Raw genomic sequence first — 56,320 nt, forward strand, 5'->3', positions numbered from 1 at the left:
CCGATGGGACGCACCCCGATGCAGCAAAAAGAAAAAGGCCGCGCATGATGTTATGCGCGGCCTTCCTTATTGCATGAGCTGCGGCAGTTAGCCGACGGCTTTGACCTGTTGGTTCGCCCGGCGTGCCGACAGTTCCTCGGCCACGAGGAAGGCAAGCTCCAGCGACTGGCTGGCGTTCAAGCGCGGGTCGCAGGCGGTGTGGTAGCGGTCCGACAGGTCTTCGTCCTGAACGGCGCGGACACCACCGGTACATTCTGTCACATCTTGACCGGTCATCTCAAAGTGGACACCACCGGGCACGGTGCCCTCGGCCCCATGTACCGCAAAGAATTCACGCACTTCACGCAGCACGGAATCGAAGGGCCGCGTTTTATAGCCGCTTGAGGATTTGATCGTGTTGCCATGCATGGGGTCACAGGTCCAGACGACATTCGCGCCCTCTTCCTGCACGGTCTTGATCAGACGCGGCAGGTGTTCCCCCACATTGCCGGCCCCGAAACGCGCGATCAGGGTCAGGCGACCCTCTTCGTTTTCGGGGTTCAGCTTGTGCATCAACAGCTTGAGGTCATCGCTGGTCATCGTCGGGCCGCACTTCAGACCGATGGGGTTCTGAACGCCGCGGGCAAATTCCACATGCGCGCCATCAGGCTGACGTGTCCGGTCACCGATCCAGATCATATGACCCGAGCCCGCCAGCCATTTGCCGGTCTGGCTGTCCTGACGGCACAGTGCCTCTTCGTATTCCAGCAGCAGCGATTCGTGGCTTGTATAATATTCCACCGATTGCAGGGTATGCGCCGTCTCGGACGTGACACCCGCCGCCGCCATGAAATCAAGCGTGTCTGAAATGCGGTTCGCGATCTCGCGGTATTTTTCCGCCTTTTCGCTTTCGGTAAAGCCCAAAGTCCAGCCGTGCACCTGATGCACATCGGCATAGCCGCCGGTCGAGAACGCCCGGATCAGGTTCAGGGTCGCGGCGGCCTGTGTGTAGGCGCGCAGCATCTTTTTAGGGTCGGGAATACGGGCGTCGGCGGTAAAGGCGAGCTCGTTGATGATGTCACCGCGGTAGCTTGGTAGTTCCACCCCATCCACGGTTTCAGTGGGCGCTGAACGCGGCTTGGCGAACTGACCCGCCATGCGGCCCAGCTTGATCACCGGCACTTTGGCACCGTGGGTCAGCACGATGGCCATCTGCAACATCACCTTGAAGGTGTCGCGGATCATATCGCTGCTGAATTGTTCAAAGCTTTCGGCGCAATCGCCGCCCTGAAGCAAGAACGCCTCGCCACGGCCCGCCGCCGCCAGATGCTTTTTCAGCCGCCGCGCTTCACCCGCAAAGACCAACAATGGATAACGGGACAATTCAGCTTCGACCGCGCGCAGCGCGTCCTGATCAGGATAGTCGGGCATCTGGATCCGCGGTTTGTCGCGCCAGCTTGATTTTGTCCAATCGGTCATCATTTTTCTCCGAAGTCCGCAGCGCCCGAAGTGTCAGGCGCAAACATTGTGAAATTGTGGTATATAAAGGTCTGGCCCAAGTGACCAGAACCGAAATTCACCCTATTGACCTTCGCCCCCGCCCGTGGGCAAGGTTTTTGGCAGGTTTTTGAGGGCAGCGCCCACTTTGCCCCAACGTATAACGCAAACCTGAAAGGCGACGTGATGAGCGACACCCGTCTGGCCAACCGCATTCTTCCTGACGCTGAAAAGACACGGCGCTTTGTCTTTGTGCTGCTGGAAAACTTCACCATGCTCAGCTTTGCCTCCGCGGTGGAATGTCTGCGCATCGCCAACCGCATGGCGGGTCGTCCGGCCTATGACTGGCGTCTGATCGGCGAGGATGGCGGGCGCGTGCGCTGTTCGGCAGGGGCGGAATTCACGCTGGACGGCGATCTGGACGATCTGGGCCGCGACGACACGCTGGTGGTGTGCAGCGGCATCGACGTGCAGGCGGCGACGACCAAGAAGCTGCTGGGATGGCTGCGCCGGGAGGCCCGCAAGGGCATGATGGTCGGCGGTCTGTGCACGGCCGCCTTTACGCTGGCCAAGGCCGGATTGCTGGATGGGAAGAAAGCCACGATCCACTGGGAAAATCAGGATAGTTTCAGCGAAGACTTCGAGGACGTCACCCTGACAAAATCGGTCTTTGTGGTGGACGGCAACCGGATGACGACAGCAGGCGGGACATCCTCGATCGATCTGATGCTCAAGCTGATTGCCGACGATCTGGGCGAGGATCTGGCAAATGCCGTCGCCGACCAGCTGATCTATAGCTCCATCCGCACGGACCAGGACACGCAGCGTCTGTCGGTGCCCACCCGTATCGGCGTGCGGCATCCCAAGCTGGGTCAGGTCATCCAGATGATGGAGGCCAATATCGAAGAGCCGATCAGCCCGTCCTCATTGGCGCGCGATGTCGGCATGTCGACGCGGCAGCTTGAACGGCTGTTCCGCCGCTACCTCAACCGAAGCCCCAAACGCTATTACATGGAACTGCGCCTGCAAAAGGCGCGTAACCTGCTGATGCAAACGGATATGAGCGTGATCAACGTGGCGCTGGCCTGTGGTTTTGCCTCGCCGTCGCATTTTTCCAAATGCTACCGCGCGCATTATAACACCACGCCTTACCGCGAGCGCGGGTCGCATGCGGCCAAGCCTGTCGCCTAATCGTTACTGATCCGGTACACCGCCCCGTTCCCGACAGAGATAAACCAGATCGCGCCGTCCGGTGCCTCTATGATGTCGCGCACCCGCGCCGTGGCGGGGGTAGAGATTTGCGCCACCTCGGCCAGCGGGTCGCCCTGTAGCCGCGCGATATAATTGAACTTGAGCGAGCCTATGAAGATATCGCCCCGCCAGTCGGGAAACATCTTGCCCGAATAGACCAGCAACCCCGAGGGCGCGATAGACGGGTCCCAGTAGAAGGCGGGCTGCTCCATCCCCTTCTTCGCGGTGCCTTCGCCGATCTTGGCACCGGAGTAGTGACGCCCGAAGGAAATCACCGGCCATCCGTAATTCGCGCCCTTGCGGACCGCGTTAACCTCGTCCCCGCCGCGCGCCCCATGTTCTGACACCCACAGGTTGCCCTCCAGATCAAGCGCTGCCCCTTGCGGATTGCGATGCCCGTAGGACCAGATTTCCGGCAGCACGTCGTCACGCCCGACAAACGGGTTATCGGCGGGCACAGTACCGTCACGGTTCACCCGCACGACAGAGCCGTTGTGCTGCCCCAGATCCTGCGCCGCGGGGCGGTCGCCACGCTCTCCGACGGTGACGAACAGCGTGCCATCGCGCGCCTCGACCACGCGGCTCCCAAAGTGCTGACCGGCGGCAGACCCGCGTGACATGGTAAAGAGATCGCGTAGATTTTCGAGCCGCGCACCATCCTGCGACAGCTCTGCCGCGGCAAGCGCGGTACCGGCCCCGCCTTCAAGCGCCTTGGCATAGGTCAGGAACACGGTGCGTGATCTGTCAAAATCCCGTGCCAGCGTGATGTCCAGCAAGCCGCCCTGCCCTGCGTCAACGACCTGCGGGGTACCCGCAACCTCTTGGCTAGCCCCCTCGCGGACCCGCAGCAAGCGGCCGTCGCGTTCGGTGACCAGCACGTCCCCATTCGGTAAAATCGCCATCGCCCAAGGCGTCTCCAGCCCTGACACCTGCTGGGTAATCTGCAGCTCTTGCGCGCCAACGCCCGACGCGCCCATGAGCGATCCGGCTATGACCAACGCCCCGATGGCCCGTGCGGCTTGACCTATCATCCCCCCGCGAAACATGGCTTTCCCCCTTCATACAACCTATCCCTGCAAACCTAGCGCAGACAAAGCGTCGATCCACATCATCTTGCGCCACTTTACCTAGGGATAACGCTTTTCTTTTCCAAAATCGCCGCATAGGCTCTGGCGCAGAACACCATGTTCAACAGGGAGAGAAACATGAAAAAGATGCTTATGGCCACAACGGCTGCAGCATTGCTAGCCACCAATGCCTATGCCGACGCGCATAGCAAGGACGTGAAGCTTGGCGTGATCTTTGGCTACACCGGCCCGATTGAATCGCTGACCGGCATCATGGCATCCAGCGCCGAGCTGGCCATGAAAGAAGTCACCGACAGCGGCATGCTGATGGACGGGGCGACAGTCACCGCCTCGCGCGCGGACACGGGCTGCGTCGATAACGCGCTTGCGGTATCCAGTGCGGAACGCCTGATCGCTGAAGGGATCAACGGCATTGTGGGCGCGGCCTGCTCTGGCGTGAGCGGCGCGATCTTGCAAAACGCGGCACTGCCCAACGGCATGGTGATGATTTCGCCATCCTCCACATCCCCCGGCCTGAGCACGATGGAAGACGATGGTCTGTTCTTCCGCACTGCCCCCTCCGACGCCCGTCAGGGCGAGGTCATGGCAGAGGTGCTGATGGAAGAAGGCATCAAGGAAGTCGCGGTCACCTATACCAACAACGACTACGGCAAGGGTTTGGCGGACGCGTTCCAGCAGGCCTATGAAGCCGCGGGCGGGACGATCACCATCTCTGCCGCACATGAAGACGGCAAGGCCGATTACTCTGCCGAGGTTGGCGCGCTGGCCTCTGCCGGTGGCGATCGCCTGGTGGTTGCGGGCTACGTCGATCAGGGTGGATCGGGCGTTGTGCGTGCGGCGATTGATTCAGGCGCGTTCGACACGTTCCACTTCCCCGACGGGATGATCGCGGCGAACCTTGAAAACAACTTCGGCTCCGAGCTGGACGGCTCCACCGGCCAGCACCCCGGCACCGATAGCCCCGGCGCTGACAAGTTCACCGCGCTGGTCGACGGTGCCTTCGATACCACATCGCCCTTCGCACCGGAAAGCTATGACGCAGCGGCGCTGCTGATGCTGGCGATGCAGGCCGCAGGGTCTTCCGATCCGCAGGTCTATAAGGATCAGGTCATGTCGGTTGCGAACGCCCCCGGCGAAAAGATCTATCCGGGTGAGCTGGCCAAAGCGCTGCAAATCCTCAAGGACGGCGGCGAAGTCGACTATGAAGGCGCAACCGCGGTTGAACTGATCGGCCCCGGTGAATCCGCTGGCAGCTACCGTCAGATCAAGATCGAAGACGGCAAGATCACGACGGTTCAATACCGCTAACATCACATGACGTGACAGAAAACAGCCCGGTGCATTGCGACCGGGCTGTTTTTGCAACGGGGCTTCGGCACCGCACGGGGAGACTACAAAATGATCGTCGTAGACGACATCCATAAACATTTCGGCGGGTTCCACGCCGTGGACGGGGCCAATCTGACCATTGGCAAAGGCACGATCACCGGTTTGATCGGCCCGAACGGTGCTGGCAAAACGACGCTATTCAACGTGATCGCGGGGGTGCTCAAACCGACCTCGGGGCGCGTGACGATGGACGGCGAGGATATCACCGGCCTGCCCCCCCATACGCTGTTTCACAAAGGGCTGCTGCGGACCTTCCAGATCGCGCATGAATTTTCGTCGATGACCTGCCGCGAGAACCTGATGATGGTGCCCGGCGATCAGGCGGGCGAGACGCTATGGAACACGTGGTTCGGGCGCAAGCGCATCGCCGATCAGGAACGCGCCTTGCGCGCCAAAGCGGACGAGGTGCTTGAGTTTCTGACGGTGGAACATCTGGCCGAGCAAAAAGCGGGTCAGATATCCGGCGGTCAGAAAAAGCTGCTGGAACTGGGGCGGACCATGATGGTCGACGCCAAGATCGTGTTCCTTGACGAGGTCGGGGCCGGTGTGAACCGCACGCTGCTCAATACCATCGGTGACGCGATCATCCGTCTGAACAAGGAACGCGGCTATACCTTTGTCGTGATCGAACACGACATGGATTTCATCGGCCGTCTGTGTGATCCGGTGATCTGTATGGCCGAGGGCAAAGTTCTCGCTCAAGGCACCCTGCCCGAGATCAAGGCCAACGAACAGGTGATCGAGGCCTATCTGGGCACCGGGCTCAAGAACAAGGCCGTGTCTGCATGAGACGGATGGCCACCGCATTGACGCTCTGCGCGGGATTTGCCCTGCCGCAGGCCGCTGCGGCCTGTGCGCAGCTGTCGGCGCAGGTCTGGATGTGCGATCGGGGCACCCCGTGGGAAGAAGCAACCTGGGACACGGTCGGCGACGGCTCCACCCGCTATCTGGGCGAGGTGATCCTGAACTTCACCCAAGAATGGCCCGGGTACGACATCGCCGACGGCACCTCGACGCTGGAAGAGCAATACGAGACCTATAGCGCCTGGATCGCGGCGGATGGCGGCCCTGCCCCCGAGGTGCTGAAGGTCGACCGGATCGACACCCCGATGGGCACGACCCTGCGCCACCTGCAATATGACGAGATCGACGGCGACCGCACCATGAGCGCGGTCATGTTGTCGGATGTCGGATCAGCGCGGATAATGCTGTATCTCGATACCACCGACACAATGCCTTTGGATGAAATGGACAAGATGTCCTTTGAGGTGGCCATGATGCTGCGCGACACATGTGCGGATGAGATATCCTGCGCCGCGCCCATCCCTGCGGCAGCCCTGGACACCGAATGAAAGAGACTGACATGAGCAACCCATACGGCGACCGGGGCAATAAGGACCTGTCGATCGCGAACCCCAAAGGGCAAGGCACCGCGCAGCCGGTCAAAGGGGGCGGCAAAAGCCACCCCGCACCGGGGGGCCCCTTCCTGATCGGCGACACGATGACGGGCGGTTATGGCAAGGGCCCCGATATCCTGCACGGCTGCACCATCGCCGTCGAAAAGGGTGAGATCGCCGTCATCGTCGGCCCCAATGGCGCGGGCAAATCCACGGCGATGAAGGCGGTCTTTGGCATGCTCGACGTGCGCCAGGGCCATGTGCGGCTGGACGGCGAAGACATCACCTCGCTGTCGCCGCAAGACCGTGTGGCCAAGGGCATGGGGTTCGTGCCGCAGACCTCGAACATCTTTACTTCGATGACGGTGGAAGAAAACCTCGAGATGGGGGCGTTCATCCGCCGCGATGATTTCCGTGATACGATGGCGCAGGTCTATGACCTTTTTCCGATCCTCAAGGAAAAGCGCTATCAGGCCGCGGGCGAACTGTCGGGCGGGCAACGCCAGCAGGTCGCGGTGGGCCGCGCGTTGATGACGCAGCCGAAGGTGCTGATGCTGGACGAACCCACCGCTGGCGTGTCCCCCATCGTGATGGACGAACTATTCGACCGCATCATCGAGGTCGCGCGGACCGGTATCCCGATCCTGATGGTAGAACAGAACGCCCGCCAAGCGCTGGAAATTGCGGATAAGGGCTATGTTCTGGTGCAAGGGGCCAATGCCTTTACCGGCACGGGAAAAGAACTTTTGGAAGACCCCGAAGTTCGCAAATCCTTTCTGGGGGGTTAAGCGATGCGATGGACCCTTCCGATGGCCCTATTGGCAACCACGGCGCCAGCCTTGGCGCAGGACAGCGTTGCCACGACCGCAGCAACAGCCCCGACCGCCGCAGCCGCCACGACCCCCGCAGAGCCCTTCCAGCAGACGATTGCAATCGCCTGCCGCTTTACTTGGGAATGTGTGGAAAACGAGCCCTGCACCGAGACAGAGTTCACCCCCGACATCACCGGCAACGCAGGCGGAGCCTCTGCCGATGCGCTGACGGTTCAATCACAAATGGTCAGCGACGCCGAAACCGTCGACATGACCGGCACGAAACAGGTCAAGGCGCTGTCCCTGACGGGGGGTGGGTTTGATGCCCGCCACCTGCTGAGCATCGCCACCGACGGGGCCTCCCGTTATACCGTGCATTACGCTGATGGGCCGATTGTCATCAGCTATCTAGGGACATGCAAATAATGGATTTACTCAACGCTTTCATCGCCTTGGCCAACTATGTGCTGGTTCCGGGCATCGCCTACGGGTCGCAGCTGGCGCTTGGTGCGCTTGGGGTGACGCTGGTCTATGGCATCTTGCGGTTCTCGAACTTTGCCCATGGCGACACGATGGCGCTTGGCGCGATGTCCGCCGTGCTGATCACCTGGGGTTTCCAGTCGCTGGGGCTGAGCCTGGGGGTCCTTCCGACCGCCTTGCTGGCGCTGCCCTTTGCGATCATCATCACCATCGGTCTGCTGCTCGGCACAGACAAGCTGGTCTATAGCTTCTACCGCGAAAAGAAGGCCAAGCCGGTGATCTTTGTCATCGTCTCGCTGGGGGTGACATTCGTCTATAACGGTATCACCCGCTTCATCATCGGCGCAGAGGATCAACGGTTTCTGGATGGCGAACGCTTCATCATCTCGGCCCGCGACTTCAAAGAGATGACGGGGCTTGAGGAAGGTCTGGCGATCAAAACGACCCAAGGGCTGACCGTGGTGACGGCTGTCATCGTGGTTGCCGCATTGTTCTGGTTCCTGAACAAGACACGCTCGGGCAAGTCCATGCGCGCCTACTCTGACAACGAGGATCTGGCGCTGCTGTCGGGCATCAATCCTGAACGCGTGGTCATGATCACCTGGATCATTGTGGCCTGTCTGGCGACCACCGCAGGCGTGCTATACGGCTTGGACAAGTCCTTTAAACCCTTCACCTATTTCCAACTGCTGCTGCCGATCTTTGCCGCCGCGATCGTGGGCGGTCTTGGCAGCCCGATCGGGGCCATCGCGGGGGGCTTTGTTATCGCATTCTCCGAGGTGACGATCACCTATGCGTGGAAAAAGGTCTTTGGCTACCTCGCACCCGAGGGGATGGCCCCCGACGGCTTGGTGCAGCTTTTGTCCACCGACTATAAATTCGCCGTCAGCTTCGTGATCTTGTTGATCGTGCTGCTGTTCAAACCCACAGGTCTGTTCAAGGGGCAATCGGTATGAACGAGACACTGAAAAACACCGCTCTTTTCGCCATTGTCGCGCTGCTGATCGTACTGACCGGGCTGGCGCAAAGCTGGAACGCGGCGCTGCTGATCATTGCGATGGGGCTGATCTCCAGCATCATGGCACTTGGCGTGAACCTGCAATGGGGCTTTGCGGGGCTGTTCAACGTGGGCATCATGGGGTTTGTCGCCCTTGGCGGTCTGGCCGCTGTGCTGATCGGCATGCCCCCCACGCAAGGCGCATGGTCCGCGGGGGGCTGGGGGATCCTCACCGCCCTGCTGATGGGGGCCGCGACGATCATTCTGGCGGTTCAGGTGATGAAACGCATGGCCAAGGGATGGCTGCGCACGCTGGTTGTTCTGGTGGTGCTGGTGGCGGGGTTCTTTATCTTCCGCGCCCTGCTCGACCCATCGGTGAGCGCGGTCGAGGCCGTGAACCCCGCGACCACCGGCTATCTTGGCGGGCTTGGCCTGCCGGTGATCATCGCCTGGCCCGTGGGCGGGCTGTTTGCAGCCGGAGCGGCCTGGCTGATCGGGAAAACCGCGCTTGGGTTACGGTCGGATTACCTAGCGATCGCGACCCTGGGCATCGCCGAGATCATCATCGCCGTGCTCAAGAACGAAGACTGGCTGTCGCGGGGCGTCAAGAACGTCATCGGCATCCCGCGCCCCGTCCCCTATGAGATCGACCTGCAAAATAACGCGGGCTTTGTCGAACAGGCGGCCGGCTTCGGACTGAACCCGGTAGAGGCATCGACGCTTTGGGTGAAATTCCTGTATGTGTGTCTGTTCGCCGTGGTGCTCTTGGTGCTGATGTGGCTAAGCCAGCGGGCGCTGAATTCGCCTTGGGGCCGCATGCTGCGCGCGATCCGCGACAACGAGGTCGCGGCCGAAGCCATGGGTAAGGACGTGACCGCACGGCACCTGCAGGTGTTCATCCTCGGCTCTGCCATCTGCGGGATTGCCGGTGCGATGATGACCACGCTGGACAGCCAGTTGACGCCCGGATCCTACCAGCCGCTGCGCTTTACCTTCCTGATCTGGGTCATGGTGATCGTTGGCGGGTCCGGCAACAATCTAGGGGCCGTGCTGGGGGGCTTTCTGATGTGGTACCTTTGGGTGATGGTTGAACCCATGGGGCTGTGGCTGATGCAATTGGTCACCGCGGGCATGTCCGACGGCTATTGGCTGAAAGACCACCTGATCGAATCCGCTGCGCATATGCGGTTGATGACGATGGGGGCGGTCTTGCTGCTGGTATTGCGGTTCAGCCCGCGCGGGTTGATCCCCGAGAAGTAAAAGAAAAGGCCTTATTCCTTGCGGGATAAGGCCAGCCTTCGGCGAGGATTTAGGACCATTTGGAAGCGCGTTCAGCGTCCTTTGAACAACCCGCCCAAGATTCCGCGCACGATGCGCCGGCCGGTTGTGCCTTTCAACTCCTTGATCACCACACTCGCGATGGCTCCGCCAAAGCTGTCGTCGCTTTTGGTCGTGCGTTTCGAGGTAGAGCGCGTGACCCGTTTGCCTGCATAGCGCCGCGCTGCATTGAATTCGCGCAAGGCGGGGGATGTGTCTTCGGCCTCGGCTTGCTCCTCGGCCTGTGCTGCCTCTTTCGCGGCGTCTTCGGCGCGTTTGGCCAGCATTTCGAACGCGGAGGCGCGATCAAGGCGGGTGTCGTATTTCCCTGCCATCGGGCTTTGCGCCATCAGGGCGGCGCGGGTGGCCGGATCGATCGGGCCAAGCTGCGAGGATGGTGGCCGGATCAGGGTGCGTTCCACGATGCCGGGGATCCCTTTTTTCTGCAGCATGGAGGTCACCGCCTCGCCCACGCCCACATCGCGGATCGCGTCTTCGGTTTCGAAACGCGGGTTCTCGCGGTAGGTTTCGGCGGCAAGGCGCAGCGCCTTGCGATCACGCGCGGTGAAGGCGCGCAAGGCGTGCTGGATGCGGTTGCCCAATTGGCCAAGGATATCTTCGGGCACGTCTGCGGGGTTCTGTGTGATGAAATACACGCCCACGCCCTTGGAGCGGATCAGCCGCGCCACCTGTTCAACCTTGTCGACCAGCGCTTTGGGGGCGTCGTCAAACAGCAGATGCGCCTCGTCGAAGAAGAACACCAGTTTGGGTTTATCGGGGTCGCCGACCTCGGGCAGTTCCTCGAAGAGTTCTGACAGCAACCACAGCAGGAAGGTCGCGTAGAGCTTGGGCGACTGCATCAGCTGGTCGGCCGCGAGGATATTGATAAAACCGCGCCCGTCCGTGTCTGTGCGCATCAGGTCGGTGAGCGCCAGCGCAGGTTCCCCGAAGAGATCAGCCGCGCCTTGGTTTTCCAGCACCAGCAAGCGCCGCTGGATCGCGCCGACCGAGGCCGACGACACATTGCCGTAGCGCAGCTCCAGGGTTGCAGCGTTTTCCCCGATCCAGACCAGCAGCGCCTGCAGATCCTTGAGGTCCAGCAGCGGAAGCCCGTCTTCGTCAGCGACGCGGAAGGCGATGTTGAGGATACCTTCCTGGGCCTCCGTCAGATCGAGAAGCTGCGCCAGCAGCAAGGGCCCCATTTCCGAGATTGTCGTCCGCACCGGATGCCCTTGTTTGCCGAACATATCCCAGAAGGTGACCGGAAAGGCGCTGTAGTCGAAATCGTCAAAGCCGATGGTCTGGGCGCGCTCTGAAAAGGGGTTGTGCAGCTTGTGGCTGGCAGAGCCTGCCTGCGCCAGCCCTGACAGATCGCCTTTGACGTCGGACAGAAACACCGGAACCCCTGCGGCGGAAAACCCTTCGGCCAGGATTTGCAGCGTGACGGTTTTGCCTGTGCCCGTGGCCCCCGCGACCAATCCATGACGGTTGGCATAGCCGATGTTGAGAAACTGTTTCGTCGCGTAGTCTTCGCCACCGCCGCCGATGAATATATCATTTGTCACGTATTTAATTCCTTTTGGGCCAATAACCTGCAGCCAAAGTGCAGAGCGAGCATACAAAGTTAACCTTTTCACACCATAGTGATTTTGTCGCCGGTCGTGATGTCCTTTTCGTGCTGGCGGCACTTCCTCCCTGTCAGACTTGGCCGCGCCTTCGGGTGCGGCCCTTTTTACGTTTGAGGTCCGTTTTACGCGCTTGAAACCGCTGTGATATTTTATGTTGACGGTGCCCGAATGCTTTCGTAACGTGCTTTCAATAAGTCGGCCAAGTCCGATGGGGAGAACGAAGAACAGGGAAAAGGACGCATCGCGTCCTTTTTTCTATTTCAGCCCCCCGCGCCCGGCCTCTTCCCCGTGAAAACCTGATGAAATAGGCAAAATTTTGCCTTAAATCACGATGGTTTCAGCGCTATCGTCCTGACATTGGCATTGGCGCATGGTAGATGGCGTCGAATTTAACTGATTTGGAACGAGCATGAAAAAGTATATCACACTTCTCCCTCTCTGCGCGGCGATGGCTCTGACTATGCCCGTTTCCGGTTACGCACAGACTGCAGCCACGGAAACACCCGCAGCAACAGACGCCCCGGAAACGGCGGAGCCGACCGCTGAAGCGGCACCCGCGACGGAAGAAAACACCACCACCGGCAGCAGCACCGACGTGCAGTCGCAGCTGAGCCTTGGTGAAGATGCCGACGGGGAGCCGACCCTGGGCAAGCCCTACACCAAAGAGGTGATCGGTGCCTGGGAGATGCGCTGCATCAAGACCGAAGAAGATGTCGACCCCTGCCAGATGTACCAGCTGATGGATGATGGCCAAGGCGCGCCTGTCGCCGAATTCTCGCTGTTCCGCCTGCCAGCGGGCGGCAAGGCGACAGCCGGTGCCACTGTGGTTGTGCCGTTGGAAACGGCCCTGCCCTCGCAGCTGACGCTGACCGTCGATGGTGGCAAAGCGCGCCGCTATCCTTTCGCTTTCTGTAACCCCGTTGGTTGCTACGTCCGCATGGGCCTGACCGAAGCCGATGTCGCCGCGTTCAAACGCGGGAAAGAGGCCGTGATCACCATCGTGCCCGCGCTGGCACCTGACCAGAAGGTCGAACTGTCGCTGTCGCTGGACGGGTTCACCGCAAGCTTCGACAAATCCTCGGTTGTTGAAGACCGGTAAGCAGACGCTTGGCCCTCGGGCCGTTGAGACAACAAAGCCGCCCCGTTTGACGTGGGCGGCTTTTTCATGGGCGGTGGCCGCAGCCGTCAGATCGCGCGCAGCGCCAGTACCGCGTTCATGCCGCCAAAGGCAAAGGCGTTGGACAGCGCCACCGTGACCCGCGCATCGCGGGCCACATTGGGCACCACATCCAAGGCGCAGTCGGGGTCTGGTTCTTCGTAGCCGATGGTGGGGGCGATCACCCCGTCGCGCAGGGCCATGATGCAGGCCAAAAGCTCTACCGCGCCGGTGCCGCCGATCAGATGCCCATGCATCGATTTGGTCGAGCTGATCATCAGCCGGTCTGCATGGGTGCCGAACACATCTGCCACCGCCGCACATTCGGTTTTATCATTGGCTGCCGTGCCCGTGCCATGAGCATTGATATAACCCACCTCCTCCAGGTTGATCCGGGCGTCGTCCAACGCGCCTTTGATCGCGCGGGCGGCCCCCGCCTTGGACGGCATCACAATGTCCGACGCGTCAGAGGACATGGCAAAGCCCGATACTTCGCACAGGATATCAGCCCCGCGGGCGCGGGCGTGGTCATACTCCTCGAACACGAAAACGCCTGCGCCTTCGCCCTGCACCATGCCATTGCGATTGGCCGAGAACGGGCGGCAGGCGTCGCGCGACATCACGCGCAGCCCTTCCCACGCCTTGACCCCGCCAAAGCACATCATGGATTCCGAGCCGCCCGTGACCATCGCCGGTGCCATTCCGCTGCGGATCATCGAAAACGCCTGCGCCATCGCGTGGTTCGAGGACGCGCAGGCGGTGGAAACGGTGAAGGATGGCCCCTTGAGGTGATGCTCCATGCTCACATGGCTGGCGGCGGCGTTGTTCATCAGGCGCGGCACCACAAAGGGATGCACGCGGTTCTTCCCTTCGGCATAGACCGCACGGTAGTTATCGTCCCATGTGCTGACCCCGCCGCCCGCCGTGCCAAGCACCACGCCGGATTTGGCAGAGAGCTCTCCTTTGAACTCAAGCCCTGATTGGCGGATCGCCTCCGCCGCGGCGGCAAGGGTGAACTGGGTGAACCGGTCATAAAGCGCGATCTTCTGACGGTTATACTGACTTTCGCCGTCAAACCCATGGACCTGACCGCCGATCTTGATCGACAGCCGGTCCACGTCGCGGAAATCAAGCGGCCCGATTCCACACACCCCGTTGCGCATGGCCGCAAGCGTATCGGGCACGTTCAATCCCAGCGGATTGACCGTGCCCGCACCCGTAATCACGACACGTTTCACGCGTCAGGCCTGCTCGGCGCGCAGCCGTTCCACCCCTGCGACAATGCTGGCCACGCTAGAGATATCGAACCCGGTGGCGTCCGGCTGGTTCGCGTTGAACGGCACCGATACGTCGAATGTCTCTTCGATCGCGAAGATGCTTTCGACGATGCCCATGCTGTCGATGCCAAGGCTTTCGAGCGTGCTGTTCATGGTGACATCCGATGGCGTCAGAAACGCTTGATCGGCGATAATGCTGATGACCTGATCTTTGATGTTCATCCTAAGTCTCCGTCAGAACGGGCCATGCCTCGGCCCTAGCTTGTCTCACTGTCTTTGGAGGTGCCCATCTGGGATTTTAACGCCGCCACATCGCGAAGCAAGCGCGGCAAACGGCGCAGCGCTTTGTAGCCTTCGATCTGCTTGCCCATTTCCGTCGCGGGATACCCCAGCAACGACCGGCCCGCGGGCGCGTTGGACAGGATCTTGGTGCCGCCGCCCGCGATCACCCCGTCGCCGATGGTGATATTGTCGCTGACGCCCACCTGACCACCCAGCACGACGTTGTCGCCGATGGTCACGGAACCAGCGATACCGACCTGCCCGCACAGCAGGCAGTTTTTGCCGACCACGACGTTATGCCCCAGATGCACGAGGTTATCGAGCTTGCTGCCGTCGCCAATCGCGGTGTTGCGAATGGTGCCGCTGTCAACCGTGCAGTTCATACCGCATTCCACGTCGTTCCCGATGGTCACACTTCCAAGGGTGTGAATACGGGTCCATTGTTGCGCTTTTGTGTCGCCGCGATCACCAAGGGTCTTGCGGGTCTGTTCCACCGTGCTGGGTTCAGCCGTCACGAACGAAAACCCGTCGCCGCCGATCCGCGCGCCCGGTTGCGCGATGAAATCATCGCCGATGCGCACCCGCGCGCCGATGCTGACATGATCGCGCAGATAGGCGTTCTTACCCAGAACCGCGTCTGTCCCAATGTAGCACTGCGGCCCGATGACAGAACCAGCGCCGATTTTCGCGCCTGCCGCCACAATCGTCAATGGCCCGACAGAGACGTCCTCGGCCAGTTCGGCAGTCTCATCAATAACGGCGGAGGGGTGGATGCCAGCCCCGAACCCCTGCCCCGGATCCATCATGCGGGTCAGTCCCGACATGGCAAAGCGCGGACGGTCCGGCAGGATGGCGGCCTTCAACCCCATCTCTTGCCAATCGGCATCGGGCCAGAGCATGGCCGCGCGGGCCGATCCGTCAGACAGCGATTGTGCGTATTTGGGGCTCATGGCGAGCGCGAGATCGTCGGGGCCCGCGTCTGCCGGCTCTGCCAGTTTGGCAATCGAAATGGAGGTATCGCCGACCGCTGGCAAGCCAAGCGCGTCGGCGATCTGTTGGATGGTGTAGGTCATGTGCGGTCTCCCCTTATCAGGGACGAGTTAACCCTGAACCGCGCCCAATGCCACCCCCGCCTTGCTTAGCGCATCCCAGATACGGCCATCGCGACCATAGATATCGGCGCGATACTGCGTATGGCCGCGCGGTGTGGTGAAGGCGGTGCGGTAGATGATGTGGACCGGCACTTCGGTATCCAGATGGACGAAAGTCTCGCGGCCTGTGGCCAGTTGCCGTTTGAAATAGGCGACAGGATCAGCCGCTTGCGGGGCCAGCAGCGTATAGGCGAAATCAAAAGGATCGGCGAGCCGCACGCAGCCGTGGCTAAAGGCACGAACGTCGCGGTCAAACAGGCTCTTGGAGGGCGTGTCGTGCAGGTAGATGTTGTATTTGTTGGGGAAAATGAACTTCACCAACCCAAGCGCATTGGTCCGCCCCGGCTTTTGGCGCATGCCATATGGGAAGGTACGCGCTGTATAACGGCTAAAGTTCACAGACCCACGGCTGATGATCCGGCCGCGGTTATCGATCAGATCAATATGACCCGCGGCATTGGGGTTGCGCTGCATCGACGGCAGATATTCCTTGGTCACGATCGACCGCGGCACCGTCCACGTCGGGTTGATGACGATATATTCCATCACATCCGAGAATTCAGGAGTCAGCCGGTCCGATTGGTTCGCCCCCACGACCGAGCGTGTCTCGAAGGTGACCTGCCCGTTGTCGACAACGGACGCGGTGAAGGCGGGGATATTGACCAGCACGTGACGTGCGCCGCGTTCCTTGTTCAGCCAGCGTTCACGCTCCATCGCGACGATGACGGATTGCAGCCGCGTCTCGACGCTCTTGTTGATCTCGGCCATGGTGCCGGAGCCAGCGACGCCGTCCTCATTCAGCCCGTGATCTTTTTGAAAGCTGCGCACCGCCTCTTGCAACGTGGCGTCATAGGTCATCACGTTGGACCGTTTCAGATACCCCATCGACATCAATCGGTTGCGCAGCGCGACCACTTGCGTGCCTTGCGCCCCGGGCTTGAGCGAGGGTGCAGGCACCGCGGGGCCCCAACCGCCTTGGGTCAGCAAATGCTCCATCCGCAGCTTTTCACGCATCAGGGCGTTATACTCCATCGTCCGCGGGCGCAGATTGCGTAGGAACGGCGTGGGATCGGAAGAAATGAAATCGGTGATATAGGTCTGACGGTCGCGGTATGGCACTTCGCGCACGATGGACGGATCAATGCGCGACGGCACCAGCACACCGGTTTGCAGATCACGGGCGTATTGCAGGAAAACGCGCGTCATCTCGACCTCGGCCAGCCCGCGATCCCGCGGGGTCTGCGCGTTTTTGAGCTTTTCCATCAGCCCTTGGGGGTCATAGCGTGCGACGGGCAGCCCGTGCAAATCAGCCGCGCGGATCGCTGACATAAGAGCGGCACGTCGGGCGCGCTGTGTCTCTGTCGCTTCGGTCCAGATCGGTGCATAGCCGTGGGTCCGGTAGTAGGCGGCGATATCCTCATCCCGCGCGGCGGCTTCGGCAACGGCCTGTTTGAACGCGGTCACCTGCGCAAAAGCGGGTTGCGGCGCGGTAAAGAGTGTCAGAGCTGTGGCAGCAGCCCCCAGAAAACCTGCCATGCGGCGAAATTTCCGCGATTGAATGCTTAAAATACGAGTCATTGATTCCCCCGAAATCGGTGAGCTTTGGATTTCCTAGATAGGCAGGGAACCCTATGCTCTTGTCCAATAACAATGCCCGTGAACTGAAAACTAAGGATAAATTGATGCTTATCGGCATCGCCCCTGTGGCAAAAATGAACAACCAACTAAGGGTTGCGCAAAAATTCGCCTAAATTTGTTGATGGATGGAACCTTTTCGATTCAGCACTTGGTTCAAGAATCGCGCTATGCCATAAATTGTTGCATCTGGGGATCGATGGAAAACTCCGTGTAACATCATGGAACCAAAGGCAGAAGACGGGACATACAATCAATGACTGGTAAGAGCACTTCGGGCATGACCCGGCGCTCCGTATTGGGCGCATTCGCAGCGACGGCCGTAGCAGCGGCACCGACCTTCGCAAACGCAGCAGGATTTTTGCGTGGGGCCGGCGATATTCGTCGCATCAAGATGTATTCCGGCCGGACAGGCGAACGCATCGACATGATCTATTGGATCGAAGGCAACTACATCAAAGATGCCGTATCCGAGCTGAACTATTTCATGCGTGACTGGCGTACCGATGGCGTCAAATCGATGGACTTGCGCACCGTGGACATCATGGCCGCGTCGCATAACCTTCTGGATGTGTCCGAGCCCTATATGCTTCTATCCGGCTACCGCAGCCCGCAGACCAACGCGATGCTGCGTTCCAGATCGCGCGGTGTGGCCAAGAACTCCCTCCATATGCGTGGTCAGGCGGCTGACCTGCGTCTGGCATCGCGTTCGGTGAACCAGATGGCACGCGCGGCGATTGCCTGTAACGGTGGCGGTGTTGGTCGCTATTCCGGTTCTAACTTCGTGCATATGGATTGCGGTCAGGTACGTAACTGGGGCGGCTAAGCGCCAGACGACGATCACGGAAACAAAGCGCCCTCGGGCGCTTTTTTCGTTTTAAGACAACGCGCTATTCGATCTCTTTCGCTCAGCCGATCCACACGAGCGTCACCCAGGCCAGCACGCCATAGCGCAATGCCTTGCCGATGCCGACGATTGCGACGAAGGACCACAGCGGCTCTCTTAGCACCCCTGCGGTGACGGTCAGCGCATCGCCAACAACCGGAAACCAGCTGACCAGCAGCGACCAGCGGCCATAGCGCGCATACCACATCTCGGCCCGCGCCATTTGCGACGGGGATGCAGGAAACCAGCGCTTGTGTTGGAACCGCAGCACCGCATGCCCCAGCCCCCAATTCACCACCGACCCCAAGACATTGCCCACCGTGGCAACCGCCAGCAACCCCAGAACCCCGTGCTGGCCGTGGATCATCAACCCGACCAGCAACGCTTCGGATTGCATCGGTAGAATCGTCGCTGCAAGAAAGGCGACCGCGAAAAGGCTCAGGTAACCGGTCATCGACGCGCCCGAACCAACGGGCATCTGGCGACCCGTTCGGGGCGTCGGAACCGATCACCGTAGAAGCGGAATATATCGTAAGGGGGGTATGGCGGACAGACAGGGATTCGAACCCTGGAGACGGTCTCCCGCCTACACACTTTCCAGGCGTGCGCCTTCGACCACTCGGCCACCTGTCCATTGAGGGGGTGTTTAACGTGACCTGCAGGCGGGGTGCAAGGGGTAAAACGCGCGAATTTCAACAAGATTTCAATGCGCCGTTCAGCTGTCGAGATGGACGTAGATCCGGCGGGTGCCGCGCCCCTTTTTCTCAATCTTGCCAAGGCGTACCGCGCCAATCTCTCCGGTGCGGGCAACATGGGTGCCACCGCAAGGCTGCAGGTCGATCCATGCGTCACCCTCTCCGATTTGCACCAGACGCACGTTGGCCGCCGTGACCGGTGGTGCGACGGATAACGTCTTGACCAGCTCAGGCGCGGCTTGCAATTCCTCTTGGGTGATCCAGTGATCCGTGATCGGCAAATCCTGCGCGATATAGGACGCCAGCGCGTCCTCGATGCCGCAGCGATCCTCTGGCGCATCGGCAAGGTCAAAGTCCAGCCGCCCATGCGTGGCAGAGATTTGCCCTCCCACCACGGGGAACGGCACGACCACGGACAACAGATGCAGCAGGCTGTGCACCCGCATATGCCGGTGCCGGCGGTCCCAATCCAGCTTCTGCGTGACATGGGTGCCCGGCTGGGGGATTTCCTCGGGCTCGGCCGGAACCAGAATGATGGACCCGTCCAGCCCCTTGACCGTTGTCGCGATCGGCATGCGCTGCTTGTCCCAGTTCAGCCAACCGCTGTCCCCCGGTTGCCCGCCGCCCGTGGGATAGAACACCGTCCGGTCCAGCACGATCCCGCCCTCGTCGGTGATGGCGATGACTTTGGCGGCGCTGTCGCGGGCATAGGCGTCGGTGAGGTAGATCGGCTCGTTCAACTGTCCTCTCCATCCTGCTTAGAGGGTTTTTCGCCGGCGCGGGTGCGCAGCCATACGTCCCGCTGGGGAAAGGGCACCTCGATGTTTTCGGCGGCAAAGCGTTCGACGATGGCGTGGTTGATATCGCTTTTGACCGACATCATCCAATTTACGTCCCGCAGGAAGGCACGGATCTCGAACTCCAGCGCGTCGGCCCCGAAACGCACCAGCAGCACATTCGGCGCGGGGTTCGCAAGCACCAGAGGCTGGTCCTCCGCGATCTCGCGCAGGATCGCTTCGACGCGGCGGGTATCGGTGCCATAGGCTACCCCGACCGAGATGATGACCCGCCCCACGGTATTGCCACGGGTAAAATTGGTCACCGTACCGCTGACAAGATCGGCGTTCGGGACAATCACATCGGTGCGGTCAAAGGTTTCGATCCGCGTGGACCGTACCGAAATATCGCGCACATAGCCGGACTTGCCACCGACCTCGATCCAGTCGCCTTCGGAAATGGGGCGTTCAATCAGCAGGATGATCCCCGAGACGAAGTTGCTCACGATGTTCTGCAGACCGAAACCGATACCGACTGACAGCGCACCGGCAACGATGGCAAGCGAGCTAAGGTCAATGCCCGCCCCCGTGATCGCGGCCAGCGCGGCCAGAAAGATCCCGACATAGCCCAGCCCCGACAGCAGCGCGTTCTGCCCGCCGATGTCGATCTTGGTCTTGGGCAGGACATTGCTGCGCAGCGCCCCTTGCAGCAGCCGCGTGAGCAGATAGCCGATCGCAAAGATAACCGCGAAGGCAAGCAGGTTCGACGGCGAGATCTGGCTTTCCCCGATGGTGAACCCGCGCGAGAATGCGGCCCATAACTCGGTCAGGTCAGCGACCCGTGCGCCCCAGACCAGCGCAAGCACGGGCATCGCCAACAACAGCAAAATCAGACCGAAGAACAGCGGCATCAGCGCTTCGCGTGCGGCAATGCCCTGCCCCGTGATCGCGCCATAGACATCCGCAGAAAAGCGTTGCAGCGCCATGACCAGCCCCAGCACAGCCAGTGTCGTCACATAAGGGCGCAGGATCGCATCCGACAGATCCTGATAGCCAAAGGCATACAGCAGCGGTGCCACCACAGAGACCGCAATAGCCCCCAGCCCGGCACCGCGTACAACCCGCGCATGGGACGATGCTTTGGTCATGCCATCCGCGTCTGGCGTATCCTCTTCGGGTTCACGGTAGCTGCGCAGGATCCGACCGATCTGGAACAGCGCGAGGCTGGTCAGCACCGCCAGCGGGAATTGCACCACCGCGCGTGTCGCCAAGCTGGGGTCACCGATTTCAAGCACCGTCAGCGCCACGATAGACAGGATCATCACGAAGGTGATCGCGTTCACGTAGAGCCGTGCGGATTTACGTTGCTGTGCAGACAGCGGCAAAAGCGCTTCGTCTTCTTCGCGGGCAAAGACCCGTTCGGACACCCAGCGGAACCCGAAGATAAGAAGGCCGATCAGCGGCAGCAATTCAACGACCTGTGTCGCGCGTGCGCCCAGAAAACCCGATTGACGTGCCGCGATGGTCAGCAGGTAAAGCCCCACCAGCGGGAACAGGATGCGCAACAGGGAAACGACAAAGCGCCAGATTCCCATGCCGCGCGCCTGATGAACGCGCAGGGTATGCGCAATCTTCATCGCCCAGACACGGCCGCGGAACAGCAAAAGCAAGCCTGCAATACCCGCGAAGAAAACGGTCGGCAGGTTGTTTTCCAACGTATTCAGCGCGCTGTCCGTATCCTGTTCAGCACTTTCCTGCCAGAAAGCGGCAAAGGCATCCTGCATCTCGACCAGCGCGGGGCCCCAATAGGCGGGGTTCAGCGGCGACGGCGTGGTGCGTAGCAGCCGTTCGGTCTGGCGTTCGCGAATGATCTTGTCGATCTCGCGCACCAGCCCGTCTGCGCGCAGAAACTCGCGCTCTGCGATCTGCACGGGGGCCAGCAGGGTGTTCAACTGCTGATTGATGTCGGCGCGGGTCTTGGCCACCTCTGGCGCTTCGGGTTCGGCATTTTCGCCCTCGGGCGCTGTGCCCAAGGCGGCAAGCTGGTCACGCAGCGCGGCGATACGTTCAGCGTTCAGCGTGCGCGCGGCCTCGAACTCGGACCGGTAGTTGACGATACGCCCGCGCAGGCTGTCGAGTTCGGAAGTCGGTGTGTCGGCCTCTTCAACCGATTGTTCCGCCTTGACCGCAACACTATCCCATTGCTCCGCCGTTTCTTCGACGTCGGTCTGCGCGAAAGCCGCGGTCGTCAGGCAAAGCGCCAGAAGACCGCAGGCCAGAAGCCCCCTGAGCGTCGCGATCATTGGTCTTCGAAGACGCCGGGAATGGATTGTGGGGCACGGTCCAGCCAAGCGGGCACGGGCAGATCCTTTTCGCGCAGGAAGTCGGGGTTGAACAGTTTCGACTGATAGCGCGTGCCGAAATCGCACAGGATCGTCACGATGGTATGCCCCGGCCCCATATCCTTGGCCAGACGCACCGCACCGGCGACGTTCACACCCGACGACGCCCCAAGGCAAAGCCCTTCGTGTTGCAGCAGGTCAAAGACATAGGGCAGCGCCTCTGCGTCCGAGACGTTGTAACTGAAATCGGGCGTGAACCCTTCGAGGTTCTTGGTAATGCGGACCTGACCGATACCTTCAGCGATTGATCCGCCTTCGGCGACCAGTTCGCCCTTGGTGTAATAGTTATGCAGCGCGGCCCCGTCCGGGTCGGCAATCGCGATCTTCACGCCTTTGGGCTGCAACGCCATGCCGATCCCGGCCAGCGTGCCGCCAGATCCCACCGCACAGCAGAATCCGTCAACCTTGCCGCCGGTCTGCTCCCAGATCTCGGGGCCGGTGGTTTCGATATGCGCCTGACGGTTGGCAACGTTGTCGAACTGGTTGGCCCAGATCACACCTTCGTTCGTGGTGCGCGCCAGTTCATTGGCGAGCCGTTCCGAGTAGCGCACAAAGTTGTTGGGGTTGCGGTAGGGCGCCGCGGGCACCTGCACCAGTTCGGCCCCGGCAAGGCGCAGCATGTCTTTCTTTTCCTGACTTTGCGTTTCAGGAATGACGATCACGGTTTTGAACCCCATCGATGCGCCGACAAGTGCCAGCCCGATACCGGTGTTCCCTGCCGTGCCTTCGACAATTGTGCCGCCGGGTTTCAGCGTGCCCTTCGCGATGGCATCCTGAATGATGAACAGCGCAGCACGGTCCTTGACCGACTGGCCGGGGTTCATGAATTCTGCCTTGCCGTATATCTCGCAGCCGGTTTCCTCGCTCGCCTTGCGCAGACGAATAAGAGGGGTGTTGCCAATGGCCTGCGCCAGATCAGATGCGACGTGCATGGGATGCTCCTAAATCAAGTTACCTCCGGTGTAGCGGCGGGCGCTTCCAACCTCAAGCGTTCCCGATGCCGCGCAAGCCAGTAAGCGGCAATCACCAGCGGCGCATTGGCAGCTTCAAGCTGGTCTACCATTGTCATCAGCGCATCAAAGCCGATGAGATGGGACCGGATATCCTCGTTTTCGGCCTCAAGCCCGTTCACACCGGTGCTATCATCGGGCAAATCGGCAAGGCCCAGATAGATATAGAAAAATTCCGTAGAATCCCCCGGAGAGGCATAGACTTCCGCGATTTTTTCAAGCTTGCGCAGGGTCAGACCCGCTTCTTCCTGCGCCTCGCGGTGCGCGGCGTCTTCGGGGCTTTCGCCCGGATCAACACGGCCCGCGATGGGTTCAAGCTGCCACTGCGCGCGATCCCCCCGCGCCACCGGCCCCATGCGCAGCTGCTCTACCAGCATCACCCGATCCCGCACCGGATCATAGGGCAGCACCAAGGCGGCATCGGTCGCGACGAAGACCGCACGCTCCAGCACATCGGTCATCGTGCCGTCGAAACGCTCGTGCGCGAGGTGATATTCGTTCAGCGCGAAATAATTGGTATAGGCGCGGTCAATCCGGTCGATCCGGACCTTGCCGTCCAGCGTCCCTGCCCCGTGTTTCGACCGAAGCGCATTCACCTGCGCCGCTGCCCGTGACCGGATCATCGGGAACATCTGTGCCACGCGGTCGGCAGTATAGACGCCGAAATAATCCATCACCTCGCGCGCGGCAAAGCAGCTGAGCGCCCCCCAGTCTGCCTGCCACTGCGTCAGCGACCACGGGTCACGTGTCGTCCATTGATCGGGCCGCGCGAAATAGCCCAAAGCGCTTGCGCCGCTTTCCAACGTGATTTTTTGCAGGTCGTAGGCAAAGCTGCCCTCGTAGAAATTCAACCGGTCCAGATCGTTCTGCCCCAGCCCGCGCAGCAACACCCCTTCGGCGGATTGGCCCGGCGCCGGCACAATGCAGGGGAACGGCCCCTCGACCACGGATAAGGCGATGTGATCCGGCAAACGGTCCGGCGAGATGTCAAGCCGGTCCGCCGCGCGCCCCATCACGATTTCAAGCAGGGGCACATGCCGCAACGACCCATAGAGGAAAAGATCTGTCATCGGCTTAAGGGAACTTGCTGTCGATAAGGTTTGTGATCACGCCACTGACGGCACCGCCAATCAACACGACCGCGATGATCGGCACTGTCGCCATAATCAGGAAGTATTCGGCACCGATACCGATCATGCCCACCAGCGCCTCTCCGACACCGCCATAGCGGTGCATCATCGCGTTCTCGATCATCTCGCGGCCTGCCTGGATGAACAGCCCCCAGAACACCAGAACCACGGCACCGGTCAGCCCGATGGTGATCCCTTCGGAAACGCCACCGCCCGCACGTGCCCCCATGACCCGCCACCCGACCGCGAGCCCGAGGGCAATATTGGTGGGAATGAAATACCCGAACTGGGTGGATTCAGGCATCAGGGGCATGATCATGCGCGAAAGGGCAAAGCCCATCAGCGCCAGGCAAAAAGCGGCTGTCAGGCGGGCAGCGGTCGGCATCGGGATTTCCTTAGACTACAAGCAATGCGCCCTCAGGCCGGACGCTTCACGGTAATCTGTGTCACATCGCAATTGCCGCTGTCAAAGGTAGACGCGCAAGACGTGAGGTAGAAATCCCACATCCGCTTAAAGCGTTCGTCAAAGCCCATGCGCGCGATCTCTTCCCACTTCTCGTTGAAGGTCGTATGCCAGCGGCGCAGCGTGACGTCGTAGCTTTTTCCAAATTCGATAGACTTTTCAACGGCTAGTCCGGCATTCTCAACCTGTTGCTTCAACACCGCGGGGCTTGGTAGCATACCCCCCGGAAAGATATATTTCTGAATGAAATCAACGCCTCGCTTGTAAACCTTCCAGCGACGATCCGGCACGGTGATGATTTGCAAGGTCGCTTGACATCCAGGTTTAAGACAGGCGTGCAACGTATTGAAATACGACGGCCAATACTGTTCCCCAACGGCTTCGAACATCTCGATGCTGGCAATACCATCGTAAGTGCCACGCTCGTCACGGTAATCTTGAAGCTTGAACTGAACAACATCGGCCAAGCCCGCGTTTTCAATACGTTCTTTGGCGTAGTTAAACTGCTCTTTGCTGATCGTAAGGCAGGTGACCTTGAGCCCGCGTTCCTTCGCTGCATATTCAGCGAAACCGCCCCAGCCGCAGCCGATTTCCAGCACATGGTCCCCAGCCGAGACCCCCATTTGATCCACCATAGAGGCATATTTCGCAGTCTGCGCCGCCTCTAGCGATTGTTGAAAGCCGTCCTCGAAAAGCGCGCTTGAATAGGTCATCGTGTCATCAAGCCACAATTTGTAGAAATCATTCCCCAAATCATAGTGATAGCTGATGTTCTTACGCGCTTGCTTCTTGCTGTTGCGCTGCAACCAGAAGCGCAGGGATTCAAATTTGCGGATCAACCCCATGCCGGGGAATGAATCGTAGATATCCTCATTCGCATGAGCCACGTCCATAAAGGCCTGCAGGTCCGGTGTGCTCCACCATTCGTCAAGGTAGGCATCGCTGAAACCAAGATCACCCTCCCTGATAAGACGCGCGAACAAGTCATTGTTATGGATACGGATTTCCGCAATGGGCAGCGGGTTCTTTCCGGTTGCGCGAAAGCACCGCCCGTCGGGCAAAACAAAGTCGACCTGCCCGTTTTGCATTTCCTGCGCCATCGCAAAAACACGCGAGAAATATCGTGGAAGGGCAGTCTGCCCCTCGGTGCTGGTCAAAATCATTCGCTCTCCTGTATGCGCTTGGACGCGTATCTTATTGGTTTATGGGTGTTACGTGGGAGATCCACGTTTCATAAAGGTTAAAAGTTTCGCCCCTTATAGGTTTCAAGGGCCCGTTCGCGCCCTTCGTCCAGCGCGATGATCTTCTCGGGATAGTCATCATCCGCCGACAAGGGCCAACTGCGCGGGATCGCATCAAAGAACGCGAGCGCGTCCTTATGCGGATTGGCACGCCCTTCGGCGATCCAGCGACTGGCGTAGTCTCTATTCTTATCAAATTTATCCAGCTGTGTCTCGGGGTTGAACACGCGGAAATACGGAGACGCATCCGGCCCCGACCCCGCCGCCCATTGCCACCCCATCGCATTGCTCGCGGGGTCCCAGTCGATCAGGCAATGTTCAAACCACTTCTGCCCGATGCGCCAGTGACACATCAGATGTTTCGTCAGATAGCTCGCGACGATCATGCGGCCCCGGTTATGCATGCGGCCGGTGACATAGAGCTCGCGCATGGCAGCATCGACAAAGGGTTCGCCCGTGCGCCCCTGTTTCCAGGCTTTTACCTCGGCACGGCGTTCATCCTCGTTCCAGGGGAAGGCATCCCATTCCTCGCGCCAATTGTCGGTCAGCATCCGTGGCGTGTGATGCATCAGGTGATAGGCAAACTCGCGCCACACCAGCTCTTTCAGAAAGGTCTCCGCCCCCTGTTTGCCGTCATGCAAGGCGCGCTGTGCGGCGTGCCAGCATTGATGCGGACTAATCTCACCCAGCGACAGGTTCTCGGACAGGTTCGACGTGCCATCGGTGCCGGGAATGTCGCGGGTCTGCTTATAGTCGGCTACCCCATGCGCCATGAAGGCCCCCAGCCGCGACTGCGCGGCTTTTTCGCCCAGACAGACAAACGGGCGCACCACATCGGCACCACGGTCCATCGCAGCCCCCAAGCCCCACCCGTCCAGCGCATCACTGTCGGGCCAGCTTTCGGGCGCGGGAAGTTCTGAAGGTGCCGACAGCGGCGGCTCAACATCGCGGGTTTTGACGTTGTTCCAGAACGGCGTGTAGACCTTATAGCAGTCGTCCGCCTTGGTCTCGACCGTCCAGGGCTCGAACATGACGTGCCCCCCAAAGGATTTCGCCTCTATCCCGTCGTTGCACAGGATCTCTTTGATCTTGCTGTCGCGCTGCACGCTGTCCGGATCATAAAGCCGCGACCAATAGACGGCACCGGCGCCCGTCTCCTTGATCAGAACCTGTAATACCTCAAGCGCATCGCCTTCACGCAAGATCAGCCTGCTCGACACCCCCTCAAGACTGTTCGCCAGCGCCCCGATCCCCAACCCCAGACGCCATTTCGGTGCCGCGCCAAGGGCGTTGACGCTCTTGTCCTTTATAAAGACGGGTATCACGGGCCGCCCCGCGTTTGCAGCGGCAGATAGGGCCGGATGATCGCTAAGCCGCAGATCGCGGCGATACCAAAGAAGGATGGGGCTTTTATCGGACATGTCACACTTTGCGTTAAGGTGATGCAAAGCTAGTGCTGCCCTCGCAAGGTCAAGGCCGTACCAGTCCCTAAATACGCCAAACGGCGACCCCAAGGGGCCGCCGCCAGACAAATCGTAGCCGTCGTGCCGGTGGTTTAACCGTTCACATCAACCACAACACGACCCCGCACCTGACCGTTCAGGATGTCTGCCCCCAGCTTGGGCAGATCGCTCAGCGTCGCAGGCACGACCATATCCTCAAGCTTGGACAGCGGCAGGCCTTTCCCGATCCGCTGCCATGCGCGCAGACGGTTGTCATAGGGTTGCATGACGGAATCGATCCCCAGCAGGTTCACACCGCGCAGCAGGAAGGGGATCACCGTGGCCGGCAACCCTGCCCCACCCGCGAGCCCGACAGCTGCGACCGAACCGCCGTATTTCATCTGCCCCAAGACCCGCGCCAGCATCTCGCCGCCCACGGCATCAATGCAACCGGCCCAGGTTTCGGATTCCAGCGGGCGTTTAACGGTTTCGTTCAACTCTTCCCGCGCGACGATCTGCGTGGCACCCAGCGATTTCAGATAATCCGCCGTATCCGGGCGGCCCGTCACACCGGCGACCTCGTGACCCAATGCAGCAAGGATGGCGACCGCGACCGACCCCACGCCACCGGCGGCACCCGTCACCAGTACCGGCCCGTTGCCTGGCACCAGCCCGTGATCCTCCAGCGCCATGACAGACAGCATCGCGGTAAAGCCCGCCGTGCCCACGGCCATGGCTTGGCGGGTATCCAGCCCCTCGGGCAGCGGCACCAGCCAGTCTGCCTTCACACGCGCCTTTTGCGCATAGCCGCCCCAATGCGCCTCGCCCACACGCCAGCCGGTCAGCACGACCTTATCGCCGGGTTTGTAGCGATCATCGTCCGATGCCTCCACGGTGCCTGCGAAATCGATACCGGGAATATGGGGATACTTGCGCACCAAGCCGCCGCCCGGTCCGATGCACAGCCCGTCCTTGTAGTTCACGGTCGAATATTCGACAGCAACGGTCACATCCCCCTCGGGCAAACGGTCAAGGTCGATCTGGGTAACCTCGGCATGGGTCTTGCCGGTGTCCTCATCCTTATTCACCATCAACGCATCAAACATCATTCCTCCTGTCTCGGACCGCCGTTCAGGGCCCGCTTCATTTTGCCAGTAAACTCCGGGGAGCCCGAGGGGCTGGCCCCTCGGTTCCATGGGTTCAAGCTGCGCGCCAGTGGGGGTGCCCGCCGACTCACATCTTGCAAAATTAATGTCAGACAATTAAAGTTTTTCCAAACCATAAATGTAAGACATATGAATTCCACGCCAGAAACCGCCTCTGATCTGTCCAGCCATATTGCCGCGAACATCCGTGATGCCATCATCAAAGGTGTGCTGATCGTGGACGAACGCCTCCCCTCCGAGGCGGAGCTGTCGGCGCAGTTCAACGTCTCGCGCGCGACGGTGCGCGAGGCGCTCAAGCGGTTGGCGGCACAATCGTTGATCCGCACGCAACGGGGGGCAACAGGCGGCGCTTTCGTCAATCGCATCAGCTTTGAAGCCGCCCAAGCGCAGCAGATCACCACCTCTACCCTGCTCTTGTCGATGAACGACGTAAGCTTCGAGACCGCCTGTGAGGCCCGCTTCGCGCTAGAGCGCGCCTGCGCCCCCCTGTCGGCGGCACGCAGGCAGGATCATCACCTGGACGCGATGCAAAACGCGCTTGCCGCGCAATCTGCCCCCGATCTGTCGGACGCGGGCTTTTGCGCGGCTGATGTCGCGTTTCACCGCGCGCTGGTCGATGGGGCGTGCAATCCGGTGCTGTCCTATCAACTCGCCGGTGCGGTCGAAGCGATGCAGCCGCTGATGAACATGATCACCTTCACCGCATGGTCCCGCGACGCCATCGTCGCGCGCCATCGTGACATTGCCACCGCGATCGCCGCCCGCGACGCCGGCGCCGCCGCCCAAGGGCTGACCCTGCTTGAGGAAGAGACCCAGGCCCTCGCCCGCACCGTCTTTGCCCGCCGCAGCAAACAGATTGACGCGGCCCGATAGCCCGCGGGTCACCTTTCGTTTTCAAAGCTTTCCCCTTGCAAAGCAAATCACGCCCCTTATATCTAGGGTGTCCTTCGGGACTATGGGTATAAACGCGCATGTAATAAGCGGTTCGGACCCGGGGGCGGTACCCGGCGACTCCACCAAACATCCGTCATTTGCGGATCATGGGGTCGAAATAGGATCGACGAACGTCTAAAGATGTTGCTTTATCTCGGCTGACTGCCACCGTTATCGGCGTAAAATGTACAATTGCAAATGACAATCGTGCTCCAATGGCGATGGCCGCGTAAGCGACCGGAACTATTGAAACTTAAGTCCTTACGTTTAGCGACCTAAGGCGGGGTTCGCAGGTACCTGGCAACAGAAACCTGCACTTACATTTCCCCCGTAATTTTCCACTTTCAAGCGCATGACATGCAGTTTTCGCCTGCTTATGATCAGGCGCGACATCGCCTGTGCTGCAATCGACGGGCAGCTTGCATAAGCACTGCGTCCGCTTCAGAATGAAGGGCAGAACACCCAAGCCCCTTAAACCCTGACTTTCAAAGCGCACTTCGGGTTTGTTTGACTTGCAGTCAAAAAGTCCATAATTTTTAATAAGATACATTAACCGCCCACAACGCAGAGAAGCCGCTCAATGTCCCAATCGACTGAAATCCTTGTCTCAACTCGGTTCTCGTTTCTAGGGGCGTCAGGATGGCAAAGCGACTTTTCCAAAGATGCGGCGATGCTGTTCGATAAAAACAGGCTGTTGCGGCGGCTATGGCTGTTCAACAATATCGCATTGGCGAGCCTCGCGTCGCAAACGGACGATAACTTTCACCATTTCATCCTTTCCAGCGATCAGATGCCCGATTGGGCAAAATCAGAGCTGACCGATATGTGTGAAGACCGTTTAGGGGCTGGTAAGTTCACGATACAATTCGCGCCGCAGGGCCCGGCGAGGAAGTTTCAGCGCCACGCAATCGGAAAATTTGCAGGGAGCGATCCTGTGGCTCAGGTTGTCCTTGATGATGATGACGGCCTATCTTCGGATTTTATCGAAACGCTCAGAGCGCATCTAGCGCAAGCCGAGCCGCTCGAAGCAGAGGGCACGCCCCATTTTTACACATTCCCAAAGGGCTACGCATTGGGCCTGCGTGACGACGAGGTTCAGTTATGGGCACATCGCTTCAAATTCATTAATTTGGGTCTGACGATGGTTGGCAGGAAAGACCATAAAAACATATTCGGCATCGGCCATATGGATGCACCAAAACGGTTCGGCTACACCAGCGACACTCGGAAACTCATGTATATCCGCACGTTGAGCGACGTGAACGACTCGCGTGTCAGCGTCGGTGAAAGATGGACAGAGGTCGAGAATTGGCGCGACGACGAGGACTTTAAATCAAGGTTCCCTTGGATGCTGGACGTGCCGTTCAAAGAGTTCAACGATTTCGATAGTTTGGCGTGATAGCAACCTGCGCCCCCTAACCTGACAATCTGCATCCTTTGAAAACCGCCGCGCGTATGTGCGGGCAGTGCCAATCGGTGCCCCACCGGCGCTTGACCTCGGGGGCCGGTACTGCGACCTCTGGCGCGGGGCATCGTGAGAGGCATATGCGAGATATGAGTGTACCGGAGTGGGGCCTGCTGGCGCGTGTGTTCGGGCGGATCGGGGTGCTGTCCTTTGGGGGGCCAGCGGCACAGATCGCCCTGATGCACAAAGAGTTGGTCGAGCGTCATCGCTGGCTTTCGGAAGACGGGTTTTTGCGCGCTCTGTCCTTGTGCATGTTATTGCCCGGGCCAGAGGCGATGCAACTGGCGACCTATGCCGGATGGCGGCTGCGCGGCACCCTTGGCGGGCTGTTGGCGGGGCTTTTGTTTGTATTCCCCGGGGCTGCGGTCATTCTGGCGCTGGCCTTTGGCTATGCCTATTTCGGCCAGCTTCCCTTGGTTCAAGCCGCGTTCATGGGCATCAAGGCGGCGGTCATTGTCGTGGTCTTTCAAGCCTTGCGTAATCTGGGACGCAAAGCGTTGCACGGGCGCGCGGGATGGGTGCTGGCCGCGCTGGCTTTTGTAGCTCTGTTCGTCTTTGGCCTGCCCTTCCCGCTGATCATTCTGGGTGCGGGCCTTTGGGGCGCTTTTGGTGCCACCGGGCACGGCAGCGTGGTCGAGAGTGAGGGGCTACATCACCGCCCTGCCCGCCCCTTCGGCGTCATCGGGCTTTGGGTCGCGCTATGGGCGTCGCCGCTGCTGTTTGTCTGGGGTATGGGGAATGAATTCCTGCTCAAGATCGGGCTCTTCTTCTCGAAGCTCGCGGTGGTGACCTTTGGCGGCGCCTATGCGGTGCTGGCCTATATGGCGCAGACCGTGGTGCAGGATCACGGGTGGATCACCACCGAACAGATGATCGACGCCCTGGGGCTGGCCGAGACGACTCCGGGCCCTCTCATTCTGGTGACGGAGTTTGTCGCCCTGCTGGCAGGTTTTGCCCAATCGGGGCCATGGGGCGCGGTCTCGGCCGGGGCTCTGGCGCTCTGGGTGACGTTTACGCCCTGTTTTCTATGGATATTCCTTGCCGGCCCGTATCTGGAGGCGATCTCGGCGCAGCCGCGGCTGGCGGGGGCCTTGCGCGCGATTACCGCCGCCGTCGTCGGCGTGATTGCCAACCTATCGGTCTGGTTCGCGCTGCATGTGATGTTTGAACGCGTGCTGCCTATGGCGCATCTGGCCGTGCCGCTCCCTGATTGGAGCAGCTTTGATCCCGTGGCCGCTGTGCTGACGGGGGTGGCGGGAGTGTTGATGCTGGGGCTGCGGTTCGGCTTTGTCCTGACGATGACGATAAGCGCGGCATTGGCCCTTTGCTGGCGCCTGTTGCTATAAATTTTTGCGCCCCCTTTTCACTGGTGCGAAATGCCGTATGCTATCGCCATCAACCAAGGCCGGAGAGAAGTAATGAGCCGAAGCATTGAGTATGGCAATCTGATGCACGATGCCATGCGCGGGTTAATTCGTCAGGTATTACTTGACGTTGCAGCCAATGGACTGCCCGGCAACCATCACTTCTTTATTACGTTCGACACCTCTCATCCGGATGCGGAACTGGCCGATTGGCTGTCCGACCGCTACCCCGGCGAGATGACCGTTGTCATGCAGCATTGGTACGACAAGCTTGAGGTCACCGAGGAAGGATTCTCGGTCACGTTGAACTTTGGCGATGCGCCCGAACCGATGTATATCCCCTATGACGCGATCCGCACCTTTGTGGATCCGTCGGTGGAATTCGGCCTGAAGTTCGAACAGCAAGAACCGGGCCAACAGGACGAGGACGAAGATCTGCCCCAACAAGACGAAAGCGAGCTTGAGGTCGAGGAAGAAGCCCCCAAAGCCGCCGAGATCGTATCGCTGGACAGCTTCCGCAAGTAATCGACCGGTCAGCGCGCCTTGTCGCCAAGGTTAGCGCCATCGGCTCATTGCACCGCTGCGGCCCGCGGGGTAAACCCTGATCAGACATAAGCCCAAGATCAGGAGCCTTTTCATGGCCGATACCCGTACAGAAACCGACAGCTTTGGCCCATTGGAAGTGCCGTCCGACAAATACTGGGGCGCGCAGACCCAGCGGTCGATCATCAACTTCCCCATCGGTTGGGAAAAACAGCCCGTGCCGATCATCCGCGCCCTTGGCGTCGTGAAAAAAGCCTGTGCGATGGAAAACCTGAACCAGGGCAATCTGGACCAGAAGCTGGCCGATGCAATCACCGCCGCCGCGACCGAGGTGATCGAGGGTAAGTTCGACGACAACTTCCCGCTGGTCGTCTGGCAGACCGGTTCCGGCACCCAGTCGAACATGAACGCGAACGAGGTGATCTCGAACCGCGCGATCGAGATGCTGGGCGGCGAGATGGGGTCGAAAGATCCGGTCCACCCCAACGACCACTGCAACATGGGACAGTCGTCCAACGATACCTTCCCTACCGCGATGCATGTGGCCATCGGCATGCAGGCCCGCGATGTACTGCTGCCCGGCCTGCAAAAACTGCACGACGCCTTGGTCGCGAAGTCCGAAGAGTTCAAGGACATCATCAAGATCGGCCGGACCCATACCCAGGATGCGACACCGCTGACCCTGGGTCAGGAATTCTCGGGCTATGCGCATCAGGTGAAAAAGGGAATCGAACGGGTCAACGCCTGCCTGCCCGATATCTATGAACTGGCCCAAGGCGGTACTGCAGTTGGCACCGGCCTGAACACCAAGAAAGGCTGGGCCGAAGCCGTGGCCGCGCATATGGCCGAGATCACCGGCCTGCCCTTTGTCACCGCGCCGAACAAGTTTGAATCGCTGGCCGCCCATGACGCGATGGTCATGTTCTCGGGCGCGCTGAAAACTGTTGCGGGATCGCTGTTCAAGATCGCCAATGACATGCGCTTGCTCGGGTCCGGCCCGCGTTCGGGTCTGGGCGAGTTGATCCTGCCCGAGAACGAGCCCGGGTCGTCGATCATGCCGGGTAAGGTGAACCCGACGCAGGCCGAAGCGCTGACAATGGTCTGTGCGCATGTCATGGGCAATGACGCCGCCGTCGGCTTTGCCGGCTCGCAAGGGCATTTCGAGCTTAACGTCTACAACCCGATGATGAGCTATAACGTCCTGCAATCCATGCAGCTTTTGGGCGACAGCGCCTCGGCCTTCACGGACAACATGGTTGTCGGCACGCAGGCTAATGTCGAACGTATCGACAAGCTGATGAAAGAAAGCCTGATGCTGGTCACAGCGCTGGCCCCCACGATTGGCTATGATAACGCGACCAAAGTCGCGAAGACGGCCCACAAGAACGGCACGACGCTCAAGGAAGAAGCAATCGCCTTGGGCTTTGTCGATGCCGAAACATTCGACCGCGTGGTGCGGCCGGAGCAAATGATCGGACCCAAAGAATGAGCGCCCCCATCAACCTCAACAAGGTCAAGAAAGAGCGCAACCGCGCCTCGCGCAAGGCCCGTGCCGATGAAAACGCGGTACAGTTCGGCCAGAGCAAGGACCAGAAAGAGGTTTTGAAAGCCCGTCTGGCGCAAATCTCGCGCAATCTGGAAGCCCATAAGCGCGACACATGAGCGCCCGACCGGTGAAACATTCGGTGACCCTTCGGGGTCACCGTACGTCGATCTCGCTGGAGGATGAATTCTGGCAGGAATTGCGCGACCTTGCGCAAGAGATGGACATGCCGATCAATGCGCTGGTGGCGCAGATCGATGCAGAGCGCGGCGTTGAAGCGGGGCTGGCCTCTGCGATCCGCGTGTATGTGCTGCGTGCATTAAAGGAACGTTTACCTTCGCGGGGGTAAGTTTCCCCCATGGTCAAACAACAGTTCTCTCCATTGTCGCCCGAGGGCTGGATGCTCGCCCTATTCAGTTCGAAGGCCGCCCGCAGCGGGTGTGTCGTGCGGCGGAACGTCAGGGATGTCGAAAGATATGTGGGCCGCCACGCATTCGAGCAAGAACTGCTACGCCGCGGTTATCACGCTGTGGAGAATGCGGGCCAGCTCGTGATCTTTTGCAATCAGGAACCGATCCGCATTATTGTTTAGGGGTTTTCTTCCCAAGAAAACCCCCGCGGAATTTAGGAAAATTCCAATTTAGGCGACAGAGGCGTCGTAGATCTTGCTGATGTTCTGCCCCAGTGCCGTGTTGAACTCGGCATCCGACATCTTGACGTTCAACCCTTCGGTCAGCGCGCGCGAGAAGCTGGCGATCATCTTGGGGTTTTGCGTCAAACGCGCGCAGGCGTCTTCGGTGGAATACCCGCCCGACAGCGCCACGACCCGCAGCACATTGGGGTGATCCGCAAGGCTGTCATAAAGCCCCGCGCGTTCTGGCAGGGTCACCTTGAGCATCACCAGTTCCTCCGCCGAAAGCGCGGCGAGGTGTTTCTCGAGCTCGGATTTCAGGATGTCTTCGGCTTCCGCCTTGCTCTCGGAATGGATGTTCACCTCTGGCTCGATGATCGGGACCAGACCGGCCGCGCAGACGGTTTTGGCAACGGCGAATTGCTGCGCCACGACCGACGCGATCCCTTCGGGATTGGCCGATTGGATGACCGACCGTTCCTTGGTGCCAAAGATTCCGGCGGCTTTCGCGCGTTTCAGCAGATCGTCCAGCTCGGGCATGGGTTTGAGCAGCTGCACGCCGTTTGCTTCGTCTTCCAGACCTTTGTCGATCTTCAGGAAAGGCACGACGCCGCGGTCTTCCCATAGCAGTTGGGCCACAGGTTTGCCGTTAATCGTGTTGTCCATCGTGCGTTCAAACAGGATCGCGCCCAGAACTTTGTCAGAGGTGAAATCATCGGCCAGAATGATCCGCGCGCGCATGTCGTGCATGGCTTGAAACATCTCGGCATCGCCCGAGTAATCAGAGGGTTCAACGCCATAAAGGCTCAGCGCCTTGGGGGTCGATCCGCCCGACTGGTCCAATGCGGCCACAAACCCCTGCCCTGTTTCCATTTGTGTGCGCTGTGCGTCTGTCGTGGTCATGATGATCCTGGCCCTTATTGATTCCGTCGAATGTTCGTTTAACGCATCTATTCCCGCGATGATATATCGTTAGCGCCGGACAAAGCGCAGCAAAATGCCGTCTTTTGAACGAACTGTCAGATGCGCCACGGGAACAGGTGGCTTTTCGCCGACAACCTCTATGCGGTAATCGCGCAGGATACGTGACAGGATCAACGGGCCTTCGACCATGGCAAAGCCCGCCCCCGGGCAGACCCGTGCACCGGCGCTGAACGGCAGATAGGCCTCGCGCTGGCATTTCTTGCCGTTCTCGCTGTGCCATCGCGCCGGATCAAATCCGTCGGGGTTATCCCACAGGCGTTCGTGACGATGCAGATGCCACGGGCTGATCACCACCTGTGCCCCACGCGCGACGGTCCGGTCGCGGAACGTCGCGGGGCAGCTCGCTTCGCGCACCATCATCGGCACGGGGGGATAAAGCCGCAGCGCTTCGCGGAAGACATCTCGGCTTTGCCTAAGCTTGCCCATAACCGCAAAATCGCACTGGTCGATCGCCTGTGCCTCTTCGGCCAGACGGTCCTGCCAGTCGGGATGGGTCGCCACCAGATACATCGCCCATGCCAGCGCCGAGGCGCTCGTCTCGTGGCCCGCAAGAAAGAAGATCGCGACCTGATCGACCATTTCTTCGGTGGTAAAGGTAGAACCGTCTTCGGGGTCGGGCGTGGTCATGATCTTGGTCGCCAGATCGTCAGGGGCGGTGCCCGCCTTGATCGCCTCCATCCGCTCGGCCGTCAGCGCGGTGATCAGCCGCCGGATCTTGGCTGCGCTACGTTTCGTGTCGCCGCGGAACAACCGTGGCAGCCAGCGGGGCAAGGGTACAAAGGCCGCGATGTTCAGGATCGGCTGGCTGCGCTGATAGGTTTTGAATTCGTCAAAGACCTCGCGCGCCATGTGGTGTTCGATGGGAATCGAAAACAACGTGCGAAAGATCACATCCGCCGCCGCGTGGCTGGTCTGCGCCTCGACCTCTAGCGGCGCGCCATCATGAGGGGAAAGCCGTGCCGCGGCTGCCTCTGCCGCGTCCCAGATGGCGGGGAAGGTTTCGCGCAAGCGGCCCCCTTCAAACGCGGGGTCAATGATGCGCCGCTGTCGTTTCCACGTCGCCCCGTTGGTCAGGAACACCGAATTGCCAAGCAGCGGGCGCAATCCTTCGCCGATCCGGTCAGACTTGGGATACTCGTCGGGGCGCGTCTTGAGCACGGTCTGGATCAGATCGGGCTGGTTGATCAGATAACTGCGGAAGAACGGCGTCTTGAACTCTGCCATCCAGGCCCGATACAGGCGTGCGGGCTGCGCCGACAGGATGTCTTGGCGAAAGAGCCGCGCATAGCGCCAAAGCGACACTTTCGCGGGGCGGCTCTCGGGTTTGGGGGGCAGCGTCATGGCGCGGTAGAGGTGAACTTATTCACCGGTTTGACAATGCGCGACCGGGATGCAGGCCGTCCGGCATAGCGTTCGGCCAGACTATGCGGGCCGCCGGTGATCTGGAAATAATCATAATCCTTAGGCGCATCAAAGGCGCAGAGGTATTGGAAATGCAGCCGGAAAAACCGCCAGCGCAGCTCTTTCCAGCGGGCGGGGGTCAGCGATTGGGTGAAGGCCGCGGAAAACACCAACGGCCAGCGTTTATCCTCGGGGGCAACGCCCGACACCGCTACCGGATCGCAAAGCGCAAAGGCACAGCCGTCGCCGGGGGCCGTCACATCGACCCATGTCAGACCCTCGCATTGGGACAGAAAGCGCAAATCGGCGCGCAGACGGTGGGCATCGCGCAGGAAAGACACCATCGGCACCACCTGCCCCAAGGTCATAAAGGCCAGCGCAGGCCCGTCAGCAGGGACACGGCCCGCGCGGATCAGATCGGCAAGGATCGACACCCCCAGATGCGCGCCCGAGGAATGGCCGACGACCAGCACCTCGTCCACATCAGACCTCAGCGCCTGCGCGATGGCATCCCCGAATTCGGTCATGCGCGTTTCAAGCGCGGGCGGGTTCGCCCCTCGCGTCGCGGCCCCGAAGGCGTAATCATGCATCAGGTAATAGGCGAAAAGCTTGCCATCGTGTTTCTTGAACCAGCGCAGCACCTGCCAGCCCAACCCCACGCCAGCGGCGGCGACGATCCCCTTGAACCACGCAGGCCCGCCAAAGAAGGTCAGCCCCGTGTACAGCAGCTTGCCCGCGAGGGCAGCGATCAGGAGTTGCAGCAGCAACATCCCTACCGGATAAAGCGCCGCAATCACGGGCCCCTTGCGCAGCTTCATCAACCGCCAAAGCGCACCCGACGCGATATAGACCCAAGCCGTCTGCACCAACTGCCCATAGGTTGCGAGGATCGAATTGCTCATGGAGATGCGCACGATGTCGGACCAGACGAGCACGTCGACCTGAGCCTCTACATCAACGCCATCAATATGCGCGGCGACGTTCCAGCCGTAGTTCCCGCCGCCCTTCTTGGGCGACAGCGCGATCTGATAGTCCGAGATCCGCGCCTGCGCGCTGCCTTCCTTGCGGTAAAGCTCGCGGTAGCGGCGCGGATGAATGGGGTCATAGCCCGGGATATAGAAAACCCGTCGCGTCCTGACTGTCTGCTCTATGTTCTCGGCCATCGTTCACCCTGTATTTCGCCGCAGCTTAAACAGGTTTTCCGGCAAGAGTAAGGCGCCTAACCCAAGGATCCCAATGCAGGAAATGTTTCCAGCAACCAGAAAGAGAAGGTCGTAAACGCCCCCGTCAGCAGCGCCAGACCGACGACCACCAGCAAGATCCCCATGCCGCGTTCGATCAGCTTCATATAGGGCTTGATCCGGTTCATGACGTGGGTGGCGCGGGTAATGAACATCGCCGCCAACAAAAAGGGAATACCCAAGCCCGCCGCATAGACCCCCAGCAAAAGCGTGCCGCGCGTGACCGAGGCTTCGGACGCCGCGAGCGACAGGATCGCACCAAGCTGCGGCCCGATGCAGGGTGTCCAGCCAAAGGCGAAGGCCAGCCCAAGGATATAGGCCCCAAAGGACGTGCCGCCCTTGTCGCCCGCATCCAGACGCGCCTCTTGATCCAGAAAAGGAATGCGGAAGACGCCCAGGAAATGCAGGCCAAAGATGATCACCACAATGCCCGACAGCCGCGCGAAGAGCACCTGATTTTGCAGGAAGAACGCCCCGAAGACCGAGGCCGTGAACCCCAGAATCAGGAACACCGTGCTGAGCCCCATCACAAAGAACAGCGCCGCGATAACAGCCTTGCGGCGCGCGGCGGCGACCGATGACATGTCGTTCAGGGTTACCCCGCTCATATAGGCGAGGTACGGGGGGACGATGGGCAGGACGCAGGGGCTCAGGAAGCTGATGATCCCGGCGGTCAGCGCAATGAGTATGGCGGGCAGTAGTCCCGCGTCGATCAGGTCAAATCCAAACATGACATCAGCCATAATCTGCTTTGTCGGGCGCGTCACCTGCTGTTGCGCGTGATCCCCGTCACAAGGTTGTGGACGCGTTGAAACATGTGGCTTATCTGAGGACCATGACAGATAAAAACTTTCTCGACGCGACGGGGCTTTTGTGCCCCCTGCCCGTGCTCAAAGCCCGTAAACGCCTGCAATCATTGGCCTCTGGCGATCTTCTGACCGTGCATGCGGATGATCCCGCCGCGATCATCGACATCCCGCATTTCTGTGCCGAGGCCGGTCACAGCCTTGAAAGCGCCGCGATGGACGAAACGCCGCAGGCCTATGTGATCCGCAAAAAGTAACGGTCCCGCCGCCCCACGTGCCGCGGATACCGCAGAAAAAAGGCAGACCCGAAGGTCTGCCTTTTGTCGTTTCTATATGTCAGCGCAGGGGCGCTGCTTAGCCGCCCAAGGACCACCAGCCGCGCCGCTTGGGCTTGGCGGGTTTTTCGGGCTCCGCCTGCGGGGTCGCCTCGGGCTGAGGTACTTCGGTGACCGGTGGCTCCGGCTGGATTTCCTGCGCGGGCGGCATTTCCGTCGGGGTGCTATCGGGCACCTCGGTCGGGGCCGGCGTTTGCTCCACCTCGGCGGGCTGGGACGGCTGCGCGGGCGTGGGTTCCGGCGTCGGGATCGGCGTCGGCTCCTTTGCGGGCTCGGGCGTCGGCGCGTCTGGTGTCACCTCAGGCTCGGGCTTGGGCTCGGGGGTTGGCTGCTCTTTTGGCGCAGGTGTTTCCTCGGGCTTGGGCGCCTCTTCGACAGCCTCGACAGGCGCGGCCTTGGGCTTGCGCGTGCGGGTCCGCTTGGGTTTTGGCTTGGGCGCGTCTTCGGCGGCCTCCGCGTCGGCAGGGGTCGTCTCCGCAGGTTTCGCGTCCTCGGAGGTCTTGGCGTCCGCGTCTACGGTCGCTTCTGCCGCGGCATCAGCCTTGGGTTTGCGGGTCCGGCTACGGGTGCGCTTGGGTTTGTCCTGCGGTTTCGCGTCATCAGAAGCGGCGTCTGCAGTCGCATCCGTTTTCGCGTCATCCTTGGCATCCGCAATTTCCGCGGGCGCGTCGCTATCGCCGTTGTCACCGTTGGTGTTGCTATCGCCGTTGTTTTCACCGTTGGCCGCATCATCCCCGTTGGATTTGCCACCCCGACGCCGCCGGCGACGACGACGGCGCTTGGGTTTCCCTTCGCCATCATTGTCATCGTCAGAGCCATTGTGCTGGTTCTGCCCGCCATTGCCGTTGCCGGTAGGTTCATTGTCAGCATTGTCCGCATCTGCTTCCGCATCGACATCCAGATCGTCGACCTCGTCCATGATGGAGGTATCAACCGACACCACATGTTCGATCGGCGTGACAACGCGTGTCGCGGTCTTGAACTTTTCAAGCGAGAAATCGGGGCTGACCAAAGCGGGGTCGCCTTCGATGCGCACGGCCATGCCATAGCGGCCTTCGATGTGAGCAATATGTTCGCGCTTCTGGTTCATCAGGAAGTTGGCGATGCCGACGGGCGCGGTGATCAATACCTCGCGCGACCGTTTGCGGGTGCCCTCTTCCTCGATCTGGCGCAGGATCGACAGCGCAAGGTTGTCGTCCGACCGGATCAGGCCGGTGCCGTGGCAAGCGTGGCACGGCTGGGTCGTCGCCTCGATCATGCCGGGACGCAAACGCTGGCGCGACATTTCCATCAGGCCAAAGCCGGAAATTCGGCCCACCTGAATACGCGCACGGTCGGTTTTCAGCTTTTCCTTCATCAGCTTTTCAACGGCGGCGTTATTGCGGCGCTCGTCCATGTCGATAAAGTCGATGACGATCAGACCGGCCAGATCGCGCAGACGCAGCTGGCGGGCGACTTCGGCGGCGGCTTCCAGGTTGGTCTTGGTCGCGGTCTGCTCGATGGAGCCTTCCTTGGTGGCCCGGCCCGAGTTCACGTCGATCGCAACAAGCGCTTCGGTCACACCGATCACGATATAGCCACCCGAAGGCAGCTGCACCGTGGGGTTGAACATGCCCGAGAGGTAGCTTTCGACCTGATAGCGCGCGAACAAGGGCAGTGTTTCGCTATAGAGCTTCACGTTCTTGGCGTGGGACGGCATGATCATCTTCATGAAGTCCTTGGCGATGCGGTAACCGCGTTCACCTTCGACAAACACCTCGTCAATCTCGCGGTTATAAAGGTCGCGGATCGAGCGTTTGATCAGGTCGCCTTCTTCGTAGATCTTGGCGGGCGCGATGGATTTCAGCGTCAGCTCGCGGATCTGTTCCCACAGGCGTTGCAGGTATTCGTAGTCGCGCTTGATCTCGGCCTTGGTGCGTTGTGCACCGGCGGTGCGCACGATCAGACCGGCACCTTTTGGTACCTGAATTTCGTTTGCGATCTCTTTCAGCTTCTTGCGGTCCGCGGCGTTGGTGATCTTGCGGCTGATGCCGCCCCCACGCGCGGTGTTGGGCATGAGCACACAATAGCGGCCGGCCAGCGACAGATAGGTTGTCAGTGCGGCACCCTTGTTGCCACGTTCCTCTTTAACGACCTGCACCAGCAGGATCTGGCGCACCTTGACGACTTCCTGGATTTTATAGCGCTTGGGCCGTGGCTTGCGCGCGGTGCGCAGATCGTCGTGGTCATCGTCATCCGCCACGGATTCGATGCTGTCATCCTTGGAGGACGCATCTTTAGCCTTGGGGCTATCGTCACTGTCATCCGCGTCGTCGCTGTCGTCCTGATCATCGGCATCAGGTTTTGCGGCGTCTGTCGCATCTGTTTTGGCGGCCTTGGGCGTGTCACCCTCTGCCTTGCTGTCATCGCCTTCGGGCTCTTCGACAGGCGTTTCGGCAACCCGCTCCATCGGAGAGGAGCCTTCTTCATCGTCCAGATCGACGGTCTGCATGCCATTGATCTGATCGCTGTCGGTGGCATCGGCGTCTTTGCTGACCGTCGCGTCATCGGACACGGTGTCTTCGGCCTTGGACTTGCTGCGGCTGCGCGAGCGTGTCCGGCGTTTGGGTTTTTCGTCTTCGTCTTCCTTGGCGGCCTGCGCTTCGGCATAGGCACGCTCTTCCTCCATCAACGCCAGACGGTCGGCGACGGGGATCTGGTAGTAATCCGGGTGAATTTCCGAAAAGGCGAGGAAACCATGACGGTTGCCGCCATAATCCACAAACGCGGCCTGCAACGAAGGTTCGACCCGCGTGACTTTCGCGAGGTAGATATTGCCAGCTAGCTGGCGTTTATTCTCTGATTCAAAGTCAAATTCTTCGACCTTGTTTCCGTCAACCACAACAACGCGAGTTTCCTCAGCGTGGGTGGCATCGATAAGCATTTTCTTAGGCATAAATCCATTTTGCACAGCTGCGCAAACAGCTGCCCCGGTGGGGCGCTGCGAGGCAGGGTATGTCTTGTCAGGGCGATGGGTGACGCGGCTAAAACAGGGCCCAAAAGGCCGCCTGTCTGTCTGCTCTTGGCGTCTGCGCGCGTCATCGCGGTTCTTCTCCGACATGGGTGGTGCGTACCGCGCCCCCATATCCATTAATTTACTGCGGTTGTCCGGCCAAAGGCACGGCGCAATCGTCAGCGGTTCTTGAGCCTTTTTTAAGGGCCTAATCGGTCTGCCTGGTCACCACATGCCGGGGAACCGAGGCATCGAAACTGTCTGGGGTCTGGTTTGCCATCCAAAGAGGCAAACAGCCCTATCTACAATTAACGGCAGAAGGCACCAAATGACAATGGGAAATCGCGATTAGCGGCTTTGCAGATACGGGGGCCGATAGCGGTATCACGCCCCCTGCCGCCTTGCTTGACAAGCGTCGGTGCTATGGGAAAAGCTTTGCCAGCGGGTTTATGCCCATGCAGCAGCCCTGTGACGGGATGCACAAAAATAAGACAGATAAGGATGATACGAATGCATATTTCCCTGCGCGCAGCCCTGTGCCTGCCGTTTCTGGCGCTTGCCGCCTGCGAAGACATGAGCACGAACGGCGGCAGCGACCCCGAGGGCCCGTCCAAGCGCAGTTGCATCCGTGCCGTGGAAAAACACACCGGCAAATCGGGCGGTACGCTCAACACGACCATCCCTATCGTCGAGACCGGCCAGCATATCGTTGATATCCCTGGCGGCCCGTCGTGGACCTGCTACACCGATGAGACCGGTGCAGCACGCGAGTTGATCGAGACGCGGCTCGGCTGAGCCTTTCTTCAATATGCGGCGCTCAGAGGTAATCCGAGCGCTGCAAACCGTATTTCGCCATCTTCTCGTTCAGCGTCCGGCGCGGCAGGCACAACTCCTCCATCACACTGGCGATAGACCCTTTGTGCCGGCGCATGGTATTATCGATCAGCATACGTTCGAAGGCTTCTACATATTCCTTCAAGGGCTTGCCGTCGGTGGTCATCACCGGCTGCATCTCTTCGTGGTCCGACATCAGCAGTGATGCGATAGAACCGGACCCGCGACGCGACTGCAACACGGCGCGTTCTGCCACATTGATCAACTGGCGCACGTTCCCGGGCCAGGGAGCTTGCAACAGTTGCGCGGCCTCTTGCGCGGAAACCTGCGGAGTCTCGCAGCCATATTCATCGGCAAATTCTTCGGACAAACGTGTGAACAACGTCAGGATATCCTCGCCCCGTTGGCGCAGTGGCGGCACGGTGATGCGAAGGGCGGCCAGACGATAGAAAAGGTCAGAACGCAGCGCATCTTCGGAGGTGCGCCCCGCTTCTTGCAGGTTCGAAATTGCAACGATCCGCGTTTCCGCAGGCGTGCCTTGGTCGTTGATCGCACTCAGAAGACGGGCTTGCAGCGTCTCGCTGAGCGATTCAACACCTTCCAGCACCAAAGTGCCGCCGCGGGCCTCCTCGATCGCGGGAAGCTGGGCGTCTTCAGGCATCATGGGCCCGAACAAACGCTTGCTCAATGCGTCTTCCTCTAGCGCGCCGCAGCTGACCAGCACGAACTTCTTGCCCGCGCGCGATCCCACAGCATGCAGCGCATGCGCCACCAGCGTCTTGCCCGTACCGGTTTCACCGTCGATCAGCACGTGACCGTCGGCCTGACCAAGATCCAGAATATCCTCGCGCAGCCGCTCCATCACGGGCGAGCCGCCGATGAGCTTTTTCATCAACTGGCTGCCGTCAGACAGTTCACGACGCAGGGCGCGGTTGTCCATGACCAGACGGCGCGCGTTGGTGGCCTTCTTGGCCAGTTCGCTCATCCGGTCGGGGTTAAAGGGCTTTTCAAGGAAGTCGAACGCGCCGACGCGCATCGCCTCGACCGCCATGGGCACATCGCCGTGGCCGGTGATCATGATCACGGGCAGCGCGCTGTCGGTCCCCATCAGCTTTTTCAGGAACTGCATCCCGCCCATGCCGGGCATCTTGATGTCGGAAATCACGATACCGGGGTAATCCGGCCCCAGCGTTTTCAGCGCATCCTCGGCGCTGCCGAACGTCTCTGTGTCATAGCCCGAAAGCGCCAGCCACTGGCTGATCGACTGACGCATGTCTTGTTCATCATCAACGATCGCGATTTTCATTGCCTGAGCCATTGGTTTACTCTGCCGCCTGTGTCTTCTCTGTGCTGTCCATAATGGGCAGCTGCATTTCAAAAACCGCACCGCCATGTTGGCCGTTGCGAGCTGTCAGCCTGCCCCCCAGATCGGATACAATACCCGACGAGATCGCAAGCCCCAGCCCGACACCATCGCCGGGCTGCTTGGTCGTGTAAAACGGCTCGAACAGGCTATCGAGATCTTCGATCCCGGGGCCATTATCGCGCACGGTAAGCGTCGCCGTCTCACCCGCTGATAGTATAATCTCTACCGTCGGGTTTCGTTCCGATTTGGTGGCATCCAATGCGTTGCGCAAGAGATTGACCAATACTTGTTCGATCCGCATGCGGTCCCCCATCACCTGAACAGGCTCTGCGGGCAGGATACGGTTGATCTGCACTTGACGCTGACGTAGCTGCGGCTCCATCATTGACAAGGCAGAGGCAAGCGCCTCCCCCATATCAAAGGGCGAAAACTGCTGCTGACCCTTGCGCGCATAGCTTTTCAGCTGCCGCGTGATGGCCCCCATGCGTTCGATCAGATCGTCGATGCGCCCGAATGACGCCAGCGCTTCCTCCAGCCGGTTGCGCTGCATCAACAGGCGCGCGCCCGCCAGATAGGTTTTCATCGCGGCCAGCGGCTGGTTCAGCTCGTGGCTGACGGCGGCGGACATTTCGCCCAAGGCGGCGAGCTTGCTGGATTGTTCCAACGTCTGCTCGGCCACGGCCAAAGTCTGCTGCACCCGTTTGCGTTCCGCCACCTCGCGCTGAAGGGCGGCGTTCAGCGCGCGCAGCTCGGCGGATTCACGCTGAAACAGCGCCGCGCGCCCCGCCGTCCGACGGCTGAGAGCATAAAACGTCAGCGCCAGCAGGATCGCAAAGCCCATCACCTCAAGCGCAAGCACCCCGTTCACCTTCTCGCGGACCGAAGCATAGGTGGTATAGCTCGTGATCCGCCAGCCTCGAAACGGTATCCGCGACGACAGACGCATCACCGCCTCGCCCTGCAGATAGGCATCGGCGGGCAATGCGGTCCAATCGGCGGTAGCCTTGATCGCGCGCTCGATGGCGCTTTGCGGTGTCTGGTTCGACAGAGCCTCGCTTTCCGTCAGACCGCGCCATCGCGGTTCGGTCGCCATGATGATGTCACCCGTACTGTCGGTGACGATCACCGCATCCGAGATACCGGCCCAGGCCCGTTCAAACCGTTGCAGATCCACCTCGGCCGCGATCACCCCAAGGTTGGTGCCGCCTTCCTGAATACGCCGCGAATAGAAGAACCGATAGCCGCCGGTATCACGGGGAATAACGCTGAACACGGTCGAATTCGATCGCAGCGCGTCAACAAAATAAGCCTCTTGCCGGTGCGAGGCCCCCAACCGGTTGCGGTCGGTCGCTGCCACCGTGCGCCCATCGATATCATAAAGCATCAAGGACGCCGCGCCGATCTCCTCTACAAAAGAGATCAATCGCTGGGTCGACAGGGAATAATCAGATCGGGTCAGCGCCTCGATCAAGGCGGGATCACGCGACAAAAGCTGTGGCACAATCGCGTTCTGGCGCAGCTCGGCCAACAGGTTGCCGCTGTAGAGCGCGATCCGAAGCTCGGCCCGGTTGCGGGTGCTTTCGGTAAAGCGATCCGTCAGCAGCTTGTTGGTGACCGAAATCGTGGCCACCGCAATGACCAAAAGCAAAGCAACCGCCAGCCGGACGCGCCAGCTGACAGATAAAGGGGCTTCACTAGAGGACGCAGACCGAAACATGGCGGCAATCTACGCGTCCTCACCGGTGCACTCAAGTCACGCTGTGACCAGAGACCCCGCCAATGCGCGGAAGAGCGCCGCCCCGTCCGTGCCCCCATGCCCCGCATCGGCTGCGCGTTCAGGGTGCGGCATCATCCCCAACACACGACGGTTCGACGAAAGGATGCCCGCGATGTCCGACTGCGACCCGTTGGGGTTATCGCCATAGGTAAAGGCAACACGATCCTCGCCATGCAGTTTGGCAATCGTATCGCCATCGGCAAAATAATTACCATCGTGGTGGGCGATCGGGATGTCGATCATCGCACCGGCCTCGTAGCCCGATGTGTAATCGCTGTCCGCCGTGGCCACGCGCAGCGGCACGGTGCGACAGATGTATTTTAGCCCCGCATTGCGCAGCAGGGCACCGGGCAGCAGACCGGTTTCGGTCAGCACCTGAAAGCCGTTGCAGATCCCCATGACATAACCGCCACGTTCCGCATGGGCCGCCACTTCGCGACAGATCGGAGAATTCGCTGCAATGGCACCGCAGCGCAGGTAGTCGCCATAGGAAAAGCCGCCCGGAACACCCACAATATCGACGCCCTCGGGCAGGCTCGTGTCCTTGTGCCAGACCATCGACACTTTGGCACCGACCGCTTTGAATGCCACCGCCAGATCGCGGTCACAGTTAGAGCCGGGAAAAACGATGACCGCTGCGTGCATCAGCTCATCTCCACTGTGTAGGATTCGATCACCGTGTTCGCGAGCAGCTTTTCACACATCGCCTCGACGTCGGCCTTGGTTGCGTCGTCGTTCAGGTCCAGCTCGATCACCTTGCCCTGACGCACGCCATTGACGCCTTCAAAGCCCATGGCCCCAAGCGCGTGGCGCACGGCCTCGCCCTGCGGATCCAGAACACCGTTTTTCAACATCACATGCACCCGTGCTTTCATGACGCGTCCCCTATCTTCATTTTGCAAAATAAACTCATCTGCGACGCCAGCCTAGTTGATCAACGTCGGTTTCATCATCGGTGTCGACGTCTTGGGCATGACCCCCAAACGTCGGGCGACTTCGGTATAGGCATCCGTCAGCGACCCCAGATCGCGGCGGAACACATCCTTATCCAGCTTCTGTCCGGTTTCGATATCCCACAGACGGCAGCTGTCGGGGCTGATCTCGTCGGCGACGATCAGACGCTGGAAATCGCCCTCGTAGATCCGGCCCACCTCAAGCTTGAAGTCTACCAGCCGGATGCCCACGGCCATCATCACGCCGGACATGAAATCGTTGACCCGCAGCGACAGGCTCAGGATGTCTTCCATGTCCTGCTGACCGGCCCAGCCAAAGGCGGCGATATGTTCCTCGGTGACCAGAGGATCGCCAAGGTCGTTGTTCTTGAAGTGATATTCCACAATCGGGCGTGGCAGTTGCATGCCCTCGTCAATGCCAAGCCGCGTAGACAGATCCCCCGCCGCATAATTGCGCACGACGATCTCGAGCGGGATGATCTCTGCCTGACGGATCAGCTGTTCGCGCATGTTCAGACGTTTGATGAAATGCGTGGGCACGCCGATGTTGTTCAGGCCGGTCATGAAGAATTCGGACAGGCGGTTGTTCAGCACGCCCTTGCCTTCGATCACCTCTTTTTTCTCGGCGTTAAAGGCGGTTGTGTCGTCTTTGAAGTGCTGGACAATGGTCCCCGGTTCCGGTCCTTCATACAGGATCTTCGCCGTACCTTCATAGATTTTCGTGCGACGGGCCATGCACATCCCTTCCAGACAACAGGCCGGTTGGAATACCCATCAGCCATTTCTAGCCTGTCACATAGTCCAAGCGCCCCTGCCACGCAAGCGCGCGCCCTGCCCTCATGGCGGTCATGCACGCAGAAACCATGGCGGCGGCTCATGACGATCATGAGAATAATGAAGTTGCGTCAACAGGGGCGTTGTGGGAAACGGCAAAATCACCCATTTAGCGGAGCGTTTTGATGTCCAACCCCCTCACCGATCTTCTGGCTGAAAAAGGCACGCTGCTGGCCGATGGTGCCACTGGCACGAACCTGTTCAATATGGGCCTGATGTCCGGTGACGCGCCAGAGATGTGGAACACCGAACAGCCGCAAAACATCATCAAGCTGTATCAGGGTGCCGTGCAATCGGGCAGCGATATCTTCCTGACCAACTCCTTCGGCGCGAATGCCTCGCGCCTGAAACTGCATAATGCCGAAAAACGCGCCCATGAGCTGAGCCGCGTGTCCGCCGAGCTCGCGCGCGAGGTCGCGGATAAGGCCGGTCGCAAGGTCATCGTTGCAGGCTCCGTCGGCCCCACGGGCGAGATCATGGAGCCGGTCGGCCCCCTCACCCACGCGCTGGCGGTCGAGATGTTCCACGAAACCGCAGACGGGCTGAAAGCCGGCGGTGCCGATGTGGGCTGGCTGGAGACGATCAGCGCCCCCGAGGAATACCGCGCCGCCGCCGAAGGCTTCAAGCTGGCAGGGCTCGACTGGGTCGGCACGATGAGCTTTGACACCGCAGGCCGCACCATGATGGGCATGACATCCGAGGCGATGGTCGACATGGTGCATGACCTCGATTATGGCCCGCTGGCCTATGGGGCCAACTGCGGCACCGGCGCGTCGGATGTGTTGCGCACGGTGTTGGGGTTCGCCTCCAAAGGCATGCCGACGCCGATTGTGTCCAAGGGCAACGCGGGCATCCCGAAATACGTCGAAGGCCACATCCATTATGACGGCACGCCCGAACTGATGGCCGATTACGCCGAAATGGCCCGCAACTGCGGCGCGTCGATCATCGGCGGCTGCTGTGGCACCATGCCGGAACATCTGGTGCATATGCGCGCCGCTCTCGACAGCCGGCCCAAGGGTGACGCCCCCACGCTGGAACAGATCGTAGAGGCACTTGGTCCGTTCTCGTCGGCAAGCGATGGCACCGATGGCGAAGGCCCCACCCGCGCACCACGCCGTGGCCGCCGCCGGGGTTAATCCCCGAACAGATCCAACTGCGCGCTCGCCCGTTTGGGCGGGCGGAACAGATCGCAGCGCATTGGCGGCAGGAGCGTATCCAGCCCCAACCGTTTGACCGCCAAGGTAAACCGCTGCGCAATCATCTCGGCATAGGGGCCTTCGCCGCGCATCCGTCGGTGCCAATTTGCGTCATATTCCTTGCCCCCGTGCATCTCGCGCAGCCGCGCCATGATGCGACCCGCGCGGTCAGGGTAATGCGCCGCCAACCATTCCTGCATCAAGGGCGACACCTCGCGCGGCAAGCGCAGCATGATCCAGCTGGCCGCCACGGCCCCCGCATCGCGCCCCGCTTCCAAAATCGCCTCAAGCTCGGGATCGGTCAGCGCCGGCACCATGGGGGACGCCATCACCCGCACCGGAATGCCCGCCTCTGCCAAACGTTCGATCACCTGCAACCGGCGTTTCGGTGCAGGCACCCGCGGCTCCATCAACCGCGAAAGCGTCGCATCCAGCGTCGTCACCGACACGCCCACGCGGCACAGCCCGCGCGCCGCCATATCCGACAGAATATCAATATCCCGCTCGATCAGACTGCCCTTGGTCACAATGGCAACGGGATGGTTCGCGTCTGACAGCACCTCTAGCAGCGCGCGCATGATCCGATGCTCTTTCTCGATCGGCTGATAGGGATCGGTGTTCGTGCCAATCGCAATGGGGGCGACCTGGTATTTCTTCGCCGCCAACTCTCGTTTCAACACCTCGGGTGCCTCGGGCCGTGCGATCAACCGCGTCTCGAAATCCAGGCCAGGCGACAACCCCAGATAGGCATGGCTTGGCCGCGCGAAACAATAGACACAGCCGTGTTCGCACCCGCGATACGGGTTGATCGACCGGTCGAACGGCAGGTCTGGCGACTGGTTGTAGCTGATCACGGAGCGTGGAATTTCAACGCTCACCTGAGTGCGCAAGACCGGCAAAGGGTCATCATCGCCCGCCCATCCATCGGCCACAGCGCTGACGGTCAGCGGCTCGAACCGGCCCGGGCGGTTGCTGGATGTGCCCCGTCCGGGCAGTCTGTATTTGCGCTGTGCCTGATCCATTCAAATCTTTTGAAACAAATTAGGAACATGGTCAAGTATATTGGCCCAAGCCATTGTTTTACAGCACGATTGAGCGTAATTTCCCAACAACCAAAGCGTCGCACGCGGTGCCGGGTTTGTCGCAAAAAGCACGAAGCTTTCGGCGCGTATGTGACAAAAAGGCACAAGCCCGCGCGGGTGAGTTAACCGATGAGGAACGACTATGTCGGATGAAGACGAAATTATCCTTGCCGATCTGGACGACGAAGAACTTGTTCAGCAGATGTTTGATGATCTCTATGACGGTCTGCGCGAAGAGATCGAAGAAGGGGTCAATATCCTGATCGAACGCGATTGGGCACCCTATGACATTTTGACCAAGGCGCTTGTTGGCGGCATGACCATCGTCGGGGCCGACTTCCGCGACGGTATCCTCTTTGTCCCCGAAGTGCTTTTGGCTGCGAACGCGATGAAAGGCGGCATGGCGATCCTAAAGCCGCTGCTGGCCGAAACCGGCGCGCCGCGCGTGGGCAAGATGGTGATCGGCACGGTCAAGGGCGACATCCACGACATCGGCAAGAACCTTGTGTCGATGATGATGGAAGGCGCGGGCTTCGAGGTTGTCGATCTTGGCATCAACAATTCGGTCGAAGCCTATCTTGAAGCGATGGAAACCGAAGGGCCGGACATCCTTGGCATGTCTGCGCTCCTGACCACGACCATGCCCTATATGAAAGTCGTGATCGACACGATGGTCGAACAGGGCATCCGCGATGACTATATCGTGCTGGTCGGCGGGGCCCCGTTGAACGAAGAATTCGGCAAGGCCATCGGTGCCGACGCCTATTGCCGCGATGCCGCCGTCGCGGTGGAAACCGCCAAGGAATGGGTCGGGCGGAAACACAACGCCGCCAAGGCGTAAACAGTTGATCTAGAACATAAAGGCCCTTCCCTACCGGAGGGGCCTTTTGCATGACGGAGCGTGAGATGAAGCCGCCCTCGGACCGTGATCTGACAGAAAAAGGCCTGCCGCTCGCCCCGCAGACGGGCCGCATTCTGCTGATCGCCTGCGGGGCGCTGGCGCGGGAAATTCTCGACCTGAAAGAGGCGAACGGCTGGTCGCATCTGGACCTGACCTGCCTGCCCGCCAAGCTGCATCTCTACCCAGAAAAAATCACCGACGAAGTCCGCGCAGCCGTTAAGAAACACCGCGGCAAATACAACGACATATTCGTTGTCTACGCCGACTGCGGCACCGGCGGATTGCTAGAGGCGGAGTGTAAGAAACTTGGCGTGCAGATGGTCGCCGGGCCGCATTGCTATAGCTTTTTTGAGGGCAATGACCGCTTTTCCAAGATCTCGGAGGACGAGATTACCACCTTCTATCTCACCGATTTTCTGGTCCGCCAGTTCGACGCTTTCATTATAAAACCCATGGGGCTCGACCGGCACCCCGACCTGCGCGATATGTACTTCGGGAACTACGAAAAGCTTGTGTATCAGGCGCAAACAGATGATCCCGCGCTTACCGACAAGGCGAAAACATGCGCCGATAGGCTCGGCCTTGCCTTTGAACGGCGCTTTACCGGCTACGGTGATCTGGCGCGCACGCTCAAGGCGCTCTGATCTTCATTTTGCCAAATAAACTCAACTGGCACAGCCGTCGCCACAGCCCGCAGGCACGCGTTCAACCCTGCTGTGCAGCCTCGCCGCGAATCCGTTCGATCATCGCGGTCAGCCCGTTCGACCGCTGCGCCGACAGATGTTCGTTCAACCCAAGGCGCCCCATCTCTGCGCGGGCATCGATGGCGCTGACATCGGCCGCGGGCACGCCGTTATACAGTTTTTGAAGCACGGCAATCAGGCCTGAAACGATCATCGCATCGCTGGCCCCGTCGAAATGGAGCACGCCGTCCTCGAACTGGGTATGCAACCAGACCTGACTGGCGCACCCATCTACTTTGGTTGCGGGCACGCGCAGCTCTTCGGTCAGCGGCTCCATCGCCTTGCCCAGATCGATCACATGGCGATAGCGGTCTTCCCAATCGTCCAGAAACTCGAAATCCTCGACCAGTTCTTCAAATGCCTCTGTCGCCACGGTGCGTCCCTCTTTTCGCTTGCCAAACAGGTAGGTTGCACGATGCCAAAGGTCCACCCCCTTCCCAACGGGTCTGGGATGGGTTAGTCAAATATTACCGAAATTTCTACGGCGGACCCCATGCGCAAGACCTTTTCAGCCATCCTGGTATCGACCCTTGTTTTGACAGGCTGCGCGACCGTGCGCGACAGCCGTGTGAACCCGTTCAACTGGTTCGGAACCGCGCGGTCTGAACCGATCACCCGTCAGGAAGCCTCGACCAACCCTTTGATCCCGCAGCGGACCGGATTGTTCTCCTCCTCGCGGAATAAAGAGGTGGTATATGCCGGTCGCCCCTTCGACCAGATCATTGATCTGACAATCGAAGAAGTACCGGGCGGTGCCGTCGTGCGCGCCACCGGTCGCGCGGATCGTCAGGGCATTTACGAGGTGCAGCTAACCCCCGCGAACGAAGACGAGCTGCCAGTGGACGGCGTTCTGACCTACCGTCTTGAAGGGGTAGAACCAAGCGAGGCGACCGCCATCGGCACGCCTCCCACCCGCGAGGTTACGGCCGGCCGCAAGCTGACCAACCAGACGCTGGCTGGCGTGACGACCATCCGCGTCGAAGGGCTTCGAAACGCGATGACATCGCGCCGCTAATCCCAACAAAAATAATAAAAACCAAAAGGTTGAGCGTTAAAGCTCAACCACTTTCAGATCGGACCCGACCGCGGTCAAAGCGATCTCGCCGTTGCACAGTCGCAGCGCATCTTCCCCGAATACCTCGCGTCGCCACCCTTTAAGTGCGGCCACATCACGCAGCCCTGCGGCGATCCCGTCAAGATCCGCAGCGGGGGCGATCAGCTTGGCCGCAACGCCAGCGCTTTCGGACTTGGCCTTCAGCAAGACACGCAGCAGATCGGACAGCGCCGGATTGACCTGAAGCTTGTCGCGGCTGCGATCAGGCTGCGGCATATCTCCGGGCGGGCAATTCACGCCGGCGGCCACCGCCTTGAGGATACCATCCGCGATCTCGCCCTTGCGGGCCTCGCGCAGAAGCAGACGGGCGCGGCCCAGTTCCTCGTGGTTTTTCGGTTTGTTGCTGGCCAACTCTACCATCGCGTCATCCTTATAGACGCGGCTGCGCGGGATGTTGCGGGTCTGGGCGTATTCCTCGCGGAAGGCGGCCAGTTCGCGCACCAGCGCCAGGAACTTTGGCGAATTCGTGCGCGTCTTGACCCGACGCCATGCCTCGCGCGGCGGGGTGACATAGGTGTCAGGGCTGGTCAGTATCTCAAGCTCTTCCTGAACCCAGCGGGCGCGGCCCGTCTGTTCAAGCTTACGCGCAAGGAATTCGTAGATCTGGCGCAGGTGCGTGACATCGGCCAGCGCATATTTCGCCTGCGCATCGCTCAGCGGGCGGCGCGACCAATCGGTAAAACGGGACGTCTTATCAAGAGGTTGATGGGCAATCTTGCGCACCAGCGTTTCATATCCCACCTGTTCGCCAAAGCCACAGACCATCGCCGCGACCTGTGTGTCGAACAAGGGTTCGGGAAAGACGCCCGCATCGACATAGAAAATCTCTAGATCCTGCCGCGCGGCGTGGAAGACTTTGACCACCGATGTATCACGGAACAGCGTGTACAGCGGGTCAAGCGACAGCCCCTCGCTCAGCGGGTCCACCAGAACGGCATTGCTATCGTCGGTTCCGGGCATCGCCAACTGGATCAGACAGAGCTTGGAATAATAGGTCCGTTCGCGCAGAAACTCGGTATCGACGGTCACGTAATCATGCTTGGCGGCCTCTGTGCAGTAGGCTTCAAGCTCGGCGGTGGTGGTGATTGTTTTCATAGCGCTACTTTGGACAGAGGAAGCCATTCAGGCAATGGAAAAGCGCATGGTTTCAGCGCAATAGGCCGCGCGGTCAGCTTTCCAGCATTAAAAGATCACGGTTGCCGCTGGCAAACCGCCGCAGCACCGCAGGGTAAAGACGATGTTCCTGCACCAGAACCCGCGCTGCCAGATCCTCTGGCGTGTCGCCGGCCATAACGGGAATGGTCGCCTGCCCCAGGATCGGCCCGTCATCCAGCGCCGCTGTAACCTCATGCACGGTGCAGCCATGCTGGGTATCGCCGGCCTCAAGCGCGCGGGCATGGGTGTGCAGCCCCTTATAGCGCGGCAGCAAAGACGGGTGGATATTGATCATCCGCCCCGCCCAAGCATCGGTAAAGCCACCGGTCAGTTTGCGCATGAATCCGGCCAGACAGATGATGTCGGGCGCATGGGGCATCAGCCGCGCGGTCAGTTCGTTTTCAAAGGCAGCGCGATCCCCTGCAAAGGGCTTGTGATCCACGACTTCGGTCGGGATGCCGCGTTCTTTGGCCCAGGCAATCCCGCCCGCGTCCGCCACATTCGACACCACCACACAGGGCCGCGCGGGATGGTCGCCGGTCATGTCTTCGACCAGCGCCCGCATGTTCGACCCGCCACCCGAAAGGAAAATCGCAACCCGTTTGGTCACAGCAGGCTACCGGTATAGGCAACGCCCGTGGTCTCGGTGACATTACCCATCGGATAGACCGTTTCGCCCGCCTGCCGCAGCAATTTGGTCAGCGCCTCGGCCTCATCCGCCTTGACCACAAGGATCATACCCACGCCGCAGTTAAAGGTCTTGAGCATCTCGGTTTCCGAGATCGCACCCACATCGGCCATCCATTTGAACACGCCGGGCAGCTCCCAGCTGTCCAGATCAATCTGCGCGCCCAGATCATCGGGCAGAACGCGGGGCAGGTTTTCCGTCAGACCGCCGCCGGTGATATGGGCCAGCGCATGCACGCCCCCTGCCCGCACGGCCTGCAACGCGGGTTTCACATAAAGCCGCGTCGGCGTCAGCAGCACCTCGCCCAATGTTCCGTCGGCCCAGGGGCAGTCCGCATCCCAGCCAAGACCAGAGATCTCGACCAGTTTACGCACCAGAGAATAGCCGTTCGAATGCACCCCGTCCGAGGCAAGCCCCAGCAGCACATCCCCCGCCGCCACATCACGTGGCAGGTCCGCGCCGCGTTCCATCGCGCCCACAGAGAAGCCCGCGAGGTCGAAATCACCTTCGGAATACATGCCAGGCATCTCTGCCGTCTCGCCCCCGATCAACGCGCAGCCAGAGCCTTCGCAGCCTTTGGCGATGCCTTCGATGATCCGCGCGGCCTGTTCGGTCTCAAGCTTGCCGGTGGCGAAATAATCGAGGAAAAACAGAGGCTCCGCCCCTTGGCAGACCAGATCGTTGACGCACATGGCGACCAGATCGACCCCCACGCCATCGACGTTGCCGGTATCAATCGCGATCCGCAGCTTGGTGCCTACACCGTCCGTCGCAGCGACGAGGATCGGGTCGGTATAGCCCGCCCCCTTGAGGTCGAACAGCGCGCCGAAACCGCCAAGCCCCGACATCACGCCCGGACGCTTGGTCCGTTTGGCCGCCGGTTTGATAC

Annotated in this window: 55 protein-coding genes, 1 tRNA gene and 1 other RNA gene (1 of these 57 cut by a window edge); 25 read left to right on the forward strand and 32 right to left on the reverse strand. The window is 60.4% G+C overall.

Going from position 1 to position 56,320, the window contains the following annotated elements; translation table 11 throughout:
- Nucleotides 1-87: 87 nt before the first annotated feature.
- A complete protein-coding gene (locus ACTRWK_RS13855) occupies nt 88-1,458 on the reverse strand; it encodes a class II 3-deoxy-7-phosphoheptulonate synthase (RefSeq protein ID WP_039912024.1) in 1,371 nt (456 codons plus the stop codon).
- A gap of 204 nt (nt 1,459-1,662) precedes the next feature.
- Between ACTRWK_RS13855 and ACTRWK_RS13860 the strand changes: the two genes are divergently transcribed.
- Nucleotides 1,663-2,667, forward strand: coding sequence for a GlxA family transcriptional regulator (locus tag ACTRWK_RS13860; RefSeq protein ID WP_180827738.1), 1,005 nt, complete (start codon nt 1,663-1,665; stop codon nt 2,665-2,667).
- Here the strand turns inward: ACTRWK_RS13860 and ACTRWK_RS13865 are convergent.
- Nucleotides 2,664-3,773 carry a PQQ-dependent sugar dehydrogenase gene (locus ACTRWK_RS13865; RefSeq protein ID WP_462843961.1) on the reverse strand — a complete coding sequence of 370 codons (1,110 nt, stop codon included), beginning with the start codon at nt 3,771-3,773 and terminating at the stop codon, nt 2,664-2,666. The genes ACTRWK_RS13860 and ACTRWK_RS13865 overlap by 4 nt on opposite strands.
- 159 nt (nt 3,774-3,932) lie before the next feature.
- Here ACTRWK_RS13865 and ACTRWK_RS13870 point away from each other — a divergent pair, with 159 nt between their 5' ends.
- The 7 genes from ACTRWK_RS13870 to ACTRWK_RS13900 all read left to right on the forward strand — a co-directional run bounded on the left by ACTRWK_RS13870 (nt 3,933) and on the right by ACTRWK_RS13900 (nt 10,150).
- Nucleotides 3,933-5,123, forward strand: coding sequence for an ABC transporter substrate-binding protein (locus tag ACTRWK_RS13870; RefSeq protein ID WP_005853628.1), 1,191 nt, complete (start codon nt 3,933-3,935; stop codon nt 5,121-5,123).
- Nucleotides 5,124-5,213: 90 nt separating this feature from the next.
- On the forward strand, nt 5,214-5,993 hold the full coding sequence (locus ACTRWK_RS13875) for an ABC transporter ATP-binding protein (protein WP_005853630.1): 780 nt from the start codon (nt 5,214-5,216) through the stop codon (nt 5,991-5,993).
- Nucleotides 5,990-6,556, forward strand: a complete 567-nt coding sequence (locus ACTRWK_RS13880; RefSeq protein ID WP_289081085.1) for a hypothetical protein — start codon at nt 5,990-5,992, stop codon at nt 6,554-6,556. The genes ACTRWK_RS13875 and ACTRWK_RS13880 overlap by 4 nt, the downstream gene beginning before the upstream one ends.
- A gap of 11 nt (nt 6,557-6,567) precedes the next feature.
- A complete protein-coding gene (locus ACTRWK_RS13885) occupies nt 6,568-7,389 on the forward strand; it encodes an ABC transporter ATP-binding protein (protein WP_081781256.1) in 822 nt (273 codons plus the stop codon).
- A 21-nt stretch (nt 7,390-7,410) separates the two neighbouring features.
- Nucleotides 7,411-7,839 carry a hypothetical protein gene (locus ACTRWK_RS13890; protein ID WP_289081084.1) on the forward strand — a complete coding sequence of 143 codons (429 nt, stop codon included), beginning with the start codon at nt 7,411-7,413 and terminating at the stop codon, nt 7,837-7,839.
- Entirely contained in the window at nt 7,839-8,849 is a 1,011-nt protein-coding gene (locus ACTRWK_RS13895) for a branched-chain amino acid ABC transporter permease (protein ID WP_005853635.1), read from the forward strand. The genes ACTRWK_RS13890 and ACTRWK_RS13895 overlap by 1 nt, the downstream gene beginning before the upstream one ends.
- The gene (locus ACTRWK_RS13900) at nt 8,846-10,150 is read left to right on the forward strand and encodes a branched-chain amino acid ABC transporter permease (RefSeq protein WP_005853637.1); all 1,305 of its coding nucleotides are present in this window, start codon (nt 8,846-8,848) and stop codon (nt 10,148-10,150) included. Before ACTRWK_RS13895 ends, ACTRWK_RS13900 begins: the two co-directional genes overlap by 4 nt.
- 71 nt (nt 10,151-10,221) lie before the next feature.
- Here ACTRWK_RS13900 and ACTRWK_RS13905 read toward each other — a convergent pair whose 3' ends face one another.
- On the reverse strand, nt 10,222-11,772 hold the full coding sequence (locus ACTRWK_RS13905) for a helicase HerA-like domain-containing protein (RefSeq protein ID WP_289081083.1): 1,551 nt from the start codon (nt 11,770-11,772) through the stop codon (nt 10,222-10,224).
- Nucleotides 11,773-12,295: 523 nt separating this feature from the next.
- Between ACTRWK_RS13905 and ACTRWK_RS13910 the strand changes: the two genes are divergently transcribed.
- Nucleotides 12,296-12,934: an invasion associated locus B family protein gene (locus ACTRWK_RS13910; RefSeq protein WP_289081082.1), complete on the forward strand. Its 639-nt coding sequence runs from the start codon at nt 12,296-12,298 to the stop codon at nt 12,932-12,934.
- Nucleotides 12,935-13,020: 86 nt separating this feature from the next.
- On the opposite strand, the gene ACTRWK_RS13915 is transcribed toward ACTRWK_RS13910, so the two are convergent.
- From ACTRWK_RS13915 to ACTRWK_RS13930, 4 genes are read right to left on the reverse strand one after another with little or no spacing between them, the layout of a single operon-like run.
- Nucleotides 13,021-14,229: a beta-ketoacyl-[acyl-carrier-protein] synthase family protein gene (locus ACTRWK_RS13915; protein ID WP_289081081.1), complete on the reverse strand. Its 1,209-nt coding sequence runs from the start codon at nt 14,227-14,229 to the stop codon at nt 13,021-13,023.
- 3 nt (nt 14,230-14,232) lie between these two features.
- Entirely contained in the window at nt 14,233-14,490 is a 258-nt protein-coding gene (locus ACTRWK_RS13920) for an acyl carrier protein (protein WP_009824672.1), read from the reverse strand.
- Between the two features lie 35 nt (nt 14,491-14,525).
- Nucleotides 14,526-15,623, reverse strand: a complete 1,098-nt coding sequence (lpxD, locus tag ACTRWK_RS13925; RefSeq protein WP_037944324.1) for a UDP-3-O-(3-hydroxymyristoyl)glucosamine N-acyltransferase — start codon at nt 15,621-15,623, stop codon at nt 14,526-14,528.
- 27 nt (nt 15,624-15,650) lie between these two features.
- Nucleotides 15,651-17,237: a L,D-transpeptidase family protein gene (locus ACTRWK_RS13930; RefSeq protein ID WP_289081080.1), complete on the reverse strand. Its 1,587-nt coding sequence runs from the start codon at nt 17,235-17,237 to the stop codon at nt 15,651-15,653.
- Nucleotides 17,238-17,616: 379 nt separating this feature from the next.
- On the opposite strand from ACTRWK_RS13930, the gene ACTRWK_RS13935 reads away from it, so the two are divergent.
- Nucleotides 17,617-18,162: a YcbK family protein gene (locus ACTRWK_RS13935; RefSeq protein ID WP_005853653.1), complete on the forward strand. Its 546-nt coding sequence runs from the start codon at nt 17,617-17,619 to the stop codon at nt 18,160-18,162.
- 82 nt (nt 18,163-18,244) lie between these two features.
- Here ACTRWK_RS13935 and ACTRWK_RS13940 read toward each other — a convergent pair whose 3' ends face one another.
- The 10 genes from ACTRWK_RS13940 to acuI all read right to left on the reverse strand — a co-directional run bounded on the left by ACTRWK_RS13940 (nt 18,245) and on the right by acuI (nt 28,487).
- On the reverse strand, nt 18,245-18,700 hold the full coding sequence (locus ACTRWK_RS13940; protein ID WP_306284903.1) for a YqaA family protein: 456 nt from the start codon (nt 18,698-18,700) through the stop codon (nt 18,245-18,247).
- Between the two features lie 65 nt (nt 18,701-18,765).
- A tRNA-Ser gene (locus ACTRWK_RS13945) sits at nt 18,766-18,855 on the reverse strand.
- An 82-nt stretch (nt 18,856-18,937) separates the two neighbouring features.
- Nucleotides 18,938-19,657, reverse strand: coding sequence for an alanyl-tRNA editing protein (locus ACTRWK_RS13950; protein WP_289081078.1), 720 nt, complete (start codon nt 19,655-19,657; stop codon nt 18,938-18,940).
- Nucleotides 19,654-21,996: a DUF3772 domain-containing protein gene (locus ACTRWK_RS13955; RefSeq protein ID WP_289081077.1), complete on the reverse strand. Its 2,343-nt coding sequence runs from the start codon at nt 21,994-21,996 to the stop codon at nt 19,654-19,656. Before ACTRWK_RS13955 ends, ACTRWK_RS13950 begins: the two co-directional genes overlap by 4 nt.
- Nucleotides 21,993-23,027 (reverse strand): cysteine synthase A, encoded by a 1,035-nt coding sequence (locus ACTRWK_RS13960; protein WP_005853660.1) that lies wholly within the window; start codon nt 23,025-23,027, stop codon nt 21,993-21,995. The genes ACTRWK_RS13955 and ACTRWK_RS13960 overlap by 4 nt, the downstream gene beginning before the upstream one ends.
- A gap of 14 nt (nt 23,028-23,041) precedes the next feature.
- On the reverse strand, nt 23,042-24,175 hold the full coding sequence (locus tag ACTRWK_RS13965) for an NUDIX domain-containing protein (RefSeq protein WP_289081076.1): 1,134 nt from the start codon (nt 24,173-24,175) through the stop codon (nt 23,042-23,044).
- Between the two features lie 4 nt (nt 24,176-24,179).
- Nucleotides 24,180-24,620, reverse strand: coding sequence for a TrgA family protein (locus ACTRWK_RS13970; protein ID WP_005853664.1), 441 nt, complete (start codon nt 24,618-24,620; stop codon nt 24,180-24,182).
- Between the two features lie 32 nt (nt 24,621-24,652).
- Nucleotides 24,653-25,861 carry an SAM-dependent methyltransferase gene (locus tag ACTRWK_RS13975; protein WP_037944332.1) on the reverse strand — a complete coding sequence of 403 codons (1,209 nt, stop codon included), beginning with the start codon at nt 25,859-25,861 and terminating at the stop codon, nt 24,653-24,655.
- A 77-nt stretch (nt 25,862-25,938) separates the two neighbouring features.
- On the reverse strand, nt 25,939-27,360 hold the full coding sequence (locus ACTRWK_RS13980; RefSeq protein ID WP_037944333.1) for a cryptochrome/photolyase family protein: 1,422 nt from the start codon (nt 27,358-27,360) through the stop codon (nt 25,939-25,941).
- Between the two features lie 134 nt (nt 27,361-27,494).
- Nucleotides 27,495-28,487, reverse strand: coding sequence for an acryloyl-CoA reductase (gene acuI / locus ACTRWK_RS13985; protein WP_289081167.1), 993 nt, complete (start codon nt 28,485-28,487; stop codon nt 27,495-27,497).
- A 189-nt stretch (nt 28,488-28,676) separates the two neighbouring features.
- Here acuI and ACTRWK_RS13990 point away from each other — a divergent pair, with 189 nt between their 5' ends.
- From ACTRWK_RS13990 to ACTRWK_RS14030, 9 genes are all read left to right on the forward strand, one after another.
- Nucleotides 28,677-29,420 carry a FadR/GntR family transcriptional regulator gene (locus tag ACTRWK_RS13990; protein WP_037964440.1) on the forward strand — a complete coding sequence of 248 codons (744 nt, stop codon included), beginning with the start codon at nt 28,677-28,679 and terminating at the stop codon, nt 29,418-29,420.
- 31 nt (nt 29,421-29,451) lie between these two features.
- Nucleotides 29,452-29,798, forward strand: a transfer-messenger RNA (tmRNA) gene (gene ssrA, locus ACTRWK_RS13995).
- 262 nt (nt 29,799-30,060) lie between these two features.
- Entirely contained in the window at nt 30,061-30,879 is an 819-nt protein-coding gene (locus ACTRWK_RS14000; RefSeq protein ID WP_289081075.1) for a glycosyltransferase, read from the forward strand.
- A 155-nt stretch (nt 30,880-31,034) separates the two neighbouring features.
- Nucleotides 31,035-32,291 carry a chromate efflux transporter gene (gene chrA, locus ACTRWK_RS14005; protein WP_289081074.1) on the forward strand — a complete coding sequence of 419 codons (1,257 nt, stop codon included), beginning with the start codon at nt 31,035-31,037 and terminating at the stop codon, nt 32,289-32,291.
- A gap of 72 nt (nt 32,292-32,363) precedes the next feature.
- A complete protein-coding gene (locus ACTRWK_RS14010; RefSeq protein ID WP_005853671.1) occupies nt 32,364-32,834 on the forward strand; it encodes an SspB family protein in 471 nt (156 codons plus the stop codon).
- 112 nt (nt 32,835-32,946) lie between these two features.
- The gene (gene fumC, locus ACTRWK_RS14015; protein ID WP_005853673.1) at nt 32,947-34,341 is read left to right on the forward strand and encodes a class II fumarate hydratase; all 1,395 of its coding nucleotides are present in this window, start codon (nt 32,947-32,949) and stop codon (nt 34,339-34,341) included.
- Complete coding sequence (locus tag ACTRWK_RS14020; protein ID WP_005853675.1) at nt 34,338-34,514, forward strand: DUF4169 family protein; 177 nt, start codon at nt 34,338-34,340, stop codon at nt 34,512-34,514. The genes fumC and ACTRWK_RS14020 overlap by 4 nt, the downstream gene beginning before the upstream one ends.
- On the forward strand, nt 34,511-34,744 hold the full coding sequence (locus ACTRWK_RS14025) for a ribbon-helix-helix domain-containing protein (RefSeq protein WP_064216470.1): 234 nt from the start codon (nt 34,511-34,513) through the stop codon (nt 34,742-34,744). Before ACTRWK_RS14020 ends, ACTRWK_RS14025 begins: the two co-directional genes overlap by 4 nt.
- A 9-nt stretch (nt 34,745-34,753) precedes the next feature.
- Nucleotides 34,754-34,987: a hypothetical protein gene (locus tag ACTRWK_RS14030; protein WP_005853679.1), complete on the forward strand. Its 234-nt coding sequence runs from the start codon at nt 34,754-34,756 to the stop codon at nt 34,985-34,987.
- A 48-nt stretch (nt 34,988-35,035) separates the two neighbouring features.
- Here ACTRWK_RS14030 and ACTRWK_RS14035 read toward each other — a convergent pair whose 3' ends face one another.
- The 4 genes from ACTRWK_RS14035 to ACTRWK_RS14050 all read right to left on the reverse strand — a co-directional run bounded on the left by ACTRWK_RS14035 (nt 35,036) and on the right by ACTRWK_RS14050 (nt 39,383).
- On the reverse strand, nt 35,036-35,929 hold the full coding sequence (locus tag ACTRWK_RS14035) for a fructose bisphosphate aldolase (RefSeq protein WP_286780224.1): 894 nt from the start codon (nt 35,927-35,929) through the stop codon (nt 35,036-35,038).
- 69 nt (nt 35,930-35,998) lie between these two features.
- Entirely contained in the window at nt 35,999-37,351 is a 1,353-nt protein-coding gene (locus ACTRWK_RS14040) for a cytochrome P450 (RefSeq protein WP_289081073.1), read from the reverse strand.
- On the reverse strand, nt 37,348-38,574 hold the full coding sequence (locus tag ACTRWK_RS14045) for a hypothetical protein (protein WP_289081072.1): 1,227 nt from the start codon (nt 38,572-38,574) through the stop codon (nt 37,348-37,350). The genes ACTRWK_RS14040 and ACTRWK_RS14045 overlap by 4 nt, the downstream gene beginning before the upstream one ends.
- A 56-nt stretch (nt 38,575-38,630) precedes the next feature.
- A complete protein-coding gene (locus ACTRWK_RS14050; protein ID WP_037945030.1) occupies nt 38,631-39,383 on the reverse strand; it encodes a cytochrome c biogenesis CcdA family protein in 753 nt (250 codons plus the stop codon).
- Between the two features lie 104 nt (nt 39,384-39,487).
- Between ACTRWK_RS14050 and ACTRWK_RS14055 the strand changes: the two genes are divergently transcribed.
- A complete protein-coding gene (locus ACTRWK_RS14055; protein ID WP_037945031.1) occupies nt 39,488-39,715 on the forward strand; it encodes a sulfurtransferase TusA family protein in 228 nt (75 codons plus the stop codon).
- A gap of 97 nt (nt 39,716-39,812) precedes the next feature.
- Here ACTRWK_RS14055 and ACTRWK_RS14060 read toward each other — a convergent pair whose 3' ends face one another.
- Entirely contained in the window at nt 39,813-42,728 is a 2,916-nt protein-coding gene (locus ACTRWK_RS14060; protein WP_289081071.1) for an Rne/Rng family ribonuclease, read from the reverse strand.
- A gap of 567 nt (nt 42,729-43,295) precedes the next feature.
- Here ACTRWK_RS14060 and ACTRWK_RS14065 point away from each other — a divergent pair.
- On the forward strand, nt 43,296-43,580 hold the full coding sequence (locus ACTRWK_RS14065) for a hypothetical protein (protein ID WP_289081070.1): 285 nt from the start codon (nt 43,296-43,298) through the stop codon (nt 43,578-43,580).
- Between the two features lie 22 nt (nt 43,581-43,602).
- Here ACTRWK_RS14065 and ACTRWK_RS14070 read toward each other — a convergent pair whose 3' ends face one another.
- From ACTRWK_RS14070 to purC, 5 genes are read right to left on the reverse strand one after another with little or no spacing between them, the layout of a single operon-like run.
- A complete protein-coding gene (locus ACTRWK_RS14070) occupies nt 43,603-44,937 on the reverse strand; it encodes a sigma-54-dependent transcriptional regulator (RefSeq protein WP_009824697.1) in 1,335 nt (444 codons plus the stop codon).
- A 4-nt stretch (nt 44,938-44,941) separates the two neighbouring features.
- Nucleotides 44,942-46,702: a sensor histidine kinase gene (locus tag ACTRWK_RS14075; RefSeq protein WP_005853695.1), complete on the reverse strand. Its 1,761-nt coding sequence runs from the start codon at nt 46,700-46,702 to the stop codon at nt 44,942-44,944.
- 36 nt (nt 46,703-46,738) lie between these two features.
- Nucleotides 46,739-47,407 carry a phosphoribosylformylglycinamidine synthase subunit PurQ gene (gene purQ, locus ACTRWK_RS14080; protein WP_005853697.1) on the reverse strand — a complete coding sequence of 223 codons (669 nt, stop codon included), beginning with the start codon at nt 47,405-47,407 and terminating at the stop codon, nt 46,739-46,741.
- Nucleotides 47,407-47,637: a phosphoribosylformylglycinamidine synthase subunit PurS gene (gene purS, locus ACTRWK_RS14085; RefSeq protein ID WP_286759826.1), complete on the reverse strand. Its 231-nt coding sequence runs from the start codon at nt 47,635-47,637 to the stop codon at nt 47,407-47,409. Before purS ends, purQ begins: the two co-directional genes overlap by 1 nt.
- 51 nt (nt 47,638-47,688) lie before the next feature.
- Nucleotides 47,689-48,450: a phosphoribosylaminoimidazolesuccinocarboxamide synthase gene (purC, locus tag ACTRWK_RS14090; RefSeq protein ID WP_462843962.1), complete on the reverse strand. Its 762-nt coding sequence runs from the start codon at nt 48,448-48,450 to the stop codon at nt 47,689-47,691.
- 224 nt (nt 48,451-48,674) lie between these two features.
- Here purC and bmt point away from each other — a divergent pair, with 224 nt between their 5' ends.
- The gene (bmt, locus tag ACTRWK_RS14095; protein ID WP_005853702.1) at nt 48,675-49,688 is read left to right on the forward strand and encodes a betaine--homocysteine S-methyltransferase; all 1,014 of its coding nucleotides are present in this window, start codon (nt 48,675-48,677) and stop codon (nt 49,686-49,688) included.
- On the opposite strand, the gene ACTRWK_RS14100 is transcribed toward bmt, so the two are convergent.
- The gene (locus ACTRWK_RS14100) at nt 49,685-50,770 is read right to left on the reverse strand and encodes a PA0069 family radical SAM protein (protein ID WP_168592035.1); all 1,086 of its coding nucleotides are present in this window, start codon (nt 50,768-50,770) and stop codon (nt 49,685-49,687) included. The genes bmt and ACTRWK_RS14100 overlap by 4 nt on opposite strands.
- A gap of 202 nt (nt 50,771-50,972) precedes the next feature.
- Between ACTRWK_RS14100 and ACTRWK_RS14105 the strand changes: the two genes are divergently transcribed.
- Both ACTRWK_RS14105 and ACTRWK_RS14110 read left to right on the forward strand, forming a co-directional pair.
- Nucleotides 50,973-51,671, forward strand: a complete 699-nt coding sequence (locus ACTRWK_RS14105) for a corrinoid protein (RefSeq protein ID WP_005853706.1) — start codon at nt 50,973-50,975, stop codon at nt 51,669-51,671.
- Nucleotides 51,672-51,721: 50 nt separating this feature from the next.
- Complete coding sequence (locus ACTRWK_RS14110) at nt 51,722-52,375, forward strand: DUF1638 domain-containing protein (protein WP_422802434.1); 654 nt, start codon at nt 51,722-51,724, stop codon at nt 52,373-52,375.
- A 61-nt stretch (nt 52,376-52,436) separates the two neighbouring features.
- Here ACTRWK_RS14110 and ACTRWK_RS14115 read toward each other — a convergent pair whose 3' ends face one another.
- Nucleotides 52,437-52,847, reverse strand: a complete 411-nt coding sequence (locus tag ACTRWK_RS14115; RefSeq protein WP_037954435.1) for a SufE family protein — start codon at nt 52,845-52,847, stop codon at nt 52,437-52,439.
- A gap of 120 nt (nt 52,848-52,967) precedes the next feature.
- On the opposite strand from ACTRWK_RS14115, the gene ACTRWK_RS14120 reads away from it, so the two are divergent.
- Nucleotides 52,968-53,489, forward strand: coding sequence for a hypothetical protein (locus ACTRWK_RS14120; RefSeq protein ID WP_168592033.1), 522 nt, complete (start codon nt 52,968-52,970; stop codon nt 53,487-53,489).
- Nucleotides 53,490-53,525: 36 nt separating this feature from the next.
- On the opposite strand, the gene rnd is transcribed toward ACTRWK_RS14120, so the two are convergent.
- From rnd to purM, 3 genes are all read right to left on the reverse strand, one after another.
- Nucleotides 53,526-54,683, reverse strand: a complete 1,158-nt coding sequence (gene rnd / locus ACTRWK_RS14125; RefSeq protein ID WP_005853713.1) for a ribonuclease D — start codon at nt 54,681-54,683, stop codon at nt 53,526-53,528.
- 73 nt (nt 54,684-54,756) lie between these two features.
- Nucleotides 54,757-55,353, reverse strand: coding sequence for a phosphoribosylglycinamide formyltransferase (purN, locus tag ACTRWK_RS14130; RefSeq protein ID WP_005853715.1), 597 nt, complete (start codon nt 55,351-55,353; stop codon nt 54,757-54,759).
- Nucleotides 55,350-56,320 carry the 3' portion of a phosphoribosylformylglycinamidine cyclo-ligase gene (gene purM / locus ACTRWK_RS14135; RefSeq protein ID WP_037944351.1) on the reverse strand. 76 nt of this gene lie beyond the right edge of the window, so the window shows 971 of its 1,047 coding nt (coding positions 77-1,047); the start codon falls outside the window, past its right edge; the stop codon is at nt 55,350-55,352. Before purM ends, purN begins: the two co-directional genes overlap by 4 nt.

Source organism: Sulfitobacter sp. G5_S2_6_S6, assembly GCF_054968505.1.

Coding starts and splice junctions, on each gene's coding strand:
- ACTRWK_RS13855 (WP_039912024.1), bottom strand. CDS start 1,458: ATGACCGATTGGACAAAATCAAGCTGGCGCGACAAACCGCGGATCCAG.
- ACTRWK_RS13860 (WP_180827738.1), top strand. CDS start 1,663: ATGAGCGACACCCGTCTGGCCAACCGCATTCTTCCTGACGCTGAAAAG.
- ACTRWK_RS13865 (WP_462843961.1), bottom strand. CDS start 3,773: ATGTTTCGCGGGGGGATGATAGGTCAAGCCGCACGGGCCATCGGGGCG.
- ACTRWK_RS13870 (WP_005853628.1), top strand. CDS start 3,933: ATGAAAAAGATGCTTATGGCCACAACGGCTGCAGCATTGCTAGCCACC.
- ACTRWK_RS13875 (WP_005853630.1), top strand. CDS start 5,214: ATGATCGTCGTAGACGACATCCATAAACATTTCGGCGGGTTCCACGCC.
- ACTRWK_RS13880 (WP_289081085.1), top strand. CDS start 5,990: ATGAGACGGATGGCCACCGCATTGACGCTCTGCGCGGGATTTGCCCTG.
- ACTRWK_RS13885 (WP_081781256.1), top strand. CDS start 6,568: ATGAGCAACCCATACGGCGACCGGGGCAATAAGGACCTGTCGATCGCG.
- ACTRWK_RS13890 (WP_289081084.1), top strand. CDS start 7,411: ATGGCCCTATTGGCAACCACGGCGCCAGCCTTGGCGCAGGACAGCGTT.
- ACTRWK_RS13895 (WP_005853635.1), top strand. CDS start 7,839: ATGGATTTACTCAACGCTTTCATCGCCTTGGCCAACTATGTGCTGGTT.
- ACTRWK_RS13900 (WP_005853637.1), top strand. CDS start 8,846: ATGAACGAGACACTGAAAAACACCGCTCTTTTCGCCATTGTCGCGCTG.
- ACTRWK_RS13910 (WP_289081082.1), top strand. CDS start 12,296: ATGCCCGTTTCCGGTTACGCACAGACTGCAGCCACGGAAACACCCGCA.
- ACTRWK_RS13920 (WP_009824672.1), bottom strand. CDS start 14,490: ATGAACATCAAAGATCAGGTCATCAGCATTATCGCCGATCAAGCGTTT.
- lpxD (WP_037944324.1), bottom strand. CDS start 15,623: ATGACCTACACCATCCAACAGATCGCCGACGCGCTTGGCTTGCCAGCG.
- ACTRWK_RS13930 (WP_289081080.1), bottom strand. CDS start 17,237: ATGGCAGGTTTTCTGGGGGCTGCTGCCACAGCTCTGACACTCTTTACC.
- ACTRWK_RS13935 (WP_005853653.1), top strand. CDS start 17,617: ATGACCCGGCGCTCCGTATTGGGCGCATTCGCAGCGACGGCCGTAGCA.
- ACTRWK_RS13940 (WP_306284903.1), bottom strand. CDS start 18,700: ATGCCCGTTGGTTCGGGCGCGTCGATGACCGGTTACCTGAGCCTTTTC.
- ACTRWK_RS13955 (WP_289081077.1), bottom strand. CDS start 21,996: ATGATCGCGACGCTCAGGGGGCTTCTGGCCTGCGGTCTTCTGGCGCTT.
- ACTRWK_RS13960 (WP_005853660.1), bottom strand. CDS start 23,027: ATGCACGTCGCATCTGATCTGGCGCAGGCCATTGGCAACACCCCTCTT.
- ACTRWK_RS13965 (WP_289081076.1), bottom strand. CDS start 24,175: ATGACAGATCTTTTCCTCTATGGGTCGTTGCGGCATGTGCCCCTGCTT.
- ACTRWK_RS13970 (WP_005853664.1), bottom strand. CDS start 24,620: ATGCCGACCGCTGCCCGCCTGACAGCCGCTTTTTGCCTGGCGCTGATG.
- ACTRWK_RS13975 (WP_037944332.1), bottom strand. CDS start 25,861: ATGATTTTGACCAGCACCGAGGGGCAGACTGCCCTTCCACGATATTTC.
- ACTRWK_RS13980 (WP_037944333.1), bottom strand. CDS start 27,360: ATGTCCGATAAAAGCCCCATCCTTCTTTGGTATCGCCGCGATCTGCGG.
- acuI (WP_289081167.1), bottom strand. CDS start 28,487: ATGTTTGATGCGTTGATGGTGAATAAGGATGAGGACACCGGCAAGACC.
- ACTRWK_RS13990 (WP_037964440.1), top strand. CDS start 28,677: ATGAATTCCACGCCAGAAACCGCCTCTGATCTGTCCAGCCATATTGCC.
- ACTRWK_RS14000 (WP_289081075.1), top strand. CDS start 30,061: ATGTCCCAATCGACTGAAATCCTTGTCTCAACTCGGTTCTCGTTTCTA.
- chrA (WP_289081074.1), top strand. CDS start 31,035: ATGAGTGTACCGGAGTGGGGCCTGCTGGCGCGTGTGTTCGGGCGGATC.
- ACTRWK_RS14010 (WP_005853671.1), top strand. CDS start 32,364: ATGAGCCGAAGCATTGAGTATGGCAATCTGATGCACGATGCCATGCGC.
- fumC (WP_005853673.1), top strand. CDS start 32,947: ATGGCCGATACCCGTACAGAAACCGACAGCTTTGGCCCATTGGAAGTG.
- ACTRWK_RS14020 (WP_005853675.1), top strand. CDS start 34,338: ATGAGCGCCCCCATCAACCTCAACAAGGTCAAGAAAGAGCGCAACCGC.
- ACTRWK_RS14025 (WP_064216470.1), top strand. CDS start 34,511: ATGAGCGCCCGACCGGTGAAACATTCGGTGACCCTTCGGGGTCACCGT.
- ACTRWK_RS14030 (WP_005853679.1), top strand. CDS start 34,754: ATGGTCAAACAACAGTTCTCTCCATTGTCGCCCGAGGGCTGGATGCTC.
- ACTRWK_RS14035 (WP_286780224.1), bottom strand. CDS start 35,929: ATGACCACGACAGACGCACAGCGCACACAAATGGAAACAGGGCAGGGG.
- ACTRWK_RS14040 (WP_289081073.1), bottom strand. CDS start 37,351: ATGACGCTGCCCCCCAAACCCGAGAGCCGCCCCGCGAAAGTGTCGCTT.
- ACTRWK_RS14045 (WP_289081072.1), bottom strand. CDS start 38,574: ATGGCCGAGAACATAGAGCAGACAGTCAGGACGCGACGGGTTTTCTAT.
- ACTRWK_RS14050 (WP_037945030.1), bottom strand. CDS start 39,383: ATGTTTGGATTTGACCTGATCGACGCGGGACTACTGCCCGCCATACTC.
- ACTRWK_RS14055 (WP_037945031.1), top strand. CDS start 39,488: ATGACAGATAAAAACTTTCTCGACGCGACGGGGCTTTTGTGCCCCCTG.
- ACTRWK_RS14060 (WP_289081071.1), bottom strand. CDS start 42,728: ATGCCTAAGAAAATGCTTATCGATGCCACCCACGCTGAGGAAACTCGC.
- ACTRWK_RS14065 (WP_289081070.1), top strand. CDS start 43,296: ATGCATATTTCCCTGCGCGCAGCCCTGTGCCTGCCGTTTCTGGCGCTT.
- ACTRWK_RS14070 (WP_009824697.1), bottom strand. CDS start 44,937: ATGGCTCAGGCAATGAAAATCGCGATCGTTGATGATGAACAAGACATG.
- ACTRWK_RS14075 (WP_005853695.1), bottom strand. CDS start 46,702: ATGTTTCGGTCTGCGTCCTCTAGTGAAGCCCCTTTATCTGTCAGCTGG.
- purQ (WP_005853697.1), bottom strand. CDS start 47,407: ATGCACGCAGCGGTCATCGTTTTTCCCGGCTCTAACTGTGACCGCGAT.
- purS (WP_286759826.1), bottom strand. CDS start 47,637: ATGAAAGCACGGGTGCATGTGATGTTGAAAAACGGTGTTCTGGATCCG.
- purC (WP_462843962.1), bottom strand. CDS start 48,450: ATGGCCCGTCGCACGAAAATCTATGAAGGTACGGCGAAGATCCTGTAT.
- bmt (WP_005853702.1), top strand. CDS start 48,675: ATGTCCAACCCCCTCACCGATCTTCTGGCTGAAAAAGGCACGCTGCTG.
- ACTRWK_RS14100 (WP_168592035.1), bottom strand. CDS start 50,770: ATGGATCAGGCACAGCGCAAATACAGACTGCCCGGACGGGGCACATCC.
- ACTRWK_RS14105 (WP_005853706.1), top strand. CDS start 50,973: ATGTCGGATGAAGACGAAATTATCCTTGCCGATCTGGACGACGAAGAA.
- ACTRWK_RS14110 (WP_422802434.1), top strand. CDS start 51,722: ATGACGGAGCGTGAGATGAAGCCGCCCTCGGACCGTGATCTGACAGAA.
- ACTRWK_RS14120 (WP_168592033.1), top strand. CDS start 52,968: ATGCGCAAGACCTTTTCAGCCATCCTGGTATCGACCCTTGTTTTGACA.
- rnd (WP_005853713.1), bottom strand. CDS start 54,683: ATGAAAACAATCACCACCACCGCCGAGCTTGAAGCCTACTGCACAGAG.